At 70.9% G+C, this 55,938-nt stretch carries 52 protein-coding genes (1 of these 52 only partly in view); 32 read left to right on the top strand and 20 right to left on the bottom strand.

Features of this window, described 5'->3' with window-relative positions; translation table 11 throughout:
• The 4 genes in view from mrcB to tsaB are tightly spaced (at most 17 nt apart) and all read left to right on the top strand, a layout consistent with a single transcriptional unit that may run on beyond the window.
• Positions 1-1,399: the 3' portion of a penicillin-binding protein 1B gene (mrcB, locus tag E4F61_RS01265; protein WP_133477531.1), read on the top strand. 1,058 nt of this gene lie to the left of the window's left edge; 1,399 of the gene's 2,457 nt are visible here — the last part of the coding sequence; its start codon lies beyond the left edge, outside the window; it ends in the stop codon at positions 1,397-1,399.
• On the top strand, positions 1,396-1,923 hold the full coding sequence (locus E4F61_RS01260) for a hypothetical protein (protein ID WP_133477530.1): 528 nt from the start codon (positions 1,396-1,398) through the stop codon (positions 1,921-1,923). The genes mrcB and E4F61_RS01260 overlap by 4 nt, the downstream gene beginning before the upstream one ends.
• Position 1,924: 1 nt before the next feature.
• Positions 1,925-3,973: a DNA repair helicase YoaA gene (gene yoaA / locus E4F61_RS01255; protein ID WP_133477529.1), complete on the top strand. Its 2,049-nt coding sequence runs from the start codon at positions 1,925-1,927 to the stop codon at positions 3,971-3,973.
• Positions 3,974-3,990: 17 nt separating this feature from the next.
• The gene (gene tsaB, locus E4F61_RS01250; RefSeq protein WP_133477528.1) at positions 3,991-4,686 is read left to right on the top strand and encodes a tRNA (adenosine(37)-N6)-threonylcarbamoyltransferase complex dimerization subunit type 1 TsaB; all 696 of its coding nucleotides are present in this window, start codon (positions 3,991-3,993) and stop codon (positions 4,684-4,686) included.
• A gap of 31 nt (positions 4,687-4,717) precedes the next feature.
• On the opposite strand, the gene E4F61_RS01245 is transcribed toward tsaB, so the two are convergent.
• Entirely contained in the window at positions 4,718-5,596 is an 879-nt protein-coding gene (locus tag E4F61_RS01245; RefSeq protein ID WP_133477527.1) for an energy transducer TonB, read from the bottom strand.
• Positions 5,597-5,600: 4 nt separating this feature from the next.
• Complete coding sequence (gene gshB, locus E4F61_RS01240; protein WP_133477526.1) at positions 5,601-6,548, bottom strand: glutathione synthase; 948 nt, start codon at positions 6,546-6,548, stop codon at positions 5,601-5,603.
• A gap of 173 nt (positions 6,549-6,721) precedes the next feature.
• Between gshB and pilG the strand changes: the two genes are divergently transcribed.
• From pilG to E4F61_RS01205, 7 genes are all read left to right on the top strand, one after another.
• The gene (pilG, locus tag E4F61_RS01235; RefSeq protein WP_133477525.1) at positions 6,722-7,120 is read left to right on the top strand and encodes a twitching motility response regulator PilG; all 399 of its coding nucleotides are present in this window, start codon (positions 6,722-6,724) and stop codon (positions 7,118-7,120) included.
• Positions 7,121-7,138: 18 nt separating this feature from the next.
• Positions 7,139-7,504 (top strand): response regulator, encoded by a 366-nt coding sequence (locus tag E4F61_RS01230; RefSeq protein ID WP_133477524.1) that lies wholly within the window; start codon positions 7,139-7,141, stop codon positions 7,502-7,504.
• A gap of 14 nt (positions 7,505-7,518) precedes the next feature.
• Entirely contained in the window at positions 7,519-8,055 is a 537-nt protein-coding gene (locus E4F61_RS01225) for a chemotaxis protein CheW (protein ID WP_133477523.1), read from the top strand.
• Positions 8,056-8,085: 30 nt separating this feature from the next.
• A complete protein-coding gene (locus E4F61_RS01220; RefSeq protein ID WP_133477522.1) occupies positions 8,086-10,107 on the top strand; it encodes a methyl-accepting chemotaxis protein in 2,022 nt (673 codons plus the stop codon).
• A 116-nt stretch (positions 10,108-10,223) separates the two neighbouring features.
• Positions 10,224-16,631 (top strand): hybrid sensor histidine kinase/response regulator, encoded by a 6,408-nt coding sequence (locus tag E4F61_RS01215; protein WP_133477521.1) that lies wholly within the window; start codon positions 10,224-10,226, stop codon positions 16,629-16,631.
• Positions 16,624-18,057 carry a chemotaxis protein CheB gene (locus E4F61_RS01210; RefSeq protein WP_133477520.1) on the top strand — a complete coding sequence of 478 codons (1,434 nt, stop codon included), beginning with the start codon at positions 16,624-16,626 and terminating at the stop codon, positions 18,055-18,057. The genes E4F61_RS01215 and E4F61_RS01210 overlap by 8 nt, the downstream gene beginning before the upstream one ends.
• Before the next feature lie 10 nt (positions 18,058-18,067).
• Positions 18,068-18,760, top strand: coding sequence for a chemotaxis protein CheW (locus E4F61_RS01205; RefSeq protein ID WP_238382751.1), 693 nt, complete (start codon positions 18,068-18,070; stop codon positions 18,758-18,760).
• A 58-nt stretch (positions 18,761-18,818) separates the two neighbouring features.
• On the opposite strand, the gene E4F61_RS01200 is transcribed toward E4F61_RS01205, so the two are convergent.
• Both E4F61_RS01200 and bioA read right to left on the bottom strand, forming a co-directional pair.
• Positions 18,819-19,556 (bottom strand): 16S rRNA (uracil(1498)-N(3))-methyltransferase, encoded by a 738-nt coding sequence (locus E4F61_RS01200; RefSeq protein ID WP_133477519.1) that lies wholly within the window; start codon positions 19,554-19,556, stop codon positions 18,819-18,821.
• On the bottom strand, positions 19,547-20,980 hold the full coding sequence (bioA, locus tag E4F61_RS01195) for an adenosylmethionine--8-amino-7-oxononanoate transaminase (protein ID WP_133477518.1): 1,434 nt from the start codon (positions 20,978-20,980) through the stop codon (positions 19,547-19,549). The genes E4F61_RS01200 and bioA overlap by 10 nt, the downstream gene beginning before the upstream one ends.
• Positions 20,981-21,024: 44 nt before the next feature.
• On the opposite strand from bioA, the gene nudE reads away from it, so the two are divergent.
• The 3 genes from nudE to mazG are packed head-to-tail and all read left to right on the top strand — an operon-like array spanning position 21,025 to position 23,221.
• Positions 21,025-21,567, top strand: coding sequence for an ADP compounds hydrolase NudE (gene nudE, locus E4F61_RS01190; RefSeq protein WP_133477517.1), 543 nt, complete (start codon positions 21,025-21,027; stop codon positions 21,565-21,567).
• A complete protein-coding gene (gene cysQ, locus E4F61_RS01185; protein WP_133477516.1) occupies positions 21,564-22,397 on the top strand; it encodes a 3'(2'),5'-bisphosphate nucleotidase CysQ in 834 nt (277 codons plus the stop codon). Before nudE ends, cysQ begins: the two co-directional genes overlap by 4 nt.
• Positions 22,394-23,221, top strand: a complete 828-nt coding sequence (gene mazG, locus E4F61_RS01180; protein WP_133477515.1) for a nucleoside triphosphate pyrophosphohydrolase — start codon at positions 22,394-22,396, stop codon at positions 23,219-23,221. The genes cysQ and mazG overlap by 4 nt, the downstream gene beginning before the upstream one ends.
• A gap of 15 nt (positions 23,222-23,236) precedes the next feature.
• Here the strand turns inward: mazG and E4F61_RS01175 are convergent, their stop codons facing one another.
• Positions 23,237-23,545 (bottom strand): Mpo1-like protein, encoded by a 309-nt coding sequence (locus E4F61_RS01175; protein ID WP_133477514.1) that lies wholly within the window; start codon positions 23,543-23,545, stop codon positions 23,237-23,239.
• A gap of 23 nt (positions 23,546-23,568) precedes the next feature.
• Positions 23,569-23,907, bottom strand: a complete 339-nt coding sequence (locus E4F61_RS01170) for a DMT family protein (RefSeq protein ID WP_133477587.1) — start codon at positions 23,905-23,907, stop codon at positions 23,569-23,571.
• A gap of 94 nt (positions 23,908-24,001) precedes the next feature.
• Between E4F61_RS01170 and E4F61_RS01165 the strand changes: the two genes are divergently transcribed.
• The 5 genes from E4F61_RS01165 to E4F61_RS01145 all read left to right on the top strand — a co-directional run bounded on the left by E4F61_RS01165 (position 24,002) and on the right by E4F61_RS01145 (position 29,592).
• Complete coding sequence (locus tag E4F61_RS01165) at positions 24,002-24,712, top strand: response regulator transcription factor (protein WP_027081995.1); 711 nt, start codon at positions 24,002-24,004, stop codon at positions 24,710-24,712.
• A gap of 81 nt (positions 24,713-24,793) precedes the next feature.
• Complete coding sequence (locus tag E4F61_RS01160; RefSeq protein ID WP_162301355.1) at positions 24,794-26,002, top strand: sensor histidine kinase; 1,209 nt, start codon at positions 24,794-24,796, stop codon at positions 26,000-26,002.
• A gap of 76 nt (positions 26,003-26,078) precedes the next feature.
• Positions 26,079-27,620, top strand: a complete 1,542-nt coding sequence (locus E4F61_RS01155; protein WP_133477512.1) for an efflux RND transporter periplasmic adaptor subunit — start codon at positions 26,079-26,081, stop codon at positions 27,618-27,620.
• Positions 27,617-28,363, top strand: coding sequence for an ABC transporter ATP-binding protein (locus E4F61_RS01150; RefSeq protein ID WP_133477511.1), 747 nt, complete (start codon positions 27,617-27,619; stop codon positions 28,361-28,363). Before E4F61_RS01155 ends, E4F61_RS01150 begins: the two co-directional genes overlap by 4 nt.
• Entirely contained in the window at positions 28,360-29,592 is a 1,233-nt protein-coding gene (locus E4F61_RS01145) for an ABC transporter permease (RefSeq protein WP_133477510.1), read from the top strand. Before E4F61_RS01150 ends, E4F61_RS01145 begins: the two co-directional genes overlap by 4 nt.
• Before the next feature lie 42 nt (positions 29,593-29,634).
• Here E4F61_RS01145 and E4F61_RS01140 read toward each other — a convergent pair whose 3' ends face one another.
• Positions 29,635-30,822, bottom strand: a complete 1,188-nt coding sequence (locus E4F61_RS01140; protein ID WP_202908920.1) for a S8 family peptidase — start codon at positions 30,820-30,822, stop codon at positions 29,635-29,637.
• A gap of 397 nt (positions 30,823-31,219) precedes the next feature.
• On the opposite strand from E4F61_RS01140, the gene E4F61_RS01135 reads away from it, so the two are divergent.
• From E4F61_RS01135 to E4F61_RS01095, 9 genes are all read left to right on the top strand, one after another.
• The gene (locus E4F61_RS01135; RefSeq protein ID WP_133477583.1) at positions 31,220-32,206 is read left to right on the top strand and encodes an isoaspartyl peptidase/L-asparaginase family protein; all 987 of its coding nucleotides are present in this window, start codon (positions 31,220-31,222) and stop codon (positions 32,204-32,206) included.
• A gap of 154 nt (positions 32,207-32,360) precedes the next feature.
• Complete coding sequence (locus tag E4F61_RS01130; RefSeq protein WP_133477509.1) at positions 32,361-32,753, top strand: diacylglycerol kinase; 393 nt, start codon at positions 32,361-32,363, stop codon at positions 32,751-32,753.
• Between the two features lie 33 nt (positions 32,754-32,786).
• Positions 32,787-33,518, top strand: coding sequence for a TerC family protein (locus E4F61_RS01125; protein WP_133477508.1), 732 nt, complete (start codon positions 32,787-32,789; stop codon positions 33,516-33,518).
• A gap of 86 nt (positions 33,519-33,604) precedes the next feature.
• Positions 33,605-34,321 (top strand): LemA family protein, encoded by a 717-nt coding sequence (locus E4F61_RS01120; protein ID WP_133477507.1) that lies wholly within the window; start codon positions 33,605-33,607, stop codon positions 34,319-34,321.
• Positions 34,322-34,331: 10 nt separating this feature from the next.
• On the top strand, positions 34,332-35,246 hold the full coding sequence (locus E4F61_RS01115) for a TPM domain-containing protein (protein WP_133477506.1): 915 nt from the start codon (positions 34,332-34,334) through the stop codon (positions 35,244-35,246).
• Positions 35,246-35,734 carry a TPM domain-containing protein gene (locus E4F61_RS01110; RefSeq protein ID WP_133477505.1) on the top strand — a complete coding sequence of 163 codons (489 nt, stop codon included), beginning with the start codon at positions 35,246-35,248 and terminating at the stop codon, positions 35,732-35,734. Before E4F61_RS01115 ends, E4F61_RS01110 begins: the two co-directional genes overlap by 1 nt.
• A 93-nt stretch (positions 35,735-35,827) precedes the next feature.
• The gene (lgt, locus tag E4F61_RS01105) at positions 35,828-36,709 is read left to right on the top strand and encodes a prolipoprotein diacylglyceryl transferase (RefSeq protein ID WP_133477504.1); all 882 of its coding nucleotides are present in this window, start codon (positions 35,828-35,830) and stop codon (positions 36,707-36,709) included.
• Between the two features lie 5 nt (positions 36,710-36,714).
• A complete protein-coding gene (locus E4F61_RS01100; protein ID WP_133477503.1) occupies positions 36,715-37,509 on the top strand; it encodes a thymidylate synthase in 795 nt (264 codons plus the stop codon).
• Positions 37,509-38,018: a dihydrofolate reductase gene (locus E4F61_RS01095; RefSeq protein WP_133477502.1), complete on the top strand. Its 510-nt coding sequence runs from the start codon at positions 37,509-37,511 to the stop codon at positions 38,016-38,018. The genes E4F61_RS01100 and E4F61_RS01095 overlap by 1 nt, the downstream gene beginning before the upstream one ends.
• 48 nt (positions 38,019-38,066) lie before the next feature.
• Here the strand turns inward: E4F61_RS01095 and E4F61_RS01090 are convergent, their stop codons facing one another.
• From E4F61_RS01090 to lptD, 6 genes are all read right to left on the bottom strand, one after another.
• Entirely contained in the window at positions 38,067-38,984 is a 918-nt protein-coding gene (locus tag E4F61_RS01090) for a symmetrical bis(5'-nucleosyl)-tetraphosphatase (RefSeq protein WP_133477501.1), read from the bottom strand.
• Positions 38,985-39,004: 20 nt separating this feature from the next.
• Positions 39,005-39,388, bottom strand: coding sequence for a Co2+/Mg2+ efflux protein ApaG (gene apaG, locus E4F61_RS01085; RefSeq protein WP_133477500.1), 384 nt, complete (start codon positions 39,386-39,388; stop codon positions 39,005-39,007).
• A 43-nt stretch (positions 39,389-39,431) separates the two neighbouring features.
• Complete coding sequence (gene rsmA, locus E4F61_RS01080) at positions 39,432-40,226, bottom strand: 16S rRNA (adenine(1518)-N(6)/adenine(1519)-N(6))-dimethyltransferase RsmA (RefSeq protein ID WP_133477499.1); 795 nt, start codon at positions 40,224-40,226, stop codon at positions 39,432-39,434.
• A 118-nt stretch (positions 40,227-40,344) separates the two neighbouring features.
• On the bottom strand, positions 40,345-41,337 hold the full coding sequence (gene pdxA, locus E4F61_RS01075; protein WP_133477498.1) for a 4-hydroxythreonine-4-phosphate dehydrogenase PdxA: 993 nt from the start codon (positions 41,335-41,337) through the stop codon (positions 40,345-40,347).
• Between the two features lies 1 nt (position 41,338).
• The gene (locus E4F61_RS01070) at positions 41,339-42,697 is read right to left on the bottom strand and encodes a peptidylprolyl isomerase (RefSeq protein WP_133477497.1); all 1,359 of its coding nucleotides are present in this window, start codon (positions 42,695-42,697) and stop codon (positions 41,339-41,341) included.
• Positions 42,694-45,141 carry an LPS assembly protein LptD gene (gene lptD, locus E4F61_RS01065; protein WP_238382749.1) on the bottom strand — a complete coding sequence of 816 codons (2,448 nt, stop codon included), beginning with the start codon at positions 45,139-45,141 and terminating at the stop codon, positions 42,694-42,696. Before lptD ends, E4F61_RS01070 begins: the two co-directional genes overlap by 4 nt.
• Positions 45,142-45,241: 100 nt before the next feature.
• Between lptD and msrB the strand changes: the two genes are divergently transcribed.
• The gene (gene msrB / locus E4F61_RS01060) at positions 45,242-45,664 is read left to right on the top strand and encodes a peptide-methionine (R)-S-oxide reductase MsrB (protein ID WP_133477495.1); all 423 of its coding nucleotides are present in this window, start codon (positions 45,242-45,244) and stop codon (positions 45,662-45,664) included.
• Complete coding sequence (gene crcB / locus E4F61_RS01055) at positions 45,664-46,044, top strand: fluoride efflux transporter CrcB (RefSeq protein ID WP_133477494.1); 381 nt, start codon at positions 45,664-45,666, stop codon at positions 46,042-46,044. Before msrB ends, crcB begins: the two co-directional genes overlap by 1 nt.
• On the opposite strand, the gene pepQ is transcribed toward crcB, so the two are convergent.
• On the bottom strand, positions 46,045-47,367 hold the full coding sequence (gene pepQ / locus E4F61_RS01050; protein ID WP_133477493.1) for a Xaa-Pro dipeptidase: 1,323 nt from the start codon (positions 47,365-47,367) through the stop codon (positions 46,045-46,047).
• A gap of 25 nt (positions 47,368-47,392) precedes the next feature.
• Between pepQ and E4F61_RS01045 the strand changes: the two genes are divergently transcribed.
• Positions 47,393-50,050, top strand: a complete 2,658-nt coding sequence (locus E4F61_RS01045; protein ID WP_238382748.1) for a bifunctional diguanylate cyclase/phosphodiesterase — start codon at positions 47,393-47,395, stop codon at positions 50,048-50,050.
• Here E4F61_RS01045 and E4F61_RS01040 read toward each other — a convergent pair.
• Genes E4F61_RS01040 through rph form a run of 6 tightly spaced genes read right to left on the bottom strand, consistent with a single transcriptional unit; the run spans position 50,041 to position 55,779 of the window.
• Positions 50,041-50,391 carry a PilZ domain-containing protein gene (locus E4F61_RS01040; protein WP_133477579.1) on the bottom strand — a complete coding sequence of 117 codons (351 nt, stop codon included), beginning with the start codon at positions 50,389-50,391 and terminating at the stop codon, positions 50,041-50,043. The genes E4F61_RS01045 and E4F61_RS01040 overlap by 10 nt on opposite strands.
• Positions 50,392-50,396: 5 nt before the next feature.
• On the bottom strand, positions 50,397-52,679 hold the full coding sequence (locus E4F61_RS01035) for a DUF1631 family protein (protein ID WP_133477492.1): 2,283 nt from the start codon (positions 52,677-52,679) through the stop codon (positions 50,397-50,399).
• Between the two features lie 38 nt (positions 52,680-52,717).
• Entirely contained in the window at positions 52,718-53,899 is a 1,182-nt protein-coding gene (gene hemW, locus E4F61_RS01030; protein ID WP_133477491.1) for a radical SAM family heme chaperone HemW, read from the bottom strand.
• A complete protein-coding gene (locus E4F61_RS01025) occupies positions 53,896-54,399 on the bottom strand; it encodes a hypothetical protein (RefSeq protein ID WP_133477490.1) in 504 nt (167 codons plus the stop codon). The genes hemW and E4F61_RS01025 overlap by 4 nt, the downstream gene beginning before the upstream one ends.
• Complete coding sequence (gene rdgB / locus E4F61_RS01020) at positions 54,396-54,995, bottom strand: RdgB/HAM1 family non-canonical purine NTP pyrophosphatase (protein ID WP_133477489.1); 600 nt, start codon at positions 54,993-54,995, stop codon at positions 54,396-54,398. The genes E4F61_RS01025 and rdgB overlap by 4 nt, the downstream gene beginning before the upstream one ends.
• 40 nt (positions 54,996-55,035) lie before the next feature.
• Positions 55,036-55,779 (bottom strand): ribonuclease PH, encoded by a 744-nt coding sequence (rph, locus tag E4F61_RS01015; protein WP_133477488.1) that lies wholly within the window; start codon positions 55,777-55,779, stop codon positions 55,036-55,038.
• 66 nt (positions 55,780-55,845) lie between these two features.
• Between rph and E4F61_RS15025 the strand changes: the two genes are divergently transcribed.
• Positions 55,846-55,938 (top strand): YicC/YloC family endoribonuclease (locus tag E4F61_RS15025; protein WP_425480089.1); only part of this gene is annotated, 93 nt, incomplete at its 3' end.

Below are 55,938 nucleotides of genomic sequence, written 5' to 3'. Positions count from 1 at the left end.
TCGCGCCTCGAAGGCGCCGCTGGGCGTCACGCCGAACCCCACCACGCTCGCGCCGAACCGCTTCCCGGCCTACGTGGACCTGGTGCGGCGCCAGCTCTCGCGCGACTACCCGTCCGAGGGTCTTGTCGGCGCGGGTCTCAGCGTGATGACGGGCATGTCGCCGTCGGCCCAGGCCTATGCCGAAGGCGCGGTGACCAAGACGCTGCGTCAGCTGGCCTCGAAGAACCGCCCGACGCTGGAGGCCGGCGTCGTGGTCACCGACGTGCACCGGGGCGAGGTCGTCGCCGCGGTGGGCGCGCGCGAGTTCACCGAGCACGGCTTCAATCGTGCGGTCGAGGCACAGCGCCCGGTGGGCTCGCTGCTCAAGCCCTTCGTCTACCTGCTGGCGCTGGCCGAACCGTCGAAGTGGTCGCTCGCGAGCTACGTCGAGGACGCACCGATCACGGTGCGGATCCCGGGCAGCAAGCCGTGGTCGCCGGGCAATTCGGACGGTCGCAGCCACGGCACCGTACGCCTCGTCGACGCGCTCGCGCAGTCGATGAACCAGGCGACGGTGCGGGTTGGCATGCAGGTGACGCCGCAGCGGCTCGCCGACCTCATCCGCACGCTCGCCGGCATCGAGGTCGAGGGCAACGTCAATCCGTCGCTGATCCTGGGCGCGATCGACCAGAGCCCGTACGCGATGGCGCAGCTGTACCAGTTCCTCGCGTCCGGCGGCCAGATCCAGCCGCTGCGCGCCGTGCGCGGCGTGCTGGACGCGAACGGCCGCGCGCTCAACCGTTACGACAAGCCGTCCGCGCCGGCGCAGCCGGGCGACGCGGTCGCGGCGCGCCTGGTGACCTACGGCATGCAGCAGGTGGTCAATCGCGGCACCGCCCACCAGCTCATCGCGGACGGACGCGGCGGCCTGTCGCCCGCCGGCAAGACCGGTACCTCGAACGACGGCCGCGACAGCTGGTTCGCGGGCTTCACCGGCGACCACCTCGCTGTCATCTGGGTCGGCAACGACCAGAACAAGATGACCGGGCTCTACGGCGCGACCGGCGCGATGCGCGTCTGGTCGTCGCTGTTCGCGCGCCTGCCGTCGGCGCCGCTGGTGATTCCGGAAGACGGCATCGACTGGGAATGGGTCGCCGGCAGCCACACCACCGACCCGGGCTGCCCGGGCTCGGCGCGCTTTCCGTTCGTGCCGGGGTACGCGCCGGATCGCGTCGCCTGCCCGTACGGCTCGCCGGCCGCGCCGGCCGAAGGCGGCGACGCCGCGCCCGAGCAGGACCAGGGCGGCGGGTTCTGGGATTCGCTGTTCGGCGGCGGTCGACCGGCCGACCCCGACCCGGCCAAGCGCGTACCGCCGCCGGCGCCCGCCGCGCCCGCGCCGCCGGTGGACGACGGCCGATGAAGCGGGTCGCCGCCGTTGCGCTGCTCGCTCTGGCCGGCTGCGCGACGACCGCGCCGTCTCCGCCGCCGTCGGCGGTACCGACATTCGATGCGGCCGCGCGGGTCGCCGCCGTGCGCGCCGCGGGCGCGAGCGTCGCCTCCGAGGTCGACGTGCAGCCGCTGCAGGATCCGCAGGTGGCCGACCTGCGCGAGCAGGCGCGGCGCGACGAGCAGGCGGGGCGCCTGCCGGAGGCGGCCGCGGCGCTCGATCGCGCACTGGCCGAGCGGCCCGCCGACCCCGTGCTGCTGCAGGAGCTCGCGGAACTGGCGCTGCTGCAGCACCGCCCCGACGCCGCCTTCGATTTCGCGCGGCGGTCGCATGCGGTCGGCCCTGCGGTCGGCCCCCTGTGCCGTCGCCCGCTGGAAATGCTGGTCCAGGTCGAGCGCCTGCGCGCCGCGTCGGGCGACGTCGCCGCCGCCGCGCGGGCCGACGCGTTCGGACGCGAACGCGACGCCTGCACGCTGAAGCCGCCGCCGCGCTACTGACATGACGACGTCCCGCCTGGCCGACGCGAGCCGTGCCGTGCTCGCCGACGGCGGGTCGCTGTCGCGCGAGATCGACGGCTTCCGCCCGCGTCCCGCGCAGCAGGATCTTTCCGCCGCGATCGCCGACGCGTTCGATGCGCGCGGCGTGCTGCTGGCTGAGGCCGGCACCGGCACCGGCAAGACGTTCGCCTACCTCGTGCCCGCGCTGCTGTCGGGCAAGAAGACGATCATCTCGACCGGCACCCGCGCGCTGCAGGACCAGCTCTACCACCGCGACCTGCCGCGCGTGCGCAACGCGCTGGGCGTCGGCCACAAGAGCGCGCTGCTGAAGGGGCGCGCCAACTACCTCTGCCACTACCGCATGCGCCAGGCGCAGGGCGAGCCGCGTTTCGCGACACGCGAGCAGGCCGCGCAGTTCCAGCGCATCGTCGCGTGGTCGGGCCGCACCCGCATGGGAGACCTCGCCGAGCTCGAGGAGCTGGCCGAGGACTCGCCGCTGCACGCGCTGGTGACCAGCACGGCGGAGAACTGCCTCGGCACCGAATGCCCGTTCTTCCAGGAGTGCTTCGTGGTCGCGGCCCGCCAGCGCGCGCAGGCCGCCGACGTCGTGGTCGTCAACCACCACCTGCTGCTCGCCGACCTCGCGCTCAAGCAGGAGGGCTTCGGCGAGATCCTGCCGGGCGCGGAAGCGTTCGTGATCGACGAGGCCCACCAGCTGCCGGAACTCGCCGCGCAGTTCTTCGGCGAATCGCTGAGCGCCCGGCCGCTCGTCGAACTTTCGCGCGATGCGCTGCTCGAGTGCCGCCAGGTGGCCTCGGCGCTCGCCACGGTGCAGGAGCCAGCGCGTGATCTGGAGCACCGCGTGCGCCTGCTGCGAAACGCGATGGATGAGCTGCCGGTGCGCGGCACGCGCCGGCGCGCGCAGGAGGTGCCGGCCGTCGAGGACGCCTTCGACGCGCTCGACGATTCGCTCGCTGCGCTGCAGGACGCGCTGCGTCCGCTCGCGTCGACGTCGCCGGGCTTCGACAGCTGCCTCGCGCGCGCCAACGAGTTCCGTGAGCGGCTCTCGCGCTGGCGCAACGAGGTCGACCACGATGCGGCCGTCGAGGTCGACGACGCCGACGAGGGCGATTCCGATGCTGCCGACGCGCCCGGGAAGAAGAAGCGCAGCGATGGCAGCGTGCTCTGGTACGAACTGACGGCGCGCGGCTTCCGTCTCTCGCGCACGCCGCTCGACGTCGCCGGCCCGCTCGCGCAGCACCGCGCGCGTTCGCAGGCAGCGTGGGTGTTCACCTCCGCGACGCTCGCGGTCGGCGGCCGCTTCGAGCACTTCTCCATCAAGCTCGGCCTATGGCAGCCGCAGACGATGCTCGCGCCCAGCCCGTTCGACTGGGGCTCGCAGGCGCTGTGCTACGTGCCGAAGAACCTGCCCGAACCGTCGGCGCGCGATTACACCGCGGCCGTGATCGATGCCGTGCGTCCAGTGCTCGAAGCCTCGGGCGGCCGCGCCTTCCTGCTGTTCGCCTCGCACCGCGCGCTGCGCGAGTCCGCAGAATTGCTGAAGGACGGCCCGTGGCCGCTGTTCGTGCAGGGCGAGGCGCCGCGCTCGGTACTGCTCGATCGTTTCCGCGCCTCGGGCAACGGCGTGCTGCTGGGCGCCGCAAGCTTCCGGGAAGGAGTCGACGTGGCCGGCGATGCGCTGAGCGTGGTCGTCATCGACAAGCTGCCGTTCGCCGCGCCGGACGATCCGGTGTTCGAGGCGCGCCTCGACGCGATCCGCCGCAACGGCGGCGTGCCGTTCCGCGACGAACAGTTGCCGCAGGCGGTGATCGCGCTGAAGCAGGGCGTCGGCCGTCTGATCCGCACCGAGCGCGACCGCGGCGTGCTCGTGCTCTGCGACCCGCGCCTGGTGAACCGCCAGTACGGCAGCGTGTTCTTCAATTCGCTGCCGCCGTTCCCGAAGACGCGCAGCGTGCGCCACGTGCGCGAGTTCTTCGGCGTGACCGAATCCGCGCACGACCCGCAACAGCAGCTGCTCGGCGCGGGCTGACCTGCGAAGATCGCCCGATGAAACTGCTCGCCTTCGAAACCGCCACCGAAGCCTGCTCCGTCGCGCTCGCCGTCGATGGCGAGATCGTCGAACGCTTCGAGGTCGCCCCGCGCCGGCATGCGGAGCTTTCCCTGCCGTGGGCGGACGCCTTGCTCGCCGACGCCGGCATCGCGCGCGGCCAGCTCGACGCGATCGCGGTCGGTCGCGGTCCCGGCGCGTTCACCGGTGTTCGCCTCGCGATCGCGATCGCGCAGGGCGTGGCGCTCGGCCTCGATCGGCCGATCATCCCGGTGTCCACGCTCGCCGCGCTGGCGCTTCCCGCCGCGCTGGCGCACCCCAGCTCGCCGGTGCTGGCGGCGATCGATGCGCGCATGGGCGAGCTGTACGCCGCGTCCTATCGCTGGCGCGACGATGCGCTCGTCGCGATCGGGCCGGAAGCGCTGACGACCGGCGATCGCGTGCTGCTCGACGGCACGGGCTGGCGCGGCGTCGGCACCGGCTTCGCCGCGCAGGAGGGCGCGCTGGCGGGGCGCCTCGCGACGTCGCTCGCGGGCGTCGACGCGACGGCATTGCCGCACGCGGCGGACGTTGCGCGCCTGGCGTTGCGCAGCGGCGGTGGCGTCGCGGCCGAGCTCGTCGAGCCGGCCTACCTGCGCGACAACGTCGCGCTGACGCTGGTCGAACAGCAGGCCCTGCGGGATTCCAGAAAGTAGACGGCCGCGCGGGGCCGGGCCGACGCCGAACTCAGTCGTCGACCATCGCGCCTTCGGGCCGGAACCACCACGTGCGCGTGACGTGCAGGATGTCCGGATCCTCCTGCGTCTTCGGCAGCGGGGCGTACGGCTCGGCCATCCGTGCGATGCGCAGCGCGGCGGCATCGAGCGCCGGCACGCCGCTGGACTGCACGATGTCCGCGCGCTCCACGCTGCCGTTGCGGCGGATCGCGATGGTGATCACCACCATGCCCGACAGGTGGCGTCGGCGCGCCTCGTCGGGATAGTTGAGGTTGCCGACGCGCTCGACGCGGTCGACCCAGCTCCGCAGGTAGGTCGCCCAGACGTATTCCTGCGTGCTCGCGGAGACGAACTTGCGCTTCGGGCGCTTGGCGTAGCGCTGCGAGCGCAGGTGGATCTCGGCGGCCAGGCGCGCCATGCGTTCGTCGCGCTCGATCTTTTCCTCGCCCACGGGCGCGGGCGCCTCGGTGGGCGTCGGCGTGGCGCGCGACGGTGGCTGCGCCGCGACGCCGCGCGTGCTGCCGACGATGCGCGCCTGCGGCGGCGGGGCCGGTGCGGGCGACTGCGCGCGCAGCTCGCGCGGGGCGACGCCCGGATCCGCCTGCGGCGCCACGCCGCTCTGCGGCTCGCGCGGGCGCGTCGTCTTCTCGTGCTCGCCGCCGCCCTGGTTGCTGGCCTGCGCGAGGAAGTCGGCCTGCTTCGGCGTGAGAGCGCTCTGCGTCTCGGTGAAGATGACATCGAGCGTCGGGACCACCGGCGCCGCCTTCTCCGGCGCGAAGCCGACCGCCAGCAGCACGAACACGTGCAGGGCCAGCGACAGCGCGAGCGTGACGCCGAGCCGGCGCGATTCGATCGCCGACGGATCCTGCGCGGGCACCGCGACGCTCATGCGGTCAGCGCACCCGCGCCTCGATCGCGTCGAACAGCTGGCCGGCGATGTTCAGCCCGAACTGCTTGTCGAGCTCGCGGATGCAGGTCGGGCTGGTGACGTTGACCTCGGTCAGGTAGCCGCCGATCACGTCGAGCCCGACGAAGATCATGCCGCGTGCCTTCATGTCCGGGCCGACCTGGGCGGCGATCCAGCGGTCGCGGTCGCTGAGCGGGCGGCCCTCGCCGCGGCCGCCGGCGGCGAGGTTGCCGCGGAACTCGTCGCCCTGCGGGATGCGCGCCAGGCAGTAGTCCACCGGCACGCCGTCGACGAGCAGGATGCGCTTGTCGCCGTCGACGATCTCGGGGATGTAGCGCTGCGCCATGGCGAGATGGCTGCCGCCCTGCGTCAGCGTCTCGAGGATGACGGTGAGGTTGGGGTCGCCGGCGCGGGCGCGGAAGATCGACCGGCCGCCCATGCCGTCGAGCGTCTTGAGCACGGCGTCGCCGTGGTCGGCGACGAAGGCCTTCACCGCCGCGGCGTCGCGGGTGACCAGCGTGGGCGGGCAGCACTCGGGGAATTCGAGCGCGGTCAGCTTCTCGTTCATGTCGCGCAGGCCCTGCGGGTCGTTGACCACCAGGGCGCCGCAGCGCTGCGCAAGTCCGAGGATCTGCGTGTCGTGGACGTACTGTTCGTCGACCGGCGGGTCCTTGCGCATCAGCACGATGTGACCCGCGCCCAGTTCCACCTGTGACGGCTCTCCCAGATCGAACCATCGGGCCTCGTCATCGGCCACCCGCAGCGGCGCGATGCCGGCCACGGCGCGACCATCGCGCACCGACAGCCCGCCCGGCAGCACGTACAGCAGCCGGTGGCCGCGGCGCTGGGCTTCCAGCAGCATCGCGAAGGTGGAGTCCTTGGCGATCCTGATGGAGCCGATGGGGTCCATCACGACGACGATGTCGAGGGGCATGGCGCAAGCCGCGGTCGGGGTGGTCGATGGTAGCAGCGGGGCCGGCACGAACCTGACGCAAAGTGCCAGTTCTTCAGTTTTGTCGTGACCAAAATTGCCTGCTTGACAGCCCCCGCAGGGCTTGAAATAAAGGCTTTACGCGCCCGCCTCATGCGGCGCCGGGGGATTTACGAATGCAGGACGACGCCCGCAACGGCAGCTTGGGCGGCCTCAAGGTCATGGTCATCGACGACTCGAAGACCATTCGCCGCACGGCCGAGACGCTGCTCAAGCGAGAGGGCTGCGACGTGGTGACGGCCTCGGACGGCTTCGAGGCGCTGGCGAAGATCGCCGACCAGCAGCCCCAGATCATCTTCGTCGACGTGATGATGCCGCGGCTGGACGGTTACCAGACCTGCGCGCTCATCAAGAACAACCAGAACTTCCGCTCCACGCCCGTGATCATGCTGTCGTCCAAGGACGGCCTGTTCGACAAGGCGCGCGGTCGCATCGTCGGCTCGGAGCAGTACCTCACCAAGCCGTTCACCCGCGAAGAACTGCTCGACGCGATCCGCAAGCACGTCAACGCCTGACCGGGGGGTAGGGCACCAATGGCACGCATTCTCCTGATCGAGGACTCGCCGACCGAATCGGCGGTCATGGCGCAACTGCTCGAACGCAATGGCCACCAGGTCATGACGTCCGGCAGCGCCGAGGACGGCATCGAGACCTGCCGACGCGAACGTCCGGACCTCGTCCTCATGGACGTCGTCCTGCCGGGCATGAACGGCTTCCAGGCCACCCGCGCGCGGTCGCGCGACGCCGAGACGAAGACGATCCCGGTGCTGATCGTGAGCACCAAGGGCATGGACACCGACAAGGCGTGGGGCCTTCGCCAGGGCGCGAAGGACTACATCGTCAAGCCGCCGCGCGAGGACGAGCTGATCTCGCGCATCAACGAACTGCTGGGCGCCTGACGATGGACACCACGATGAGCCCGTTCGACGTGCTCGTCGACTACGAGCGCCGCTCGCTCGCGCACGTCGCGGGCCTGCCGGAGCAGCTCGACGCGCCCGGCCTGTGGCGCGGCGTCGGCTACCGGGTCGGCACGCGCCGGCTCGCGTCCGAGTTCGGCGAAGTCCGCGAAATCCTGACCGTCCCGCAGATCACGCCGGTGCCCGGCACGCAGCCGTGGATGCTGGGTGTCGCCAACGTGCGCGGCCAGCTGCTGCCGATCGTCGACATGAAGCAGTTCCTGGAAGGCGAGCGCACGGTGCTGCACGAATCGCTGCGCGTGCTGCTGGTGCGCCAGACCGGCGGCGACGTCGCCGTGCTCGTGGACGAACTGTTCGGCCAGCGTTCGTTCGTCGACGAGCAGATGCTCTCCGACGAGGACCTCGCGCCGCTCGCGCAGGGCCGCTACACGCACTTCCTCGATCGCGCCTACCGACTGGGCGAGCACGTCTGGGGCGTTTTCAGCCTCGACCGCCTCGCCCGCACTCCCGAATTCCGACACGCCGCCACCTGACGGCCAGCACGAAGACCTGAGGTTCAAAGCATGAGCACCATGATGGACAACGTCGCCGGCAAGGGCCGCGACATCAAGATCAACACCTGGGTGGCGTTGCTGGTCGGTTCGCTGGTCGTGCTCGGCGCGAACGTCGGCTACGCCTCGTACAAGGCCGGTCGGCTGAGCGGCGCCAGCACCTCGGCCTCGGACCTGCAGGTGCTCTCGCAGCAGCTCGCGGTGCGCGGCACCGAGGCGGTCGGCGGCAACGCCGAGGCGTTCAAGAGCTTCCGCTCCACCAAGGACACCATCGAGGCGGACGTCGCGCGCCTGCAGTCGGGCTACGGCGACGACAGCCGCGCCGGCTCGGCGGTGCGACAGGTCGCGGATACCTGGTCGAAGATCAAGCCGTCCGCCGACCAGGTGGTCGGGTCGGAGCAGGCGATCGTCGAGCTCGCCGGCCACGCCGACAAGTTCAACCAGAACCTGCCGAACTTCCAAGCCACGCTCGACGAACTTGTCCGCGCGATGTCGGCGTCGGGCTCGCCGTCCTCGCAGGTCTACATCGCGCTGCGCCAGGTCGTCGTCTCCGGGACCATGGCGCGCCGCATCGCGGAAATCCGCAGCGGCGGCTCGAACGCGCAGGTCGCCGGTGACGCGCTCGGCCGCGACGCCAACCTGTTCTCCACCGTGCTCAACGGCCTGCGCAAGGGCGACGACGCCAACAAGATCCTGCCGCTGACGGCCGGCCCGGCCGTGGCACAGCTCGCGCAGGTCGAGCAGCAGTGGGCGGGCATGAAGAAGGATCTCGACGCGATCACCGCGAGCTCGCGCAACCTCATCGGCGCGCAGCGCGCGGCGAACGAGATCACCAAGAACTCGGGCCAGATGCTCGACGACTCGCAGAAGCTGTTCGGCGCGTTCACCTCGATCGGTTCGGTCAAGGACACCAGCCTGCTCGGCAACATCTGGATTTCGATCGGCGCCGGTATCCTCACGCTGCTCTCGATCGCCGGCCTGCTCCTCGCCCTGAACAAGCAGCAGCAGCGTCGTTACGAAAGCACGAAGGAACTCAACGACCGTAACCAGGAGGCCATCATGCGCCTGCTGGACGAAATGGGTTCGCTCGCAGAAGGCGACCTCACGGTGAAGGCGACGGTCACGGAAGACATGACCGGCGCGATCGCGGACTCGATCAACTTCGCCGTCGAACAGCTTCGCAGCCTCGTGCAGACGATCACCGACACGTCGGTGCAGGTCGCGGCCCGCGCGCAGGAAACGCAGGCCACCGCCACGCAGCTCGCGGAAGCCGCGGAGCACCAGGCGCAGGAGATCGGCACGGCATCGGAAGCGATCAACGAAATCGCGCGATCGATCGACCAGGTCTCGAAGAACTCCGCGGAGTCCGCGGAGGTGGCGCAGCGCTCGGTGCAGATCGCGACCAAGGGCGCTGGCGTCGTGCGCCAGACGATCCAGGGCATGGACTCGATCCGCGACCAGATCCAGGAAACCTCGAAGCGAATCAAGCGCCTCGGCGAGTCGTCGCAGGAAATCGGCTCCATCGTCGAACTGATCAACGACATCTCGGAACAGACGAACATCCTCGCGCTGAACGCGGCAATTCAGGCGGCCTCGGCCGGTGAGGCGGGTCGCGGCTTCGCGGTCGTCGCCGACGAAGTGCAGCGACTCGCAGAGCGCGCGTCCAACGCGACGAAGCGAATCGAGACGCTGGTCCAGACGATTCAGAGCGATACCAACGAAGCGGTGTCGTCGATGGAACAGACGACCTCGGAAGTGGTCGCGGGTGCGCGCCTCGCCGAGGACGCGGGTACCGCGCTGGGCGAGATCGAAAAGGTCTCGACCGACCTGTCGAACCTCATTCAGGGCATCTCGCAGGCCGCCCAGCAGCAGTCGTTCGCAGCAACGAACATCACGCAGACGATGACCACGATTCAGTCGATCACCGCGCAGACCTCGCAGGGTGCGAGCCAGACGGCGGCCTCGATTGGAAATCTCGCGCAGCTGGCCGCGGACCTCCGCCGTTCGGTCGCCGACTTCAAGCTGCCGGCCTGATCGCGAACCGAACGAACCGACGAAATGAACCTGCACGCACCTGACCGCCGCTGCGGCGCGACCGCGCTCCCGAACGGGAGCGCTTCGCGCACCGATGCCCAGGCGCGAGGTGCACGATGATCGCGATGCGCGAAGTGATCGATACGACCACGCTCGGCTGGATCAAGCCGGAACTCGACGAGACCCTGCGCCAGGCGCGGCAGGAGATCGAGGCGTTCCTGGAGGATTCCGGCGATACCGCGCGCATGCGCGCCTGCGCCACGCTCCTGCACCAGGTGCGCGGCACGCTCCAGATGATCGAGCTCGACGCCCCGTCGATGGTCGCGTCGGAGATGGAGACGCTCGCGATCGCCGTGCAGAACGGCGAGGTCGCCGACCGTGACGAGGCCTGCGCGGCGCTGCTGCGAGGCGTCGTGCAGTTGCCCGACTACCTCGAGCGCCTGCAGGGCGGTCATCGGGACATCCCGATCGTCCTGCTGCCGCTGCTCAACGAGCTGCGCGCCGCGCGCGGCGCGGCGGGGCTGAGCGAAAGCATGCTGTTCGCGCCGGATCTCGAGCGCGCGGTGCCGGGTGCCGGCGGCGAAGGCGCGGGTGTCGACGCGCAGGTCGCGGCGCGCCTCTCGGCGGCGCTGGAAGCATGGCCTGAAAGCGGCGACCCGGCCGATGCCGGCGCGCTCGTCGATGCGATCGGTGCGCTCATGCGCGCCGCCGGTGGCGATGCGCTGCAGCGCCTGCTGTGGGTCGCCGAGGGCGTCGCCGCGGCGATCGCCGATGGCGCCATGCCGACCAGCCGTGGCCTGCGCCAGGCGTTCGCGGCCGTGGACCAGGCCGTGCGCGACGCATCCGCCGACGGCATGTCGATGTCGCCGGAGGCAGCGGCCGACGCAACGCGCCAGCTGCTCTATCACGTGGCGCACAGCGGCGCCTCCCATCCGCGCCTCGACGACATCCGCGAAACCTTCGAGCTGGACGCCCAGCGTCCCAGCGAGAGCGAACTCGCGCATGCGCGCGGTTCGCTCAGCGGCCGCAACCGCGCGCTGCTCGACACCGTGTCGGCCGCGATCAAGGAAGACCTGATGCGCGTCAAGGACGCGCTCGACATCCATCTGCGCACCGGCCGCATCGACGTGGCCGAACTGAAGCCGCAGGTCGAGGCGCTGACCCAGGTCGGCGACACGCTCGGCATGATGGGGCTGGGAACGGCGCGCGGCGTCGTGCTGCAGCAGCGCGACGCGATGGCGGACGTCGTCGAAGGCCGGCGCCCGGCCGACGAGCACGCGCTTCTCGACATCGCCGGCGCGCTGCTCTACGTCGACGCGTCGCTCGACGACCAGGTCGCACGCCTCGGCCTCGAGGATGCGGAGGAGGACGGCGGCGCGCTCGCGCGCGAGTCCCGCAAGGTCCTCGACATCGTCGTACGCGAAGCCATCGCCAACTTCGGCGATGCGCGCCAGTCGTTCGTTGCGTTCGTCGAGACCGCGTGGGACCACGCCGAGCTCGCCGAAGTGCCGCGCCTGCTCGACGAAGTCGCCGGTGCGATGCGCATGGTGCAGATGCAGGCCCCGGCCGGCTATCTGGACGCCATCGCGCGCTACGCCCAGCAGGAACTGATCGACCGTCGCCACGTGCCGACGGGTGCCGAGCTCGACGCGCTTGCCGACGCGCTCGCCAGCCTCGAGTACTTCCTCGAAGCGCTGCGCGACCAGCGACCGAACCGCGACGGCATGCTCGACATCGCGAAGGCCAGCCTCGCGTCGCTGCACTACTGGCCGGTGCCTGCGCCAGCGTCCATCGACGCCGCGCCCGCGATCGCCGCCGAACCCGCGGTCGACGCCGCCATCGCCGAGGTACTGCACCCTGAGGCGCTGGACGCGTCGGCGGAGCCGCTCGCGACCGACGCGCACGATGAGCAAGTGCTCGCGCACATCGCCGAGTCGCTCGCGGTCGTCGACCTGCAGGCGCGCGAGGAGGACACCCCGGTCGTGCACGAGCCCGTGGCGATCGACGCCGCCGCCGTGGATGCGATCGAGCCCGTGCGCATGGACGCCGTCCCGTCGACGGGCGGCACCGTGTTCGGCGGCTTCGAGGCCAATGCCGACATCGACGACGACATTCGCGAGGTCTTCCTCGAGGAACTGTCGGAGGAGATGGACAACCTGGCGTCGATGCTGCCGGCCTGGAAGGCGATGCCGACCGATCTCGACCGCCTGCGCCCGGTCCGCCGCGTCTTCCACACGCTGAAGGGCAGCGGCCGACTCGTCGGCGCGCGCGTGCTCGGCGAGTTCAGCTGGAAGATCGAGAACATGCTCAACCGCGTGCTCGACGGCACGCGGCCGCCCACGCCGGCCGTGGCGGCGATCATCGACCACGCGGTCGCAACGCTGCCCCAGTTCCACGCCGCGCTTGCGGGGCAGGCGTCGGTCACCGCCGACCTCGCTGGTTACGAAGCGATCGCCGATCGGTTGGAGAAGGGCGAGGAAGCCTTCTACACCGGCGAAGGATTCGTGGCCGCCGCCGAGGTGCCGGTCGTTGCCGCGCCGGCGCCCGCGCCGGTCCCAATGGAAGAGCTCGGCGAGCCCGCCTACGTCGACCCGGTCCTGCTCGAGATCCTCGCGACCGAAGTCGATGGCCACCTGGCCACGATCGACGAATGGCTGGAACTCGCGCGCCGCCAGCCCCAGCCGGCGGAAGATCGCCTGCAGCGGTCGATCCACACGCTCAACGGTGCGTTCGCGATGACCGAGGTGCCGGTGATCCCGGGCATCACCGGTCCGACCGAGGCCTACATCAAGCGCCTGCTCGCCGCCGGCACCGCCGCCACGCCTGAAGGCATCGAGGCGATCGCCGACGTCGCTGCCGCGATCCGTGGCACGCTCGCGCGCCTACAGGCCGACCGGCCGCACGTGCCGCGTTTCGAGGGACTTGCCGAGCGCGTCGCAGCGCTGCGCGACAGCCTGCCGGATACGCGCGCCGCGACAGCGATGGACCCGGTGGACGCATCGGCCGAAACCGACTTCGCGGAACTGGAGGAAGCGCAGCTCGAGGCCGAGCGTCTGGAAGCGGCACGCATCGAAGCGGAGCGCCTCGCGACCGAGCAAGCGGAGATCGAGCGACTCGCCGCCGAAGAGGCCGCGCGCGCCGAAGCCGAGCGTATCGCCGCAGAAGAGACCGAACGCGCTGCGGCCGAAGAAGCCGCGCGGATGGAAGCGGAGCGCCTCGCCGCGGAGCAGGCCGAGGCCGAACGCATCGCCGCCGAGGACGCCGCGCGCGCCGAAGCGGAGCGTCTCGCTGCGGAGGAAGCCGAACGCGCTGCCGCCGAGGACGCGGCGCGGATCGAGGCGGAGCGCCTGGACGCCGAGCGGCTCGCCGCGGAGCAGGCCGAAGCGGAGCGACTCGCCGCCGAAGACGCCGCACGCGCCGAAGCGGAGCGTCTGGCCGCCGAGGAAGCCCACGCGATCGAACAGGCCCGTCTGGCGGAACTGGACGAGGCCCAGCGTCACGAAGAAGAGCGTCTGGCCGCGGAACGCGCCGAAGCCGAGCGCGTGGCCGCCGAGCAGGCCGTCCGCGAAGAGGCCGAGCGCCTCGAAGCCGAACGCATCGCCGCGGAACGCGCCGAAGCCGAGCGACTCGAAGCCGAACGCATCGCCGCCGAGGAAGCGGAGGCCCAGCGTCTGGAGGCCGAGCGCCTCGAGGCCGAGCGTGTCGAGCAGGAGCGCTTGACGGCCGAACAGGCTGAAGCCGAACGCCTGGAAGCCGAACGGGTCGAAGCAGAACGCCTCGAACAGGAGCGGTTGGAAGCCGAGCGGCTCGAACAGGAGCGCCTCGCCGCCGAACAGGCCGAGGCCGAGCGGATCGCCGCCGAGGCCGCCGAAGCCCGCCGGATCGAGGAGGAGCGCCTGGCCGCGGAACGCGCCGAGCGCGAACGCATCGAAGCCGAGCGTGCCGAGGCCGAGCGCGTCGAGCGCGAGCGTGAGGAATCCGCGCGTCGCGAGCAGGCGCGCATCGAAGCGCAGCGCGCCGAGGCCGAGCGTCTCGAACGCATCGCCGCCGAGCAACGCATGGCCGAGCAGGTCCGCGCGGCGATCGCCGCCGCTGCCGCGGCCGTCGACTCCGGCGAGGCGATGCCGTCGCACGTGGTCGACGAAGCCGACCCCGAGACGGCGCTCGACCTGACCGGCCTGGACCCGGAACTCGTCGACATCTTCGTCGAGGAAGGCGGCGACCTGCTCGACCATTCCGACGGCCTGCTCGCGCAACTGCGCCAGCAGCCGGAGGACCGCGAGACGCTGGCGGGCCTGCAGCGCGACCTGCATACGCTCAAGGGCGGCGCGCGCATGGCCGGCATCATGGCCGTGGGCGAACTCGGCCACGTCATGGAGTCGCTGCTCGAAGCGGTGGTCGACCATCGCAGCGAGCTCGGCCGCGACGGCGTGCCGCTGCTGGAGCGCGGTTTCGACCGGCTCCACGCGATGATCACCCGCGTCGGCCAGCGCCAGGCGATCGGCATGCCGCTGGCGTTGATCGCGCACTTCGAAGCGCGTGCACGCGGCGAGCGCCTGCCGTTGCCTGCCGACATCGCTGCCGCGCCCGAGGCCGTGCAGATGCCGGCGCCGGTCGCCGAGCTCACCCCGCTGTCCGCGCCGATCGGCGAGCAGCCGCACCTGCTCGCGGACGACGAGGACATCGCGGTGCGCGCGCCGCAGGAACAGGTGCGCATCCGCGCCGACCTGCTCGACCGGCTCGTCAACTACGCGGGCGAGGTCGCGATTTACCGCGCCCGCCTCGAGCAGCAGCTCGGCGCGTTCCGTTCCGCGATCGCGGAAATGGAAGCGACGAACACGCGTATGCGCGACCAGCTGCGCCGCCTCGAGATCGAGACCGAAGCGCAGATCGTCGCGCGCTACCAGCGCGAGGACGCCGCCGAGGCGTCGTTCGACCCGCTGGAGCTCGATCGCTTCTCGACCCTGCAGCAGCTGACCCGCGCGCTCTCGGAGTCCGCGGCCGACCAGACCTCGCTGCAGACCACGTTCGACGACCTGACGCGCCAGTACGAAACCCTGCTGCTGCAGCAGTCGCGCGTGTCGTCCGAGCTGCAGGAAGGCCTCATGCGCACCCGCATGGTGCCGTTCGACGGCCTGCTGCCGCGCCTGCGCCGCGTCGTGCGCCAGGCGTCCGGCGAACTCGGCAAGCAGGTCGTGCTGCGCCTGGAAGGCACGCAGGGCGAGCTGGACCGCAACGTGCTGGAGCGCATGACCGCGCCGCTGGAGCACATGCTCCGCAACGCGGTCGCGCACGGCCTGGAGTCCACCGACAAGCGCGTCGCGGCCGGCAAGCCCGAGGAAGGCACCATCCGCATCGCGGTGCGCCGCGAGGGTTCGGAAGTCGTGCTGGAAGTCGGCGACGACGGCCGCGGCCTGGATCGCGACGCGATCCGCCGGCGCGGCATCGAGCGCGGGCTGATCCACAGCGACGCCGCACTCGCCGATTCCGACCTCGACATGCTGATCTTCGAGCCGGGCTTCTCGACGGCGGACGAAGTCAGCCGCCTCGCCGGTCGCGGCGTCGGCATGGACGTGGTCGCCTCGGAAGTGCGCCAGCTCGGCGGCACGATCGACATCCACACCACCACCGGCCGTGGCACGACGTTCGTCCTGCGCCTGCCGCAGACGCTCGCCGTCACGCAGGCGGTGTTCGTGCGCATCGGCGAGACCACGTTCGCGGTGCCGATCGCCTCGGTCCGCGGCGTCGGCCGCATCTCGCGCGACGACCTCGCGACGGCGATCGACAACGAGGACGGCGGCAACTTCCGCTACGGCGGCGAGGACTACGCGGTCCACGACCTCGGTCGCCTGCTGGGCGGTACGCCGGCGAAGGCCGAAGGCCTGCTGCAGGTACCGCTGCTGCTGATCCGCGCGGGCGACCTGCGCGCCGCGGTCACGGTCGACCAGGTCATCGGCAACCGCGAAATCGTGGTCAAGCCGGTCGGCCCGCAGGTCGCCTCGGTTCCGGGCATCTTCGGCGCGACGATCATGGGCGACGGCCGCGTGGTCGTGATCCTCGACGTCGCCCCGCTGGTGCGCCGCCAGGCCGCGCTGCCGCGCGGTTTCGTCGAGCCGCCGATGCCGGTGGTCGAGAAGCGCGCCGTGCCGCTGGTGATGGTGGTCGACGACTCGGTGACGATGCGCAAGGTCACCGGCCGCGTGCTCGAACGCCACGGCTACGAAGTCGCCACGGCGAAGGACGGCATCGACGCGCTGGAACGCATGGCCGAGCGCGTGCCCGACCTGATGCTCCTGGACATCGAAATGCCGCGCATGGACGGCTACGAGCTCGCCGCGGCGATGCGCAGCGACTCGAGGCTGCGCGACGTGCCGATCATCATGATCACGTCGCGTACCGGCGAGAAGCACCGCCAGCGCGCGTTCGAGCTCGGCGTGCAGCGCTACCTCGGCAAGCCGTACCAGGAGCCGGAACTGATGCGCAACGTCAACGAGCTGCTGGACCGGGTGCATGCGCATGAGTGAGACGGGCCGTCGCGTCGCCCTGCTGGCCCGACCGGGCACCGCGCGTGACTGCGTGCGCAACGCGTTGCTCGAGGTCGGCGCCGACATCGTGGCCGAAGAGGATCCGGGCTCCGCATCGGCCGAGGCCATCCGCGGCACGGCGCCCGAGGTGCTGATGATCGTGCTCGACGCGGTGAGCGAGAACGCGCTCGACCGTTTCGACAGCATGCTCGGCGACCCGGCGATCGAAGTGATGTTCGAGGAGGCCGACGTCGCCGCCTCGCGCGACGGCTGGGAAGCGGCGCGCTGGCGCCGGCACCTCGCCGCCAAGCTGCACCATCGCGACGACGTGCTGCCGCCGGTCGCGGGCGCCGACCTGGTGCCTGCCACCGACGCCCTGTCGATGCAGCTCGAAGAGCTGATCGCGGTCGACGAGGACGGCGACGTCATCCCGGCCGCCGTGCCCGAGTCCGCGACGGCTGGGCAGGATTTCGCCATCTTCGACCCGGTCGCGGCCGAGGGCGACGGCGGCGGCAGCGACTACAGCCTGACGCTGCACGGGCTTGAACTCGAGACCGATCCGGCCGGCGATCTGCCGCCGGTGACGGGCCCGGATTTCACCGCGACGGATTTCGATCCGTTGCTGGCCGAGCTCGATGCCGAGCTTCCCGACGTGCCGCTGCCCGATGTCTCGCCTCTCCCCGAGGTCGAGTGGCAGGGCGGCCTCGTGGAGGACTTCATCGCCGTCGACGCGGTGTCGCAGGAGGACGTGGCGCCGGCGCCGGCCGCCGTCGCCGAGCCGAGGATCAGCTTCGGCGAGCTCAGCCTCGCGGACGACGCGGCGCCACCCGCCGTGGCGCACACGGCCGGGCCGCGACATGATCTGGGCGATCTCGAGCGGCGCATCGCCTCGCTCGAACTCGTGGACGACACGCGCGAAGGCGTCGTGCTGGTGCTTGCGGGCATCGGCGGCCCGGATGCCGTGCGCCAGTTGCTCGGCGGGATTCCCGCCCGGTTCGAGCGCGCGATCCTGATCCGCCAGCGCCTGGACGGCGCGCGCTACGACAAGCTTGTCGCGCAGCTGCAGCGGGCATCGGCATTGCCGGTGTCGCTGGCGGAAGCGGGCACGGTTCCGCAGCGCGGCCACATCTACATCCTGGGCGATGACGTCGGGCTCGACGCCAAGGGCGCCTTCGCCACGGCATCGGGCGACACGCTGTTGCGTCAGTTGCCGGCCGTGGGCAGCGCCGTGATCGTCCTGAGCGGCGCCGACCCGTCCCTGACCGACGCCGTCGCGGCACTCGCCGGCCAGGGCACCTTCGTCGGCGCGCAGGCGCCCGACGGCTGCTACGACGCCGCGGCCGCCGATGCGGTCGCCGCACGCGGCGGCACCCGTGCGCCGCCGTCCGAACTCGCTGCAATGCTCGCCGGCCGCTGGGGCCGCTGAGGGGGAAACCGTGTCGAAGAAGAAGCGCAATCGCCGTCCCGCCGTCGCCATGCCCGCCTCCGGGGCGCGCATCGCCGAGGCCGCGATCGAAACCCCCGAAGCCGACGTCGAGGCGGACGCCGCCTCGCCGGTCGTGGACGTCGCGCTGGCGCAGGCCGTCGCCATGACGCAGGTCGGGACGGACGCCTCGCCCGCGCTCCAGCCGGCGCCCGCGATCGGCGTGCAGGCCGCATGGACCGCGCAGGAATCCGGCGATATCCGCGGCGTGCTCATCCAGGTCGGCGGCGGGCGACTGCTGCTGCCCAATGCCACCATCGCCGAGGTGCTGTCCTACGCCGAGCCGGAGCGCGAGGCGAGCGGTGCCGACTGGCTGCTGGGCCGCATGCGCTGGCGCGGCTGGCAGTTGCCGCTGGTCGCGTTCTCCCGCCTGGCCGGCATCGGCGAGGACACGCCGGGCCTGGGCAGCAAGGTCATCGTGCTGAAGGCGCTCGGCGGTGATCGCCGCCTGCCGTTCTTCGCGGTGGTGACGCAGGGCTTCCCGCGCCTGGTCACGGTTTCGAAGGCGGCGCTCAGCATCGAGTCCCAGGACGCGCCGCTGCCGCGGGGCGTGCAGGCCCTCGTCCGTCTCAACGACGAGCCCGCGCTGCTGCCGGATCTCCTGCAGATCGAACAGCAACTGCACGAGCTTCGCGACGCCGCCTGATCGACGCTCGCCGCGCATGCGAAAGGGCCGCCCCGTGCGGCCCTTTCTAATTGGGGCGTCAGATCAGGTCGCCGAAGCGCGCCTGCAGCGCGGCGATCGCCGCCAGGCCCGCGGTCTCGGTACGCAGGATGCGCGGGCCGAGTCGGAGTCCGCCGAAGGCCGCGGCCTGCAACTGCTCGCGGTCCAGCGGTGACCAGCCGCCTTCCGGCCCGACCGCGACGCACAACGCCGCGTCGGCGCCGAGATCGAGCGTGCGCAGCGAGTGCGCGCCCACCGGGTCCAGCAGCAGCCGCGTGTCGTGCGGCGGCAATGCGCCCAGCGCGGCCTGCAGCGAGGCCGGCGGCACAACCGCTGGCACGACCGCGCGCCCGCACTGTTCGCACGCGGATGCGACGACGTTGCGCCAGTGCTCGAGGCGTTTGGCGGCGCGGTCGCCGTCGAGCTTGACGTCGCTGCGTTGCGACCACACCGGAACGATCGCCTGCACGCCCAGCTCGGTCGCCTTCTGCAGGATCAGGTCCATCTTCTCGCCCTTGGCCACGCCCTGCAGCAGCGTGATGCCCAGCGCCGATTCACGGTCCACGCGCGTCGCCTGGCCGATTACCAGCCGTGCCTCACGCTTGCCCACCGACGCCAGCGTCGCGGCGTAGTCGCAACCGTCGCCGTTGAAGGCGATGCACGCATCACCCACGCCCAGGCGGAGCACGCGGGTGAGGTGCGCGGCGGCGCTCTCGGGCAGCGTCACCTCGGCGCCCGGCGACAGCGGCTGCGGGATGTACACGCGGGTCAGGCGCATGTCGGGCCTCCGAAGGCGGCGTCGATCGCGTGGCGCGTCGTGGCGGCCAGCAGGTCGAGCGCGTCGTCACCGATGCAGTAGGGCGGGAACCAGTAGAGGACGTCGCCGAGCGGACGCAGCAGCACGCCGCGCGCGACGGCCTCGCGGTACGCGCGCAGGCCGCGGCCGCCGGCGATCTCGACCGCCGTGCCGTCGACCCCCGCGTCGGCGCCCGGCGCCATTTCGATCGCGACGATCATGCCGGTCTGCCGCACGTCCACGACGTTGGGATGCGTGCGGAACGACGCCGCGCGCTCGCTCATCTTCGCGGCCGTCGTGCGGTTGCGCGCCAGCACGTCATCGCTCTCGAAGATGCCCAGCGACGCGAGCGCCGCCGCGCAGCCGAGCGGATTGCCGGTGTAGCTGTGCGAATGCAGGAAGGCGCGCTCGCGCGAGTCGTCGAGGAAGCCGTCGTAGATGCGTTGCGTGGCGAGTACGGCGGCCAGCGGCAGCGAGCCGCCGGTCAGGCCCTTCGACAGGCACATGAGGTCGGGCGCGATGCCCGCCTGCTCGCAGGCGAACATCGTGCCGGTGCGGCCGAAGCCCACCGCGATCTCGTCGGCGATGAGGAAGATGCGGTGCGCGTCGCAGAGCTCGCGTACGCGGCGCAGGTAGGCCGGATGATGCATGCGCATCCCGCCGGCGCACTGCACGAGCGGCTCGAGGATCAGCGCGCAGACGGTGTCGCCCTGCGCCGCGAGCAGCGCGGCGAGCGCGTCGGCCGCGCGATGCGCCCGTTGCTCGGCGCTCTCACCGGGCGGAGCGAGGACCGCATCCGGCGACGGCGCGAACAGCGCCTCCGCCAGCAGCGGCGCGTACACGCGGCGGTAGAGCGGGATGTCGCCGACCGCGAGCGCGCCCAGCGTCTCGCCGTGGTAGCTGTTCTCCAGCGCGACGAACTTCGTCCGCTGCGGCTGGCCCCCGTTGCGGAACCAGTGGAAGGCCATCTTCAGCGCCACTTCCACGCCGGCCGAGCCGTTGTCGGCGAAGAACACCTTGGACAACGGCGCACGCCCCGGCGGGCGCGGCGCGATCGCGAGCAGGCGCTCGGCCAGCATCACCGCCGGCTCGTGCGTGCAGCCGGCGAGGATCACGTGCTCCAGCGTGCGTGCCTGCGTGGCGATCGCCTCGGCGATGCGCGGCTCGGCGTGGCCGTGGGTGCAGGTCCACCAGCTCGACACCGCGTCGAGATAGCGGCGACCGTCCATGCCGACCAGCCATTCGCGCTCGCCGCGCGCGATCGGGAGGAGGGGCAGCGCGTGCGGGTGCTCGCGCATCTGCGTGCACGGGTGCCAGACCACGTCGAGGTCGCGTCGGCGCCATGCGTCAGCCGGGCTTTCGCCTGCCCCTGCTAGGATGGCCGCATCGTGATCGTGCCTGTTCATCCCGCCATTATCCCGCGTCCGGCCGGCCTTCCGGCGAGGGTCGCATGAAGACGCTGCCGACCATCCACGGCGTCACCGAGCACGATGCCGGGCCGTACCGGATGGAGCGGCTCGACCTCGAATTCAGCAACGGCGAGCGGCGCCAGTTCGAGCGCCTGCACGGGCGCGGGCACGGCGCCGTCGTCGTGCCCATGCTCGACGACGAGACCGTGCTGCTGGTGCGCGAGTACGCCGCCGGCTTCCATCGCTACGAGCTCGGCCTCGTGAAGGGCCGCATCGACCGCGGCGAAACGCCCGAGCAGGCCGCCGATCGCGAGCTCAAGGAGGAGGCCGGCTACGGCGCCCGCTCGCTGCTGCGCCTGCGCGAACTCTCGCTCGCGCCGACGTACATGAGCCATGCGACGCAGCTCGTGCTCGCGCGCGACCTGTATCCCGAGCGGCTGCCCGGCGACGAGCCCGAGCCGCTCGACGTCGTGCCGTGGAAGCTCGACGCGCTCGACGCGCTGATCCTGCGCGACGATTTTTCCGAAGGCCGCTCCATCGCGGCGTTGTTCATCACCCGCGAATGGCTGAGGTCGAACCGATGATCGATGCATCCCTGCGCGAATCCGTCATCGCGCTGGCCTGCGATGCGGCGTCCGCGATCCTCGAGGTCTACGGCGCCGACTTCGACGTCGAACGCAAGACCGACGCGTCGCCGTTGACGGAGGCCGACCTCGCCTCGCACCGCTGCATCGCCGCGGGGCTCGGGCGACTGACGCCCGACATCCCGGTGCTGTCGGAAGAAGCCGAGCACAAGGTCGCGCACGAGGTCCGCCGCGAATGGCGACGGCTCTGGATCGTCGATCCGCTCGACGGGACGCGCGAGTTCGTGAAGCGCAATGGCGAGTTCAGCGTGAACATCGCGCTGGTCGAGGACGGCGTCGCCACGTGGGGCGTCATCCAGGCGCCCGTAACGGGCATCGTCTGGCACGGTGGTGCCTCGCACGGCGCCTTCCGTCGCGACGGTGCGGGCGCGGACGACCGCGCCGTGCGCGTGCGCGCGCCGGCCTCGCAGCCGATGCAGGTCGCCGCCAGTCGTTCGCACAAGGACGGCCGCAGCGAGGCCTTCATCGATGCCATGCGGGCGCACGGCGATGTCGAGCAGTTGAATCTCGGTTCCTCGCTCAAGTTCTGCCGCATCGCCGAGGGCGGGCTCGACCTCTACCCGCGTTTCGGGCCGACCTGCGAATGGGACACCGCCGCCGGGCAGGCCATCCTCGAAGGCGCGGGCGGGCAGGTCGTCGACCCGCGCGGCCGCCCGCTTCGCTACAACGTGCGCGAAACGCTGCTCAACGGCGACTTCATCGCGATCGGCGATCCGGAGCTGCGCTGGCAGGAATGGACATCGGCGGCGCAGGCGGCACTCTCGAAATGAGCCTGGCGGGCGATCCGCGCGACGTGCGCACGCTGCTCGCGATCATGGCGCGCCTGCGCGACCCGAACGGGGGCTGCCCGTGGGACCTGCAGCAGACGTTCGCGACGATCGCGCCGTACACCATCGAAGAAGCGTACGAGGTCGCCGACGCGATCGAACGCGGTGATACCGCCGACCTGTGCGGCGAGCTCGGCGACCTGTTGCTGCAGGTGGTCTTCCACGCGCGGATGGCCGAAGAACAGGGCGCGTTCGCGTTCGCCGACGTCGTCGAGTCGATCAACGACAAGATGGTGCGTCGCCATCCGCACGTCTTCGGGGACGCGAGCTTCGAGGATGCCGAGGCGCAGACCGCGAGCTGGGAGGCGATCAAGCGCGCGGAGCGCGAGTCGAGCGGCGACGTCGATACCAGCGTGCTAGCGGGCATCGCGCGCGGCCTGCCGGAATGGCAGCGCGCCGTGAAGCTGCAAAAGCGCGCGGCGACGGTGGGCTTCGACTGGCCCGGCCCCGCGCCGGTGATCGACAAGCTGCACGAGGAGATCGAGGACGTGCGCGTGGAGTTCGCCGCGCTCGCGCAAGGCGACGACGGCGCGCGCGACCGGCTCGAGGACGAGATCGGCGACCTGCTGTTCGTCGCCGCGAACCTCGCGCGGCATGCGAAGGTCGACCCGGGCGCAGCGATACGCCGTGCGAACGCGAAATTCGAACGCCGTTTCCGCGCGATGGAGCGTTTCGCCGCCGGCGATGGCGTCGATCTCGCGGCGCTGGACCTCAAAGCACAGGATGCGTACTGGGATCGCGCGAAGGCGGAGGAGCGCGGCCGCTGACGGCAGCGCGGCGTACTAGAGCCGGACGCGACCGGTCAGGATGTCCTTGAACATCACCCAGTCGCCCATCAGCGAGTAGAGCGGGTGCCGGAACGTGGCGGGCCGGTTCTTCTCGAAGACGAAGTGACCGGCCCAGGCGAAGCCGTAGCCGCACAGGGGCGCTCCGATCAGCCAGCGCGCATCGCGCGTGGCGATGCTCGCGGCGATGAAGCCGAGCACGCCCAGCGTCCCGACGAAATGCAGCCGTCGGCTCACCGGATGCGAGTGCTCCTCGAGATAGAACGGATAGAACTCGCGAAAGCTGGCGAAGCGTCGCGTCGTCATGGGCGGATCATGCGCCGCGCCTGTCACTCGAGGAAGATCAGCCAGCCGGCCACGACGATGAGCGCGAAGCCGGCCCAGTGGTTCCACTTGAGCGGCTGGCCGAGGAACCAGATCGAGAACACCGCGAACACCAGCAGCGTGAGGATCTCCTGCATGCCCTTGAGCTGCGGCGCGCTGTACACGTTGCTGCCGAGGCGGTTGGCGGGCACCTGGAGGCAGTATTCGAACAGCGCGATGCCCCAGCTGGCGAGGATCACCCACCGGAGCGGGACGTTCTTGAACTTCAGGTGGCCATACCACGCGAAGGTCATGAACACGTTGGAGCCGAGCAGCAGTAGGGGAGCGAGGATGCGGTCGTTCATCGAGGTCTGCAGGAGTTGAGAAAAACGTTCGGTCTTCACAGCGTCTAGACTTGGCGGCGGGCACCTTTCACAAAACTGAAGGAGGGCTCCTCACATGCAGACCAACCGAGACGGCGGCCTCGTCCTCATCATCGAGGACAACCGCAACATTTCCGAGATGATGGGCGAATACCTCGAGAGCCGCGGCTTCGAGGTGGACTATGCGGCCGACGGCCTCGACGGCTACCGGCTGGCCGCCGAGAACAGCTACGACGTGCTGGTGCTCGACCTGATGCTGCCGCGCCTGGACGGCGTGGAAGTATGCAAGCGGCTCCGTGAGGAAGCGCGCAAGTCGACCCCGGTGCTGATGCTGACCTCGCGCGACACGCTCGACGAGAAGCTCACCGGCCTGTCCGCCGGCGCCGACGACTACCTGACCAAGCCCTTCGCGATCCAGGAGCTCGAGGCCCGCCTGCGCGCCCTGATCCGCCGCGAGCGGCGCCAGGTCGGCGGCGAGGTGCTGAAGGTGGCCGACCTCGTGCTCGACCCGGCCAGCCTGCGCGTGACCCGCGGTGGCGTCGAGCTGCAGCTCTCGCCGATCGGCCTGCGCCTGCTGACGATCCTGATGCGCGAGTCGCCCCGCGTGGTGAGCCGGCAGGAGATCGAGCGTGAGATCTGGGGCAACGGCCTGCCGGATTCCGACACCCTTCGCAGCCACCTGTACAACCTGCGCAAGACGATCGACAAGCCCTTCGACAAGCAGCTGCTGCACACCGTGCAGTCGGCCGGTTACCGTATCGCGGATATCAGCCAGCCGCCGGAGTGATCCGGCGACCGCATGCCGCACGGGCTACCCCGTAAGATCAAAATCGCTTTCGTCGTCCAGGCTCTCGCCGCGAGCCTGGTGATGGCGTTCGGCATCGCGTGCGCCGAGTTCGGCGTACGCCACGTCCTGCTGCGGGACCGCCTGGCCGACGAAGCCGCCAGCGCCTGGACGCAGGTGAATGCCTCGCGCGGCGCGTCGCTGCCGCACAACTCGCGGATGGCGACGTATTTCGTACCGGCGGGCGCGTCCGCCGCCAGCGTCCCGGACGACCTGCGGAACCTTCCGCCGGGCGTCCGGGTGCCGTTCTGGGGCGCACGTGCGACGGTCGTCGACCGACGGCCGCAAGGCACGATCTACCTCAGCTTCGACCCGTCCTTCAGTGATGCCGCCGTCTTCTGGACCGGCGGCCTCAGCCTGTTGCTCGCGCTGCTGGTGACCTACGTCTCCGCGTGGCTGACCTACCGCACCTCCAAGCGGATGGTGGCCCCGGTGACGTGGCTGGCCGGGGTCGTCGCCCGCTGGGATCCGTTGTCGCCGAACACGGGACCGCTCTCGCCGCACAACCTGCCGGTGGACGCCGGGCTGGAAGTGCGTCGCCTCGCGCACGCGCTGCGGGGCATGGCCGCGCGCGTATCGGACTTCATCGACCGCGAGCGCCGGTTCACCCGCGATGCGAGCCACGAGCTGCGCACGCCGCTCACGGTGATCCGCGTGGCCTCGGACCTCATGGCCGCGGACAGCGCGCTTCCCGAGCGCTCGCAGCGCGCCGTCGCGCGCATCCAGCGCGCGGGCCACGACATGCAGTCGGTGATCGACGCGTTCTTCATCCTCGCGCGCGACACCGAGGTGGAGGCCGAGCGCGAGCGCTTCGACGTCCACGAGGTCGTCGACGACGAGGTCGAGCTGGCGCGCCGGCAGGTCGGCGACAAGCCGGTCGAACTGCGCGTGATCGACGAAGGCGGTGGCGCGGTGGACGCCCCGCGCCGCGTGCTGTCGCTGATGGTGGGCAACCTGCTGAGCAACGCGGTGCGCTTCACCGAGGCGGGCCGGGTCGACGTGGTGCTGCGCCCCGACCGCATCGAAGTGCGCGATACCGGCATCGGGATGTCGGAGGACACGCTCGCCAAGGCGTTCGATCCGTTCTTCCGCCACGATCGCGACGGCGGCGGCGAAGGCATGGGCATCGGCCTTTCGATCGTGCGCCGGCTGGGCGAACGCTTCCGCTGGCCGGTCGAGCTCGAGAGCACGCCCGGGCGCGGCACCGTCGCCACCATCCATTTCCAGCGCTGATGCCTGTCAACCGCGCGCGACCTCGTGCGTTGACGGGCGTTGACGCCTTTCTGCAGCCTTCCATCCCCGGATCCGAATGAGCCGACCTGCCGCCCCCGTCCGTCCCGCCCGCCGCCGCGGCCTCGTCGCGCTAGCCCTTGTCGCCGTCGTCGCGATCGCCGCCGGTTGGGCGTGGAAACACCAACGTGGCGCGACCGCCGCGGGCGGTGGCTACCGCACGGCGAAGATCGACCGCGGCGACATCCGCGTCGTCATCTCGTCGACCGGCCAGTTGAGCGCGATCTCCACGGTCGTGGTCGGCAGCGAGGTGTCCGGCAAGGTCACCGACGTCTACGTCGACTTCAACGACCATGTGGGCAAGGGCCAGGTGCTTGCGCGCATCGATCCCAGCACCTACGAGGCGCAGATCGCGCAGGGCAGCGCGGCCATCAACGCGGCGCAGGCCAATTCGGCCGAAGCCGCGGCGACGCTGCGCAATGCCGAGGCGGACTACCGCCGCAAGGCCGAGCTCGGCCGGCAGAAGCTCGTCGCACAGGCCGATGTGGACCTTGCACGCGCCACGCTCGAGCGTGCACGCGCCACGCTGACCGCGAGCCGCGCGCAGATCGCGCAGCAGCAGGCGGGCACGCGCACCTCGCGCGTGAACCTCGCGCGGACCGAGATCCGCTCCCCGGTGGACGGCGTCGTACTCACGCGCAGCATCGAGCCGGGCCAGACCGTCGCCGCGAGCTTCCAGGCGCCGGAGCTGTTCAAGCTGGCCGAGGACCTGTCGCAGATGAAGATCGAGCTCGCGGTCGACGAGGCCGACATCGGGCAGGTCAAGGTCGGGCAGCGCGCGTCGTTCACGGTCGATGCGTTCCCCGATCGCCGCTTCCGCGGCGAAGTCGCGCAGGTACGGCTGTCGGCGACGACGACGAACAACGTGGTGACGTATCCGGTGGTGATCCGGGTCGACAACCGCGACGGCACGCTGCTGCCGGGCATGACCGCGAACGCCGAGATCGAGGTGTCGCGCCGCGACGACGTGCTGCGCGTGCCGAATGCCGCGTTGCGCTACAAGCCCAGCGACGAGGAGCAGGCGGCGATGCAGGCGTCCGCGGGCGAAGCCGCCGCGGGCGGTGGCGGCCAGGGCGTGACCGAGGAGATCGACCGGCTCGTCGCGTCGCTGTCGCCGACGCCGGTGCAGCGCGCCGCGTACGACGAGGCGGCGACCGAGATGCGCGAACGCCAGAAGGCGCGTCGCGCGGCGATGGCGCAGCAGGGCGGCGGCAGCCGGTTGTTCGGCGGCGGCCCGGGCGGCGGTCGCGGCGCCACGGGCGGTGGCACCGGCGGTGGCGGGCCCGATGCGGGCGCGATGCGCCAACGCATGGCGCAGCGCATGACGCAGCAGTTCGCGGGGTTCCGCGCGCTGCTCACGCCGGATCAGCAGCAGCGCTGGGACAGCGGGCTCGACGCGCTGCTCAGCGCGCGCCGCGCGCCGCTGTACCTGCTGGTGGCCGGCAAGCCCAAGATGGTGATGGCGCGACTGGGTGCGAGCGACGGCAGCTTCACCGAAGTGTCGGGCGCGCCGAAGCAGGGCGACACCGTGATCACCGGTGCGGAGCGCAAGGCGCCGTGACCGAGGCGGTCATCGAGACGCGCGGCCTCGGCAAGGTCTACTCGGCCGGCACCGAGGCCGAGGTGGTGGCGCTGCGCGACGTGCACATGTCGATCGGCCGCGGCGAGTTCGTCGCGATCATGGGGCCGTCGGGTTCCGGCAAGTCGACGCTGATGAACCTGCTCGGCTGCCTCGACACGCCCAGCGAGGGCGTCTACCTCTGCGACGGTGTGGACATCGCGACGCTCGACGCGGAGCAGCGCGCGCAGCTGCGCCTGCGCACGATCGGATTCGTGTTCCAGGGCTTCAACCTGCTCACGCGGATGGATGCGCTCGAGAACGTGGCGATGCCCCTGTCCTACTCCGAAGTGCCGCGCGCCGAGCGCCTGCGGCGCGCGCAGGCCGCGCTGGAGGCCGTGGGCCTCGGCACGCGCGTGCACCACCGGCCGAGCGAGCTTTCGGGCGGCCAGCAGCAGCGCGTCGCGATCGCGCGCGCGCTGATCAATTCGCCGCCGGTCCTGCTGGCGGACGAGCCGACCGGCGCGCTCGACACCAAGACGGGCGAGGAAATCCTCGCGCTCTTCAAGCGCCTGCGCGACGACGGCCACACCGTCGTGCTGATCACGCACGATCCCGAAGTCGCCGTGCACGCCGACCGCGTCTTCGTGATGCGCGACGGCGAACTGCACGAGCAGAACGAGAGCAACCGCGTGCCGGACATCGCGCCGCCCGATGCCGGGCCGTGGACGGAGGGCGCGACATGAAGTTCACCGAAACGCTTCGCACCGCGACGTTCTCGCTGCGCGGCAACTGGTTGCGCAGCGCGCTGACGTCGCTGGGCGTGATCATCGGCATCGCCGCGGTGATCGTGATGGTCTCGGTCGGGCAGGGCACGCAGGCGGAAATCGACAAGCTCGTGTCGGGCCTGGGCTCGAACCGGCTGGACATCAGCCCGGGCGCGGGACGCGGCTTCGGCGGCGTGCGCATGTCGTCGAGCTCGTTCTTCACCCTGAGCGAGGACGACGCCGACGCGATCCGGCAGGAAATCCCCGAGATCGACCGCGTCACCGGCACGCTGCGCGGCAATTCGCAGGTGGTGTTCGCCGAGAACAACACGCAGTCGCAATGGCAGGGCGTGCAGGCCGACTGGTTCGAGATCAACGGCTGGGAGCTGGCGAGCGGCGAGGGTTTCTCCACCTCGGACTACGCCGGCGCCAAGTCCGTGATCCTCGGCGAGACAGTGCGCCGCGAACTGTTCGGCGACGAGGAGGCGGTCGGCCAGACCGTCCGGATGGGCCGCGTGCCGTTCACCGTGGTGGGCGTGCTGAAGTCCAAGGGGCAGGGCGGCTTCGGCCAGGACCAGGATGACCTCGTCGTGGTGCCGCTGGAGACCGCGCGTCGCCGGCTCATGGGCGCGATGGGCCTGCCGGCGGGCGCCGTCATGCAGATCGCGGTCGGCGTGGCCGACGCGAAGGACCTCGACTACGCGCAGGGCGAGATCGAGGCGCTGCTGCGCCAGCGGCACAAGATCCAGCCCGGCGACGAGGACGACTTCAACGTGCGCAACATCGCGCAGGTGGTCGCCACCCGCACGCAGACGACCAAGCTCATGTCGCTGCTGCTCGGCGCGGTGGCGGGCATCTCGCTCATCGTAGGCGGCATCGGGATCATGAACATCATGCTGGTGTCGGTGACCGAGCGCATCCGCGAGATCGGCCTGCGCATGGCGGTCGGCGCCGGGCCGGGCGACATCCAGCGGCAGTTCCTGGCCGAGGCGATGCTGATCTCGCTCATCGGCGGCGCACTCGGCATCCTGATCGGCATGGGCGGCGCGCTGGCGGTCGGCAAGTTCGGCTCGCTGCCGGTGAAACTCGACGCCACGGTGATCCTGCTCGCGGCGGCATTCTCGATCGCGACCGGCCTGTTCTTCGGCTTCTATCCGGCGCGCAAGGCGTCGCGGCTCGATCCGATCGAGGCGCTGCGCTCGCAATGAGGAAGGCGGCCCGGAGGCCGCCTTCCCGTCACACCCGATCGATCAACGCGAGTACAGCAGGATGTTCGGCGAGCCGCTGCCCGCGCTGGTGACCTTGCTCGCCGTGCCGTTGGTCTTCAGCCAGTTGCGCACGGTCGACGGCGAAGCCGAGGGGCTGCGCTGCAGGTAGAGCGCCACCGCACCGGCGACGTGCGGCGATGCCATCGACGTGCCGCTGATCGTGTTGGTCGCCGTGGTGCTGGTGTACCAGGCCGAGCGGATCGAGCTGCCCGGTGCGAACAGGTCGAGGCAGGAGCCGTAGTTCGAGTACGAGGCGCGGGCATCGGACGACGTGGTCGCACCGATCGTGATCGCGCCCGCCGCGCGTGCCGGCGAGTAGTTGCAGGCGTTCGCGTTGTCGTTGCCCGCCGCCACCACCACCGTCACGCCCGAGTTCGACAGGTTGTTCACCGCGGTGTCGACCGCCGAGGACGCGCCGCCGCCGAGCGACATGTTCGCCACGGCCGGCTTCACCGCGTTGGTGCGCACCCAGTCGATGCCCGCGATGACGCCCGAGTTCGTGCCCGAACCGTCGCAGCCGAGCACGCGCACCGGCACCGGGCGCGCCGACTTGGCGACGCCGTAGGTGGCGCCGGCGATCGTGCCCGCCACGTGCGTGCCGTGGCCGTTGCAGTCCGTGGTGCCGCGGCCGTCGCTGACCGCGGTGTAGCCGGCGAGCACGCGCCCGCCGAACTCGGAATGGCTGGACAGGATGCCGGTATCGATGACGTACGCGCGCACGCCGGAGCCGGTGTAGTCGTAGGTGTAGGTGCCGCTCAGCGGCAGCGACCGCTGGTCGATGCGATCGATGCCCCAGGTCGCGCCGCTCTGCGTGGCGTCGGCATGGACCACCGCGTCTTCCTCGATGAACGCGATGCGCGGATCCTTGAGCATGCGTGCGACCACCGCCTCCGGCGCGCGAACCACCATGCCCTGCACGGCATTGCGGTAGACCATGCGCACGTCGCCACCGTGCTTGGCGGCGATGTCGACGGCGGCATTTTCCGCCGCGCGTGCCAGGCCCTGCTCGCGAGCGAGGCCGGCGGGCACCGACAGGCTCTGCGGGTTGAACACGACGATGTACTGACCTTCGATGCGCTCCTTGGCGGCGCGGACGAGGGTGCCGGCGTTGGCGGCGGTCGAGCACAGGGCCATCGAGATGGCGAACGCGAGGACGCGCTTGCTGTTCATTGCTGCTCCATCAGAAGTGGGGGAAGGCGCGGGTCCACCTGGAACCGCGTCACTCGCGCCACGGGTCGCGGCGCGGAGCCGACAATCCGAACGCTGGTTGAACGCTGTCAAGCATAGATGGCCGAACCCGTACAGCTTTCACGTTTGTCTCCGGCGGCCGCTCAACGCGATGCCGAGGTTTATCGCGGAAAAACAGCGGGTTTTTCGCGATGTGAAGGGATTTCGCGAAGGGTCCGCGACGGTCAGCAACGTGACGGCCCCGTCAAGATTCGTGTTGCACCGCACCGTCGAAAAGCAGGCATGGCGGATCGCGGACGAGGCGTCGTCGCCGCTATGCTCCGGCCCTCCAGTGGAGCCCCTCATGCGCATCCTTCCCCTTTGCCTGCTCGCCCTCGCCATGACCGCGAATGCCCAGTCCCACGACCCCGCTCCTCCCTCTGGCAGGACGGCCCTGGTGATCCACGGCGGCGCCGGCTTCGTGCCGAAGGAATCGCTGAGCGCGGCGGACCAGAAGGAAATCCGCGAGACGCTCGGCCGCGCCCTCGACGCCGGCAACAGCGTGCTGCGGTCCGGCGGCGCGGCCATCGACGCGGTGGAAGCGTCGATCCGCGTGCTGGAGGAATCGCCGCGCTTCAACGCCGGCAAGGGCGCGGTGTTCAACGCGAAAGGCGGGCACGAACTCGATGCCGCGATCATGGAAGGCCATACGCGCCGCGCGGGCGCGGTCGCCGGCGTCACCACGGTGCGCAGCCCGATCAGGCTGGCGCGCGCGGTGATGGAACATAGCCCGCACGTGATGCTCGCGGGCGCGGGTGCGGAAGCGTTCGCGGACACGCAGAAGGACATCGAGCGCGTGCCGAATTCGTGGTTCGACACGCCCATGCGCCGCCGGCAGCTGGAGGAAGCGCAGCGCAAGGAGGCCACGCAGAAGACCGCGGTGATCGCGGGCGACGACGGCAACGTTCGCCGCTACCTCGGCACCGTCGGCGCGGTCGCGCTCGATCGCGCCGGCCATATCGCCGCCGGCACCAGTACGGGTGGCATGACCAACAAGCGCTGGGGCCGCATCGGCGACTCCCCCATCATCGGCGCCGGCACCTGGGCCGACGAGCGCTGCGGCGTGTCCGGCACCGGCTGGGGCGAGTACTACATCCGCGCGAACGCCGCGCGCGACATCTGTGCGCGCGTCGAGTACCGCGGCGACAGCCTCGAGGCCGCGGCGAACGAGGTCATCAACAAGGTCATCCCGGCCATGGGCGGCGACGGCGGCGCGATCGCGCTGGACCGCGACGGCAACATCGCCATGCCGTTCAACAGCGGCAGCATGTTCCGCGCCTGGGTGCGGCCGGACGGCAGCCGCGGCGTGGCCATCCACGAGGACTGATCCGTTCGCGGCGGCGGCGCGCGCATTCAGCGCAGGCCGCGGGCCGGCGTGCCGGTCGCGTGAGAGAATCCGGAGGCCGCGGCGGGGAGCCGCGCACCGTCCCGGCCGCCTCTGCGGCCGGCGCCGCCCGCGATCCGTGATCATGAGGACTGCCATGGCCGACACCGTCGGACACCTGCCGCGCCATCCGCTGCGCATCGTGAAGGCGGCGCGCTGGTCGGTGCAGGGCCTCTGCGCCGCATGGAAGCACGAGTCCTCGTTCCGGCTCGAGGTCTGGCTGTTCGCGGTGCTCGCGCCGCTGGCCTGGTGGCTGGGCGATGGCGGCGTCGAGCGCGCGCTGCTGATCGGCTCGATGCTGGCGGTGATGGCGGTCGAGCTGCTGAATTCCGCGATCGAGGCGGTGATCGAGCGCTACGGCGCCGAATTCCACGAGCTCGCGGGCCGCGCCAAGGACATGGGCTCCGCCGCGGTCTTCGTGATGATGCTCAACGTGGTGGTCACCTGGGCCGCGATCCTGCTGCCGCGCGTCTGGCCGGCCGCCGCGTAAACTGCGCGACCCGATGCCGACGGACGCCGCGTGATGGAGATGCTGCTCGACCCCCAGACCTGGATCACGCTGCTCACGCTGAGCGCGATCGAGATCGTGCTGGGCATCGACAACCTGGTGTTCATTTCGATCGCGGTGAGCAAGCTGCCCTACGCGCAGCGCGACCGCGCCCGGCGCTTCGGCATCGCAGTCGCCTGCCTCACGCGCATCGCGCTGCTGCTCACGCTGGCCTGGCTCGCGGGCCTGACCGATCCGCTGTTCCAGCTGTTCGGCCGCGGGATCTCGGTGCGCGACCTCGTGCTGATCGTCGGCGGCCTCTTCCTGCTGGTGAAGGGCACCGGCGAGATCCGCGACCTCATCGTCGGGGAACCCGAGGAGGAGGACATCCACACCCGGCCGGCCGCGTCGTTCGGCATGGTGATCGCGCAGATCGCCGTGATCGACATCGTGTTCTCGCTCGACTCGGTCATCGCCGCGGTGGGCATGGCGAACCAGAAGGCGGTGATGGTCGGCGCGATCCTGCTGGCGGTCGCCGTGATGCTGCTGGCGTCCAAGCCGCTGGGGCGCTTCATCGACGAGAACCCGACGGTCAAGATGCTCGCGCTCGCCTTCATCGTGCTGGTCGGCGTCTACCTCGTCATCGAAGGCTTCGGGCTGCACCTGTCGAAGGGCTACATCTATGGCGCGATGGCGTTCTCGGCGATCGTCGAGGTGCTGAACCTGACCGCCCGTCGCCGCGCGGCGCGTCGGCAGCTCGAACCCTAGCCGGACCGGCCGTCACGGCGTATTTATTGCCGCTGCCGGTAGGGTATGGCCCCGCCGGCACCATCGATCACGACCGAGGCCTTCCGATGCGCAAGCTCCTCAACGCCCTGTTGCTGCTCACGCTCGCCACGCTACTGAGCGGCTGCGGCTACAACACGATCCAGCAGAAGGACGAGGCGGTGAACGCGGCCTGGTCCCAGGTGCTCAACGTCTACAAGCGTCGCGCCGACCTGGTGCCGAACCTGGTCGCCACGGTGAAGGGCTACGCCAGCCACGAGGAACGCGTGCTGACGGAAGTGACCGAAGCCCGCGCGCGCGTGGGCAGCATCAACGTCAATGCGAACGACCCGAATTCGCTCGCGCAGTTCCAGGCCGCGCAGACGCAGCTGCAGGGCGCGCTGAGCCGGCTGCTGGTGGTGAGCGAGCAGTACCCGCAGCTCAAGGCCGACCAGAACTTCCTGCAGCTGCAGGCGCAGCTTGAAGGCACCGAGAACCGGATCACGGTGGAGCGCCAGCGCTACATCACGACCGTGCAGGACTACAACACGTACATCCGCCAGTTCCCGACGAACCTCACCGCGAAGATGTTCGGTTACAAGCCGAAGCCGAACTTCACGGTCGAGAACGAGGCGCAGATCTCGAACGCGCCGACGGTCGACTTCGGCACGCCGCCGCCCGTGCAGACCGCGCCGCAGGCGATGCCGGCGCCGCAGGCGCAGCCGCAGGCCCCGCAGGGCCAGGCGCTGCCGCCGTCGAGCGCCCCCGCGCCGTCGACCGCGCCCGCCACCGTGCCGCAGGGCTGAGTCCGCGCCGATGACGCGGTCGCGCCTGCTCGCGGTCGCCGCGATCGCGCTGCTGGCGACCGCCTTCCAGGCGATCGCGCAGCAGCTCGCGCCGATCCCGCCGTTGACGTCGCCGGTGGTGGACACCACCGCGACGCTCGACGTGCAGGCGCGCCAGCAGCTCGAGCAACAGGCGCTGGCGCTGCAGCAGCGCAAGGGTGCGCAGTTGCAGATCCTCATGGTGCCGACGACCAAGCCCGAGGAGATCGAGGAGTACGCCGTCCGCGCCTTCGAGCAGTACAAGCTCGGCCGGAAGAAGGTGGACGACGGCGTGCTGGTCGTGGTCGCCAAGGACGACCATCGCGCGCGCATCGAGGTCGGTTACGGGCTCGAGGGCGCGCTGCCGGACGCCACGGCGATCCGCGTCATCAACGAATACATGGCGCCGCGTTTCAAGCAGGGCGACTACGCCGGCGGGCTTATGGACGCCACCAAGGTCATCACGCAGGTGATCGACGGCGAACCGCTGCCCGCGCCGATGGCCGCGCAGGAGGCCCCGTCGTCCGGCGGCGGCATGCGCGGCAATCCGATGCTGGCGCTGATCGCCGCGTTCTTCGTGGCGCAGATGGTGCGCGGTCTGTTCGGCCGCACGCCGGCGTTCTTCCGCGGCATCGCAGGCGGCATCGCCGCCGGCGCGATCGCCTGGCTGCTCGCGAGCGTGTTCATCGGTGCGATCGGCGGCTTCATCGGATTCGTCATGGGCCTCTCCGGCGGACGTCGCGTTCGCTACGCGCGCGACGCCGGCCTCGGCGGCTGGTGGGGCGGCGGCTTCGGCGGTGGGGGATTCGGCGGTGGCGGTTTCGGTGGCGGCGGCTTCGGCGGCGGTGGTGGCTGGGGCGGCGGTGGCGGCATGAGCGGGGGCGGCGGCGCCTCCGGGGGCTGGTGATGCGCGCGCTCAGGCACCTCTTCGCGCCGTCGTCGGCGCGCGTATTCCCGCCCGACATGCTCGAGCGCATCGCCGGCGCCATCGCGGCGAGCGAGGCGCGCCACACGGGCGAGATCTGCTTCGCGGTCGAGGCCGCACTGCCGCTGAGGCTGGCGCTGGTCGGCCACCGCCCGCGCGAGCGCGCGCTCGAGGTGTTCTCGCGCCTGCGCGCGTGGGACACGGAGGCCAACAACGGCGTGCTCGTGTACATGCTGCTGGCCGACCGCGCGATCGAGATCGTCGCCGACCGCGGCTTCAACGGCCGCGTCGACGATGCCGACTGGGCGGCCATCTGCCACGACCTGGAGTCGGCGATGCGCGCAGGCGACACGGAAGCCGGCGTGCTGCGCGCGATCGAGGCGATCTCGGCGCTGCTGGAGCGGCATTTCCCGCGACCGCACGGTTACGTGGACAGCAACGAGCTGCCCGACCGCCCGCACCTGCTCTGACGTGCGGGCCGCATCGCCGCGCGTCCCGGCCATGACGCGGGCGTCGCCAACGGTGACAATACCGGTCGACCCCGCCGCCGGCCTCCGTCCCCGATGACGTACCTGCACGACATCAATCCCATCGCGCTCCACCTGGGCCCCGTGCAGGTGCACTGGTACGGCGTGATGTACATGCTGGGCTTCATCGCGGCCTGGTTGCTCGGGCGTCGCCGCATCCGCGCGGGGCGCCTGCCCGGCGTGGACGAACAGGCCTTCGGCGATCTCCTGTTCTACGGGATGCTCGGCGTCGTGCTGGGCGGTCGCATCGGCTACATCCTGTTCTACGCCTTCGGCGATTTCGTCGAGAACCCGCTGCTGATCTTCCGCATCTGGGAAGGCGGCATGAGTTTCCACGGCGGCCTGCTCGGCGTGATGGCCGGCGTCTGGCTGTGGTGCCGGCGCCGGCGGATGCATTTCATGGATGCGATGGATTTCCTGGCGCCGCTGGTGCCGCCGGGGCTCGGCTTCGGTCGTCTCGGCAACTACATCGGCGGCGAGTTGTGGGGCAAGCCCACCGGCGGCGACTGGGGTGTGATCTTCCCGCGCGCATTGCCCGAGCCGTACGTGGGGATGCCGATGCAGCAGTTGCGGGAGCTGCACGCCAAGGGCGTGCTCGACGTCTTCGCGCGGCATCCGTCGCAGCTGTACCAGGCCGCGCTCGAGGGCATCGTCATGGCGTCGATCCTGTGGTGGTTCTCGAGCCGCCCGCGACCGCGCTACGCCGTCGGCGGCCTGTTCGCGATCCTCTACGCGACCTTCCGCTTCCTGGTCGAGTTCGTGCGCGTGCCCGACGAGCAGCTCGGGTATCTCGCGTTCGGCTGGCTGACGATGGGGCAGGTGCTGGAGCTTCCGGTGTTCGCCTTCGGCCTGTACTGCCTGTGGCGTGCGCGTACGTCGCCGACGCTGCAGCCGCAGCCGGTCGTCGCGGCGGACTGACGCGCATGCGCGCCTACCTCGACCTGCTCCGGCACGTGCTGGAGCACGGCACCGACAAGGCGGACCGCACCGGCACCGGCACGCGCAGCGTGTTCGGCTGGCAGATGCGCTTCGACCTGGGCGAAGGCTTCCCGCTGGTCACCACCAAGAAGCTCCACCTGCGCTCGATCATCCACGAGCTGCTCTGGTTCCTGCGCGGCGAGACCAACATCGCCTACCTGCGCGAGAACAAGGTCAGCATCTGGGACGAATGGGCCGATGCCGAGGGCGAGCTCGGCCCCGTCTATGGCAAGCAGTGGCGCCGCTGGACCGGCAGCGACGGCAGCGAGATCGACCAGATCAGGTGGGTCGTCGACGAGATCAGGCGCAACCCCGATTCGCGCCGCCTGATCGTCAGCGCGTGGAACGTGGCCGACCTGCCGAAGATGGCGCTGATGCCCTGCCACACGATGTTCCAGTTCTATGTGGCGGACGGAAAGCTCAGCTGCCAGCTCTACCAGCGCAGCGGCGACATCTTCCTCGGCGTGCCGTTCAACATCGCGAGCTACGCGCTGCTGACGCACATGGTGGCGCAGGTCTGCGGCCTCGGCGTCGGCGACTTCGTGCACACGCTCGGCGATGCGCACCTCTACTCCAACCACGTCGAGCAGGCGCGCGAGCAGCTCACGCGCGCGCCGCGCGCCCTGCCGACGCTGCGACTGAACCCGGCGGTCACCGACCTGTTCGCGTTCACCTACGACGACATCGCGATCGAGGGCTACGACCCGCATCCCGCCATCAAGGCACCGGTGGCCGTCTGATGCGCGTCTCGATCGTCGTCGCCTACGACCGCGAACGTGCGATCGGCGTGGACGGCGGGCTTCCCTGGCACCTGCCGGACGATCTCAAGCGCTTCAAGGCGTTGACGCTGGGCAGGCCGATGCTGATGGGACGCCGCACGGCCGAATCGCTCGGCCGCGCGCTGCCGGGCCGGCTCAACCTCGTGCTGAGTCGCAGTGGACGGGTGCCGTTCGACGGCATGGAAGCGGTGCCGAGCATCGAGGCCGCGCTCGAGCGCGTGCGCGAGGACGGCGGCGAGGAGATCGCCGTGATCGGCGGCGGTGGCGTGTTCGAAGCCACGCTGCCGATCGCGACGTGGCTGCACCTCACGCTCGTCGACACCGTCGCACCGCGCGCGGACACGTGGTTCCCGCCCTTCCCGGCGGACGAATGGTCGGAGGTCGCGCGAACGCACCATGCGGCGGACGCGAAGCATGCGCACGCGTTCGATTTCGTGGACCTCGTGCGCGCGCGGGCGGCACGCACGTAGCGCAGGGAGCCGCCGTCGCGGGTCGCGCCGGCGCGACGACCGCGTGGGTCAGCCCGCGGCGGGCTTCGGTGGCCGCGGGCCGCGGCCGCGATCGTGGTCGCGGCGCCCGTTGCGGCCCTGCGAACGCGCCTTCGGCGGCTGCGCCGGCACGTCGCGACCCGGCACCTGCGCGACCTGCAACTCGTCGGTGTCCAGCCGCAGCGCGGTGAGCTTGCCGCCCCAGACGGCACCGGTATCGATCGCGTGCACGCCCTGGCCCACGAACAGCCCGAGCGCCGACCAGTGTCCGCAGACGAGCTTGAGGTCGCGCGGCGCATGGCCCGGCACCGAGAACCACGGATAGAGGCCGGCCGGCTGCGTGCCGGGCGCGCCCTTGTCCTCGAACGCGATGCGGCCGCGCGGGCTGCAGACTCGCATGCGGGTGAAGATGTTGATGATCGCGCGCCAGCGGTCGATGCCCGCGAGCCGCGGGTTCCATGCCGGCGCATCGCCGTAGATGTGCTTGAGCAGGCGCGCGTACTGGTCGCCCTGCAGCACCTTTTCGACCTCGCGGGCGTGCCGCTCGGCCATGGCGATCGTCCACTTCGGCGCGATGCCGGCGTGCACCATCGACCAGCCCAGCTCGCGGTCGACGTGCATCAGCTTCTGCGAGCGCAACCAGCCGAGCAGCTCGTCGCGGTCGGGCGCGGTGACGATGCGCTGCAGGTCGGTGTTGACCTTGCGCTGCTCCTCTTCGCGCCGCTCGCCGATCGCGAGCAGCGACAGGTCGTGGTTGCCCAGCACGACCACGCTCTGGGCGCGCAGCGAGTGCACGAGGCGCAGCGTCTCCAGCGATTGCCCGCCGCGGTTGACGAGGTCGCCGCAGAACCAGAGGCGATCCTTCGCGGGATCGAAGGCGATGCGCTCGAGCAGGCGCTGCGTCGCGTCGTAGCAACCTTGCAGGTCGCCGATGGCCCAGATAGTCACGTCGCGCGGACCGTCATGCGTCAGTGCAGCGTGCGCGGCACGGTGAGCGTGAACGCGGGAATCGGCGCCTCGAACGGCGTGCCGTCCTCGGCGAGCATGCGGTAGCTGCCGCGCATCGTGCCGAGGTCGGTTTCCAGCACCGCGCCCGAGGTGTATTCGAACGCCTCGCCCGGCCCGAGCATCGGCTGTTCCCCCACGACGCCTTCGCCGTCGACTTCGCGCACCTGGCCGCGGGCGTCGGTGATGATCCAGTGGCGGCCGAGCAGGCGTGCGCCGACGCTGCCGCGGTTCTGCACGCGGACGGTGTAGGCGAAGACGTAGCGGTCCTGCTCGGGCGCGGACTCGCTTTCGAGATAGCGCGCCTGCACCTCGACGCCGATCGCATGGAGCTCGCGTTCGTTCATCCGCCCGAGTTTACGTGGCGATGCGGGACGGGGGAACCGCGCTTCACGCGGCGTCGCGCGCGAGCGCGTTGGCGAGCGCGACGAACGCCTCGACCGGCACCTGCTCCGCGCGCAGGGTCGGGTCGATGCCGGCGGCTGCGATCGCATCCGCGTCGCACACGTTGGACAGGGCGTTACGCAGCGTCTTGCGGCGCTGGCTGAAGGCGTCGCGCACGACGCGCGCGAACGTCGCGCGGTCGTGCACGGCGATCTCGGGCTCCGGCCGCGGCACCAGTCGGACCACCGCCGAATCGACCTTCGGCGGCGGCCGGAACGCGCCCGGCGGCACGTCGAACAGCGGGGTCACGCGGCAATAGGCCTGCAGCATCACGCCCAGCCGCCCGTAGACCTTGCTGCCGGGGCCGGCGGCCATGCGGTCCACCACTTCCTTCTGCAGCATGAAGTGCATGTCGCGCACGACGGCGGCATGGTCCAGCGCGTGGAACAGGATCGGCGAGGACAGGTTGTAGGGCAGGTTGCCAACGAGCCGGATCGTGCCGTCGCCCGCGAGCGCCGTGAAGTCCACCTGCAGCACGTCCGAATGGATGACGTGCAGCGTGCCGTGCGCCTGCGCCGCCTGCGTGAGGGGCGCGATCAGGTCGCGATCGAACTCGATGACCGTCAGCTCGTGATGGCGATCCAGCAGCGGGAACGTGATCGCGCCCTGGCCGGGGCCGATTTCGACGAGCCGGTCGCCGGGCTGCGGATCCACCGCCAGCACGATCCGGTCGATGATCCCGCGCTCGTGGAGGAAGTGCTGGCCGAGGCGTTTCTTCGGCGGTTCGGTGAAGGCGGTCATGCGGCCATTATCGGGCAGGCGGCGGACGGCGACGCGAGCGGCCGATGCGGGACGCGATGGAGATGCGTCGAGCCGTCGCGACGCGTGAACGTACGCGGTGATGCCGCAGCGCCCGACGTCAGGCCGGGTGGCGAGCCGCGCGTCGGTTCGATGCCAGGCGCAGGCACAGGTCGGCGGCCGCGAACAGGCTCGACGGATCCGCGCGCCCCGTGCCGGCGAGGTCGAGGGCCGTGCCGTGGTCGACCGCCACGCGCGGATACGGCAGGCCCAGCGTGATGTTCACCGCGCGCTCGAAGCCGCTGTACTTGAGCACCGGCAGGCCCTGGTCGTGGTACATCGCGACGACCGCATCGACGCCGGCGAGCTTGGCCGGCAGGAACGCGGTATCCGCCGGCAGCGGACCGAGCAGGTCGAGGCCTTCGGCCCGCAGGCGAACGAGCGTCGGCGTGATCACCGAAATTTCCTCGCCGCCGAGGTGGCCGTCCTCGCCCGCGTGCGGGTTCAGTCCCAGCACCGCGACGCGCGGTACGGCGATTCCGAAATCGCGACGCAGCGCGGCATCGACGATCCGCAGCGTGCGCTCGACCGCCTGCGCGGTGATCGCATCCGGCACGGCGCTCAGGGGCAGGTGCGTCGTCACCAGCGCGACGCGGAGATCGTCGTGGCCCAGCATCATCACGACGTCGCAGCCGGCCTGCGCGGCGAGCCGCTCGGTGGTGCCCGAATAGGCGATGCCGGCGTCATTGACGATCGCCTTGTGCACCGGACCGGTGACCAGCCCGTCGTAGGCACCGTCGAGGCAGCCGCGCGCGGCGGCATCGAGCGCCTGCAGCACCGAAGGCGCATTGGCGACGTCGAGCCGGCCCGGCACCGCGGGATTCACGACGGGAACGGGTACGAGACCGAGCACGCCCGGACAGGACGCGTCCGGGTCGGCGGGATCGACGAGTGCGAGAGCGACGCCCGCACGGCCCGCCGCGTCCGACAGGACGCCGGCATCGGCGTGGGCGATCAGGGCGTGCGAGCGCGGCCGCTGGGCGAGCCGCACGCAGAGCTCGGGCCCGACGCCGGCCGGTTCACCCGGGACCAGCGCGAGCCGGAGCGGTGCCACTTCAGCCGCCGGAGGTGGCCGGCGCAGGCGCGGCTGCGCCGAGGCGCACGTCGACGTAGGCCTCGCCGCGCAATTCGCGCAGGTAGCGGTTCCACTCTTCCTCGAGCTTGCGACGGCCGATCGTCTCGGCGACCTGCGCGCGGCGCGACTGGTCGGCCGCGTTGGACTGACGCGTCTCGAGGCGCTGCACCACGTGCCAGCCCGCCTGCGTGCGGAAAGGCTTGGACACTTGGCCGTCCTGCAGCACGTTCATCTGCGCGGCGAACTCCGGGCCGAATTCGTCGGCCGCGAACCAGCCGAGATCGCCGCCCTTGCCGGCGCTGTTCTGGTCCTGCGAGCTGGCCTTGGCGAGTTCGGCGAAGTCGGCGCCACCGGCGATGCGCGCGGCGATCGTCTCGGCTTCGCTGCGCGCCTGCTCGTCGGTCTTGCCTTCGCCGACGCGGATCAGGATGTGGCGGCCATGGAACTGCGTGACCATCTGCGCCGGGCCCTGCGAGGCGTCGCGGACCTCGACGAGCCGGAGCAGCTGGAAGCCGCTGGGCCCGCGGATCGGATCGGTCACCTGGCCGGGCTGCATGTTCTGCACGAGGCGCGCGAAGGCGTTCGGGATCTCGTCGCCGCCGCGCCAGCCGAGGTCGCCGCCCTCGAGCGCGTTCGGGCTGTCGGAGTAGCGGACCGCCGCGGCCGCGAAGTCCATCTCGCCCTTGTCGATCAGGGCCTTGATGCCCTCGATCTTCTTCTGGGCGGTCGCGATCTGCTCGGGCGTCGCGCCCTCCGGCAGGCCGACCTGGATGTGGGCGAGGTGGTACTGCTTGCCGGAGGTCGCCGTGGCGGCCATCGCGGCTTCGATCTCGGCTTCGCTCACGTTGATGCGGCCTTGCGCGAAACGCTGGCGCAGGCGCTGCAGGGTGAGCTCTTCGCGCACCGAGGCGCGGAATTCGTCGAACGTCGAGCCGTCCGACGTCACGCGCTGGCGCAGCTGTTCGACGCTCGCGCCGTTCTGCTGCGCGATGGCGGCGATCGCCTGGTCGACTTCCTCGTCGTTGACCGCGATACCCGTTTCCTGTGCGCGTGCCACCTGCAGCTTGGTCAGCACGAGGCGCTCGAGCACCTGGCGCTCCAGCACGTCGGCCGGCGGCAGCTGCGCTTCCTTGCCGGCGTACTGGCCGCGGATGTTGGCGATCGCGCGATCGAGCTCGCTGCGCAGGACCACGTCCTCGTTCACCACGGCGACGATGCGGTCGAGTTCCTGGGCCTGCTGCTGCGCGTACACCGGCAGCGGCATGGCGACGGGGGCGACGACCGAGGCGGCCAGCAGGCACGCGAGCAGCGTCTTCACCGGGCGGGAGGATGTCTTCATGGAGTGGGGTCGGTACTCGTCGAGGTGCCGTTGGTGACGGGCTGATTCACCGTCCGGGGCGGGACCAGATACAGGTCGTCGCGGTCGTAGCCCAAGATAGCACGGCGCAATACGCGCTCCGTCTTCTGGCCGGCCGAGCCCAGACCCTTCAGTTCAACTTCCAGTTGGATAGCGTTGTTCAGCTCGCCCGTACGGTCGCGCAGGTACCGGCGCGCCACCGCGCGCACGGCCAGGCAGCAGCTTTCCCACTGCACGCCGGCGATCTGCTCGAGCGGCTTGTGGTCGAGGAGCGAGTAGTAGTACCGGCCGACCACGCTCCAGTTGTCCGTGATCGGGTACAGGAACGAGAGGTCGGCCTGCTTCACCAGATCGCGCGCCTCGGGCGGGTCGATGCCCGGACGGAAGCTGGTGTTCCGCCGGTAGCGGTACCCGAGGTTCACGATGCCGCGGTCACCCACGAGGTAGCGCGTACGCAGGCTCGCCAGATCCTGTCCGCGGATCTTGGGATCCCACTGGTAGGCGCCGTTGATCAGCCAGCGATCCGTCGGCGCGAAGCTCGCTTCCGCCACCCAGGCCGACTTGCCCTTGGCGACCGGTGCCTCGGCGCCCGGGATGAAGACGCGGCTGTCCTCGAAGTAGCTGATCTGCCCGAGGCTCAGCGCCAGCTTCTCGCGGCCATCCGCCTCGCTGATGAAGCGGGTGGTGGCGGCGATCGTGAGCTGGTTCGCGTCGGTCTGGCGGTCGGCACCGGTGTAGCGATTGTCGCGGAACAGCTGGCCCCAGCTGAAGGTCATCGGGCCGGTATCGAAAAGCGGGATCCCCGACTGGTCGCGGTAGGGAGCGCGCAGGTAGTAGAGGCGCGGCTCCAGCGTCTGCAGATAGCCCTCGCCACGGAACTGCATCGAGCGGTCGAAGTACATGCCGGCATCGACGGACGCGATCGGCAGGCTCCGCGACGGGGACGTATCGCTGAGACCGCCGCGCGTACGCCAAGCGCTGTCGAGCTGCCAGGCGGTGTAGCGCCACGCCAGCTTGGGATGGATGAACCAGCTGGCGCCGTCGAAATTCGCTGCGACGTACGGTTTCACGTCGAAGCGCGTGCCGTCGAACTGCGTCGTCTGGTTGTCGTACGACGCGTGCCGGAAATGGACGAGCTCGGCGTCGGAGCCGATTTCGAAAATCCGCCCGTACGGCTGACCCCAGTGCGCGAACAGGCGCGGGACCCGGTCGTAGGGAAGGTTCACTTCGCTGAGGGTGTAGTCGGCGAGCTGGTAGTGGTCGGCCGAAATGCCGGCGTTCCAGTAACGACCGTTACCGACAAGACGCACGTCACTGGTGACGAAGTAGTTCGACACGCCATAGAGGCTGTTGCTGAAGTCCTCGAGGTAGTGCGTGTCGCTGACCCAGTTGAGCGCGGCGCGGGCGTACCAGGCGCCATTGAGGTTGTGGATCGCGTTCAGCCCGAACTGCCCGCGATTGCTGTCCGGCAGGTCGGCGCCGGGAATCGGCACGCCGTTGAGATCGTTGAGGTAGCGCTCCGGGCGCCGGCCCGGCAGGTCGTCCTTCGGCATCCAGGCGCCGTAGACGGTGCCGTTGCCCTGCTCGTAGAGCCAGCGGAATTCGCCGCCCATCTGGAAGCCGCGCTTGCTCATGTAGCGCGGGTAGAGCGTGGCGTCGTAGTTCGGCGCGAGGTTCAGGTAGATCGGCTGGCGCCAGTCGAAGCCGTTGCGGCTCGAGCTCGCGATCGACGGGTACAGCAGGCCGGTCTGGCGACGGTCGTCGGTCGGGAACGGGAACCACGGCACGTACAGCACCGGCACCCGGCCGATGCGCAGCGTGGCGTTGCGCGCGACGCCGCGGCCCTTGGCGAGGTCGATGTCGATTTCCCTGGCGCGCAGCTCCCAGGCGCGCTGGCCGGGGTCGCACGTGGAGTACGTCGCGCCGAACAGCGCGCCGTTGTCGTCCTTGAGCGTGATCTTGTCGGCGCCGCCGTTGCCGCGCCGGCGCATGAGCTGGTACTGGAGATCGTTGATCTGGTGGGTATCGGCGTCCTGGTTGCCTTCGGCGCTCTGCGCGACGATGCGCATGCCCGAATCCTGGTACCGCACGCTGCCGTCGGCCTTGTAGTTGCCGGTCGTCTGGTTGTAGACGAGGCGATCGGTGCCGAGGAACTGGTCGCCGCGGCTCAGGCGCACGTTGCCCTGCACCAGCGTGTCGGCGTCCTCCTGGCCCTGCAGCGCGTCACCTTCGATGTCGGTGGGCTGCTGCACGCGCGTCTTGGAATCGCCCGAAGTCGGCGTCGCCACCCCTTCGAAGGCCGGCACCGCGTCGCGCAGCGGGCAGAGGCTCCAATCCTCCTGATCCTCGGCCGCCATCGCGGGCAGGGCGATGGCGATGCACAGCGATAACGGGAGCAGGCGGAGAGTGGTTCGCACGCGGGGCATCCGTCGGAATGAATGGCGTTCCGGCCCTCGGGCGGGTAGCTTGCCGTATCCCCGACGGGGCGGCAACGCGGCAGGATCGGACCTTGGAAGTGGAGGCGACATGAGTACCGACGAGGGACGGAACGCATCCGTCGAGCGCAGCGACGAGGAATGGCGCGCGAAACTGACCCCGGAGCAGTACGCGGTGTGCCGGTGCTCGGCGACCGAGCGCGCGTTCACCGGCAAGTTCTGGGACCACACGGCCGCGGGCACGTACACCTGCGTCGCCTGCGGCGAGCCGCTCTTCCTCTCGGTCGACAAGTACGACTCGGGCAGCGGGTGGCCGAGCTTCACGCGGCCGGCGAAGCCGGAGTCGGTCACCGAGCACGAGGACACGGCCTACGGGATGCGGCGGGTGGAGGTGAAGTGCGCGCGCTGCGCGTCGCATCTCGGCCACGTGTTCCCCGACGGTCCGCCGCCGACGCACCTGCGCTATTGCATCAATTCCGCGTCGATGGACTTCGTGCCGGAGCCGACGGGCTGATGCGCGACGTGCTGCTCGTCGGCGTGGGCGGATTCGCGGGCGCCTCGGCGAGGCACCTGCTCGGGACGTGGCTGATGCTCGCATCCGGCCAGGACCGCTTCCCCGTCGGCACGCTCGCGATCAACGTGCTGGGCTGCGCGCTGATCGGCGTCTTCGCGGCGGTCGCCGAGCACCTGCCCGGGCTCAACGGCCCGGCACGCCTGCTGCTCGTGACCGGCGTCCTCGGCGGTTTCACCACGTTCTCGGCCTTCGGGCTCGAAACGATGCTGATGCTGCGCCGGGGCGACGCGGCGCTCGCGTCCGCCTACGTGGCGGCGAGCCTCCTGCTGGGGCTCGCCGCGGTCTGGCTGGGCATGAAGGCGATCGCGATCGCCCGCTGATCAGCGGACGGCGAAGGCCTCGCGCGTGAGGTTGAGCGGCTCGCCGTCGGTGCAGGCGACGTCGTCCTCGATGCGGATGCCGCCGTAGGGCCGTAACGCGTCCACGCGCGACCAGTCGACGCTCGCGGCATTCGGGCCGGCGCGCAGGTCGTCGAGCAGCATGTCGATGAAGTAGATGCCCGGCTCGATCGTGACCACCATGCCCGGCGCGAGCGTTCGCGTCAGCCGCAGGTAGGGATGGCCGTCGGGCTTGGCGAGCGTCTCGGTTCCGGCGTCGGCCGCGGCGAAGCCCGCGACGTCGTGCACCTGCAGGCCGATCCCGTGGCCGATGCCGTGCGGGAAGAACGTCGCGCTGACGCCGGTCGCCACCGCGGCTTCCGGCGATACGGTCAGAACGCCGTGCTCCCGCAGGATGCCCGCGAGCGCGAGATGCGCGTCGAGGTGGATGCGACGGTAATCGGTGCCCGAGCGCACCTGCGCGCACATGCGCTGCTGGGCGGCGTCCACCGCGTCGACCAGGGCCTGGAACTCGTCGCCGCGCGCCGAATACGTGCGCGTGATGTCGCAGGCGTAGCCGCCGTGGCTCGCGCCCGCGTCGATCAGGAAGCTGCGCGACTGCGCGGGCGCTTCACGGTCGAGCTCCGTGTAGTGCAACACCGCGCCGTGTTCGTTGAGCGCGACGATGTTGCCGTAGGGCAGTTCGTTCGCGTCCTGTCGCGCGGCGGCGCAGTAGGCGAGGTGGATGTCGAACTCCGACAGGCCCTGCCGGAACGCGGCCTCGGCGGCGCGGTGCGCGCGCACGCCGATGCGCGTGGCCTCGCGCATCATCGCGATCTCGTACGGCGTCTTGAATGCGCGGTGGTACTCGAGATACGCCACGACCGCGGGGGGATTGTTCGGGGCATACTCGCCAAGCGTGCTCTGCGGCTCGCCGAGGACCGCACTGCGGTGCGCGGGTGGCAGGTGGGGGATGGCCTCGTCCGGGGTACGGACAACCACGATGTCGAAATGCTCCACCCATGCGCCGGACGGAGCCCGGGGAACGACATGCCAGTAATCGCGCGGCTGCAGGTAGACGAGCTTGGGCCGGCGACCGGGCGTGACGACCAGCCAGCTGCCGGGATTACGCGTCAGCGGGAGCCAGGCCTTGAACTGCGGGTTCACCGCGTAGGGATAGTCTCGATCATCGAAGACCTGGTAATGCAGGTTGCCGCTCGGGACGACGAGGTGGTCGAAGCCGCCCCGTTCCAGGGCGACGGCGGCACGGGCCTGAAGGACTTCGATGTGCCGGCCGTAAAGGGAAGCGGGAGTCTGATCGGTCATGTCGACAGGGAGAGGGGGCGACCGCATGGATTCTGACCCATCGCCGCGTGAGCCGCGCATGCCGGAAGGCCGGCTGCCGCCGGGCCTGCAGGCCCCGTGGCTGCTCGGACTGCTGGCGCTGTTCGCCGGCCTGCTGATCACCGTCGCGCTGGTCGGGTGGCAGCACCAGCGCTCGCGCGCCGAGCGCGGGCGCCAGCTCGCCGCGCTGGCGGACGGCGAGTTCTCGATGCTGCAGGCGGGCCTGCAGGACTACGACATCGCCCTGCGCGCCATGCAGGCCGCTTTCCTCACGCACGGGCTGGACGCCGAGGGCTTCGATCGCACCTATCGCGTGCTTGGGCTGCGGCAGCGCCTGCCGGGCCTGCAGGCGCTGGTGTATTCGGTGCCGATGGCGACGCCGGCCGGTACGCGCTATCCGACCGTCTTCGTGGTGCCGCTCGCCGGCAATGAGCGCGTGGTCGGGCTCGACGTGCGCGCGCAGCCGGCGAACTTCGTCGCGCTCCAGGTCTCGCGCGATGCCGACCGCTCGATCCTGTCCGCGCCATTCCGCCTGATCCAGGACCCGCCGGGCCATGCGCCCGACGGCCTCCTGCTGCGCCTGCCGGCCTACACGCCGGGCGATCCGCCGCGCGATACCGCGGAACGCCGGGCGCGGTTCGCGGGCTCGCTCGCGATGTCGTTCCGGATCTCGCGGATGGCCGAGCACGCGTTCCGGCCGGAATGGCAGCGCGCGCTGCACCTGCGCATCCACGACATCGACGCGAAGCCGGAGGTGCTGGTCTACGACTCGTCGCCGGGCGACCGTCGCAAGGACGACAGCTGGCACCAGTCGCGGCTGCTGACGTTCGGCGGCCGGCGCTGGCGCTTCGAGGTGCACGACGCCGGCCACGGCATCGCGGAAGTGCGCGATGCCCTGCCATTGATGCTCGCGGGCATCATCGGCAGCGTGCTCTTCGCGCTGTGGATCGCCTCGCTGGCCGGCGCTCGACGGCGGGCGGTGGAACTCGGCGAGGCGATGAGCCTGCGCTATCGCGAGAGCGAGGAGCGCTTCCGCGCCGTCAACGAGCTGTTGCCCGCGCTGGTGCTGCTCGCGCGCGAGCAGGACGGCCGCATCATCTACGCCAACCAGGCGGCCCGCGTGCGGCTGGGCGCCACCATCGACGGCGCGCGGCTGGACGATCTGTTCGAGGATGCGCATCGCCGCGCCGAGCTGCTGGAAGTCGCGGAGGGGCGCGGCTGGGAAAACGTGGAGGCGATGCTGCGCACGATGAACGGCGACCGCTTCTGGGCGAACGTGTCGATGTCGCGCGTGCGCATCAACGATCGCTGGAAGCGGCTCGTGGTCGCCTCCGACATCTCGCAGCAGCGCCAGCTCACCGAGCTGCTGAGCTACCAGGCCTCGCACGACGCGCTGACCGAGCTGTTCAATCGTCGCGAATTCGAGCGCCACGTCGAGCGCACGCTCGCGCACATGGCCGCCGGCGGACCGCGTTGCGCGCTGCTCTACATCGACCTGGACCAGTTCAAGCTGATCAACGACACCTCCGGCCACGCGGCCGGCGACCAGCTGCTGGCGCAGCTCGCGCAGGTGATGCGCGAGCAGCTGCGCGGCGGCGACGTGCTGGCGCGCCTGGGGGGCGACGAGTTCGGCGTGCTGGCGAGCGACGTCCACGACGAGGATGGCGCGCGTCTCGTCGCCGAGCGCCTGCGCCAGCACATCGACGGCTATGCGTTCGTGTGGGAGCAGGCCAGCTACGGCATCACCGCGAGCATCGGCGGCGTGCTGCTGGATCCATCGAGCTCGTTGAAGGAACTGCTGGCGCAGGCCGACACCGCCTGCTACATGGCCAAGGAAGCCGGTCGCAACCGCGTGCACTTCTTCTCCGCGAGCGACGACGCCACCGCGCGCCGTCGTACCGAGATGGAATGGGCGCATCGCCTGCGCTGGGCACTCGAGGCCGAGCGCTTCCGCCTGTACTACCAGGAAGTGCATCCGCTGTCGGCGCTGGCCGGCGGCGCACGGATCGAGCTGCTGCTCCGCCTGGTCGACGAGGACGACCGCATCATCCCGCCCGGCGCGTTCATCCCGGCGGCGGAGCGTTACGGCCTCATGCCCGCGATCGATCGCTGGGTGGTGGAAACCGCGCTCGCCAATATCGACCGCCTGCACCCCGAGGGCCGCGGGCTGCGCATGGTCGCGATCAACCTATCGGGGGGCACGATCGAGGACGAGTCGTTCATCGAGCACATCCTGGCGCTGATCCGCACGCACGACGTCGATCCGCGCCGCCTCTGCTTCGAGATCACCGAGACGCTCGCCGTGCGCAACCTCACGCAGGTCTCGCGTTTCATGGGCCAGCTGCGCAAGGCCGGCTGCCGCATCTCGCTCGACGATTTCGGCGTCGGCATGTCCTCGTTCGGCTACCTCAAGAACCTGCCGGTAGACATGATCAAGATCGACGGCAGCTTCGTGCAGGACCTGACCAGCGATCCGATGAGCCACGCCATCGTGCGGGCGGTGACCGACATCGGGCACCAGCGCGGCATGCAGGTGGTCGCCGAGTGGGTCGACAGCGAGGCGATCATCCAGGCGCTGGCGCAACTCGGCGTGGACCATGCGCAGGGCTTCGCGCTGCACCGTCCCGAACCGGCGGTGATGTACCGCGCGGGCGGTCAGACGTAGGTCGCGCCCGGCGCGTCGATCCATTCGCGCAGGCGGTCGAGCTGGCCGTCGTCGAAGGACAGGAACCGGAAACCCATCCAGGCCTGGCCCGGCGCGGACGCGGCGTTCTGCCAGAGCAGGTGCGCGCCGATCTCGAACGCGAGGCGGTGCCCGCTGCGCTCCTGGAGCGTGAAGCGGAGCTGGTAAAGGCAGTCGTCGTGCAGGGCCGCGCTGGCGAGCAGCAGCAGGCCGCTGTCGGAAATGTTGCCGAGCTGGCCGAGCGCCTGGTCGGTCATGGCGTCGATCACGTCGACGCGCTCGTCGACCCGGCGACGGCGGCTGCGGCGCGATTCGTCGGCGATTGTGTTCATTCGGTGCGTCCCGCGTTGCTCGCCAGCGAGGCGAGGGCCGCGCGCCAGGCCCGGTCGACCAGCCGGCCTTCGCCCGCGGTCACGATGCGGGCGCGACCGGCCACGAGGTCGCGTGCAAGTGCATTCACGGTGCTCTCGCCGATGCGCTGGCCGCGCGCATTCACCAGAAGCGCGGCGCCGGTGGTCGGGCTGAGCCACGACAGGCGGCGACGCAGCGCCTCGCCCCGTTCGTCGCGCATCTCGATCCAGGTGCCCGGCGGCAGGCCGCGGACGCGATCGGCCTCGGCCTCTCCCGCGGCGTCGAGCGTCGTCGATGCCGCGCCGTCGCCCGTCGCTTCCTCGCCTAGGCGTGCCCGCGACTTCAGGCGCATCGCCAGTTCGGTGCGCGTCGCCGCATCGTCGCCCTGGTCGCCATCGGTGCCGGTAAGGATGCGCGCGATGCGCGCCGCGTCGTCCGCGTGGTAGCCGACCGTGACCAGCCACTGGTCCACGAGCAGCACCAGGTCGGGGCCGGCTTCGCCCGCGCCGGCGGCCGCGCGCACGAGTTCGCCCGTCGCGTCGACGAGCGCCGCCCATTCGGCGCTGGACTCGCCGTTGCGCAGGTGGGCGAGCGTGAGCACGTCCGCCCAGGCATGTCGCAGCATGCCGCGGTGGAAGGCCGGCACGCGCGTGGTCGTGAGCGCGTCCTCGATGACGGCGCCGGCGACGTGCCGTGCCACCGCGAGCTTGTCCTTGCCGCGCGCGGACTCGATGTTGCGTCGCTCGGCGATGTCCGCCCGGCGCGCCACGGCCTGCTGCTGCTGTTCGAGCGTCGTGGCGCCGGCGCGGAACGCGTCGCCGAGGTCGTCGCGGGCCCGCGCGATCGTGTCGACGATGCGCTCGAGCTGCAGCAGCCACTGCGGGTCCACGTCGTCCGCGGCCTGCCAGCGCGCGCCGGCCTCGGCGACGGCATTGAGGATCTCGCGGCCCGGGTGGCCGGCATTGAGGAAGAACGCGGAATCGCCGAGGGCGAGCCGCAGCAGCGGCAGCGGGAGCGCAGACAGCATCGCGACCGCCGCGCTGTCGCGGCGGACGTCGCGCTGCAGCTGTGCGTACATTAGGCCGAGCAGTTCGAAGACGTCGGCGTCGGTCTGCGAGAGCGCGACCGCCTCGCCGGTGCGATGGCGGCCCTGCAGCAGCAGCCACTGGCGGATCGCCTCTATGTCGAGGCCGCGCACGTCGTCCCCGGCATCGCGCAACAGTTCCAGCGCGACCCGTGTGGGGAGTTCCGGTCGTGCGAGCGAAAGTTGCAGGGCGGCGCCCGGCGAACCGGCTTCAGCGCCGCCGGCGCCGGTGCCGGTGCCGGTGCCCACGCCCGCGGCGCTGCCGGTGCCGCTCCCGCTTCCCGCACCGAAGCCACCGCCGCGGAAGCGATCCGCGGCGGAACGGCGCGAGGCGAGCAGGTCCTGCAGCATCTGGAACGTCGGCGTGTCGGCATCGGTCGGCGCCGTGCTCGTCCAGCCCGTGTGGGGGCGTTCGGCGTCGGGCGTCGCCGATTCGGCCGTGGCGATCCGCGCGCGCGGGCGCAGCGGCACGAACGACAGCCCGGGCATGATCCGCAGCCGTGCGAGCAGGTCGTTGAGGCTTTCCGCGATGCCCGGGTATTCGCCGAGCACCGTGCGGTCGAATTCGCGCAGGAGGGCGATGCGCAACGCCAGGCTGAACCCGTTGGCCTCCGCCGCGGCGAGCATCAGCTCGCACAGGCGCTGCGGGCCCACCGGCAGTCGGCCGGGCTCGAAGGCCGGCGCCTCGGCAAGTACCGCGAAGCGCTGGCAGAGCAGATGGATCGGCAGCGACGCGCGTGACTCGTGTCGCAGCGCAATCGCCTTCACCTCCGAGACCTCGTCGGTCTCGTCCTCGTCGACGAGGCGCAGCTCGCCGAAGCTCGGCATCGACGGTGCTTCCGGGCTGCGCTGCGGCATGCGGGCGGTCGTGCGCAGGCCGGCGAGTTCGGCGTCGATCGCCCGTGCGAACTCGATGACGAAGCCGCTCTGGCGACGCGCCAGCAGCTGCGACTGTTCGAGGTAGCTCACGCCCACCGCGTGGCGCGCGCCCTGGTCGCGCAGGTGCACAAGGCGCGCCTCGAGTTGCGGGATCACGCGGTCGAAGGGATCGACCACCACCTCGTACGCGAGCGCATGCACCGCTTCCAGCGTCTCGCGCACGCGGCGCGGCAACGCCGCGGCGGCGAGCGCCGTCGCGGGCGGGACGCGTCGATTGGGTGGAAACGGGACAGACAAGTAGGGATTCCCCGTCTAGCCGGACGATCTAAACACGCTCAGGCATGGATGTCAGCTTCGACCGGGGCGTCGAGGAACAGTTCCAGCACGTCGTTGGTGAAGCGGCGACCCAGCGCGGTGGGTCGCACGTACTCCCCGTCGGTCTCCAGCCAGCCCTCGTCGAACGCCCGCGACAGCGGTCCGGCGATGGCGGCGCGGGAAAGCCCGGTGCGCGCTTCGAACTGCGGCCAGGCGAAGCCTTCGTGCAGGCGCAGGGCATTGAGCATGAACTCGAACGGACGCCGGGACGGTTCGATCGTCTCGTCGCCGCCGAGCGAGTCCGCGGTGCCCGCGGTTTCCAGGTAGCGCGCCGGATGCTTGTGCTTCCAGCGACGCAGGATCGCCTGCGATGCGCCGAGCGTGATCTTGCCGTGCGCGCCCGCGCCGATGCCGAGGTAGTCGCCGTAGCGCCAGTAGTTGAGGTTGTGCGCGCAGCGATGGCCGGGCCGCGCGTAGGCGCTGGTTTCGTAGTGCTCGTAACCGGCGCTCGCGAGCAGGGCCTGGCAATGCTCCTGCATGTCCCAGGCGAGGTCGTCGTCGGGGATGTTCTTCGGCGGTCGCGCCGCGAACACCGTGTTGGGTTCGAGGGTGAGCTGGTAGTGCGAGATGTGCGTCGGCGCGAGCGCGATCGCGCGTTCGACGTCGCGCTCGGCCATCGCGAGGTCCTGGCCGGGCAGGGCGTACATCAGGTCGAGGTTGAGCTCATCGAACCCGGCGTCCTGCGCCTGCCGGATCGCGGTGGCGGCCTGCGCCGAATCGTGGATGCGGCCGAGGCGCTCGAGGCAGCCGTCGTCGAAGCTCTGCACGCCGAAGCTCAGCCGGTTGACGCCGGCGGCGCGGTAATCGGCGAGCTTTCCGTATTCGGACGTGCCCGGATTGGTCTCCAGCGTGATCTCGCAATCGGGCGCGAAGCGCAGGCGCGCGCTGGCCTGCTGGAGGAAGCGGTCGACCAGCTCGGCCGGGAGCAGGCTGGGGGTTCCGCCGCCGAAGAAGACGGTACGGATCGTGCGGCCCCAGACCAGCGGCAGGTCGAAGTCGAGGTCGGCGAGCAGCGCGTCGACGTACTGCGCCAGCGGCAGCTCGCCGCGCCCCGTATGCGAGTTGAAGTCGCAGTACGGGCACTTCTTCACGCACCACGGCACATGCACGTAGAGCGAGAGCGGCGGGGTGGCGAGGGTCATGCGGGGGAGGCGTCGTGCGGCTGCGGGGCGCCGCCATGCTCGGGCATCGTCGCCAGCGCGTCGAGCAGGCAGGGATCGATCCGGGCCCGGCGGCGGCCGTGGACGATCATCCACAGCACGACCGGGCGCAGCGTCGGATGCGCGGGCGTGGGCCCCGACAGCACCAGGCAGGCGCCGTTCGAATCCGGCTCGAGTGCGACCCGGCACCAGGGCGCGGCCGAGCGCCGGAACCGGACCCGTGCGATGCGACGCGCCGGCAGCGCGCGGTAGGCATAGGCGGTTCGTGCATCGCGGACCACCAACGCGTGACCGTCCAGCGCGGCCCACTGCATGCGCATCATCGCGGCCAGCGCGCTGGCGAGCACGACGACCAGCCCGGCCATCGGCCCCAGCCAGAGCGCCATCCCGACCGCCGCCGCCAGCGCGGCCGTGCAGAGCAGCACGACCGCCGGCCGGCGCGCCTGCCAGCCCACGTCCAGCGCCTGGTGCAGCTCGTTCATGGCATCGCTCCTTTGGCCAGCCGGGAGGCGAGCGCCTCCACCGCGCGACCGCGGTGGCTGATGCGCGCTTTGGTGTCGGGGTCGAGCTCCGCGGCCGACAGGCCGCGCGTCGGATCGAGGAAGACCGGGTCGTAGCCGAAGCCGGCCCGCCCGCGCGGCGCCGGCAGGATACGGCCGTGCCAGCTGCCCTCGGCGATGACCGGCCGTGGGTCGTCCGCATGCCGCAGCAGCACGACGGTGGCGTGGAAATGCGCGCTCCGTTCGGCGTCGGGGCGGTCGCGCAGGGCGTCGAGCAGCTTGGCGATGTTGGCCTCGGCGCCGGCGTCGGGGCCGGCGTACCGGGCCGAGAACAGGCCGGGCGCACCGTCCAGCGCGTCCACGCACAGGCCCGAGTCGTCCGCCAGCGCCGGCAGCCCGCTGAGGCGCGCGGCGTGGCGCGCCTTGAGCAACGCGTTCTCGACGAAGGTCGCGCCCGTCTCGTCGACGTCCGCGATGCCGAGTGCCGACTGCGGCACGCACTCGAAGCCCAGCGGCCCGAGCAGGCGATCGAACTCGGCGAGCTTTCCGCGGTTGCCGCTGGCGACGACGAGCCTCATGGGCGGCATCGTCCTGCCGGGCCGGTGCAGGCCGCGTGGATCAGCGGCCCAGGGCCTCGCGCTGGAATGCGACGAGCTGCGCGATTCCGGCTTCCGCGAGGTCGGTCAGCGCTTCCAGTTCAGCGCGGCGAAAGGCATGGCCCTCGGCGGTGCCCTGCAGCTCGATGAAGCCGCCGCCGTCGTTCATGACGACGTTCATGTCGGTGTCGCAGTCGCTGTCCTCGGCATAGTCGAGGTCCAGCACCGGGACGCCGCGGTAGACGCCGACCGAGACCGCCGCCACGCCGCCGAAGACCGGGTCGCGCTTGATCTCGCCGCGCTTGAGCAGCCACTGCACCGCGTCGACCAGCGCGACGTAGGCGCCGGTGATCGCCGCGGTGCGCGTACCGCCGTCGGCCTGCAGCACGTCGCAGTCGAGCGTGATGGTGCGCTCGCCGAGCAACCGGCGGTCGACGCAGGCGCGCAGCGAGCGGCCGATCAGCCGCTGGATCTCCAGCGTCCGCCCGCCCTGCTTGCCGCGCGCGGCCTCGCGGTCGTTGCGGGTATTGGTCGAGCGCGGAAGCATCCCGTACTCGGCGGTGACCCAGCCCTCGCCCTTGCCGCGCAGGAAGCCGGGCACGCGGGCCTCGACGCTCGCCGTGCACAGCACGCGGGTATCGCCGAACTCGATCAGCACCGAGCCTTCGGCGTGGCGGGTGAAGCCGCGCGTGATGCGCACGGGGCGCAACTCGTCGGGTGCGCGGCCCGAGGGACGGGCGAAGGAGGCGGGGGCGGTCGCGCTCATGGCGATATCCGGGCGACGGCGCGTGAGCGTACCATCCACGCCCCGCGGCCCCGGCACCGAATCGCCATGTCCATCCGCAGCATGACCGCCTTCGCCAGCGGCGAATCGACCACGCCGTGGGGCACGCTCGCCTGCGAGCTGCGCTCGGTGAACCACCGC

The organism is Cognatilysobacter segetis, from assembly GCF_004359965.1.
Taxonomy (GTDB): domain Bacteria; phylum Pseudomonadota; class Gammaproteobacteria; order Xanthomonadales; family Xanthomonadaceae; genus Cognatilysobacter; species Cognatilysobacter segetis.
Note: the sequence above shows the minus strand (reverse complement) of the source record. Positions and strands in the feature narration are given on the sequence as shown.

What these genes read in the sequence shown, in the direction of transcription:
- E4F61_RS01260 (WP_133477530.1), top strand. Translation starts at nt 1,396, where the DNA reads ATGAAGCGGGTCGCCGCCGTTGCGCTGCTCGCTCTGGCCGGCTGCGCG.
- mazG (WP_133477515.1), top strand. Translation starts at nt 22,394, where the DNA reads ATGAGCCTGGCGGGCGATCCGCGCGACGTGCGCACGCTGCTCGCGATC.
- yoaA (WP_133477529.1), top strand. Translation starts at nt 1,925, where the DNA reads ATGACGACGTCCCGCCTGGCCGACGCGAGCCGTGCCGTGCTCGCCGAC.
- apaG (WP_133477500.1), bottom strand. Translation starts at nt 39,388, where the DNA reads ATGAACGAACGCGAGCTCCATGCGATCGGCGTCGAGGTGCAGGCGCGC.
- rdgB (WP_133477489.1), bottom strand. Translation starts at nt 54,995, where the DNA reads ATGAGGCTCGTCGTCGCCAGCGGCAACCGCGGAAAGCTCGCCGAGTTC.
- E4F61_RS01095 (WP_133477502.1), top strand. Translation starts at nt 37,509, where the DNA reads ATGCGCGTCTCGATCGTCGTCGCCTACGACCGCGAACGTGCGATCGGC.
- tsaB (WP_133477528.1), top strand. Translation starts at nt 3,991, where the DNA reads ATGAAACTGCTCGCCTTCGAAACCGCCACCGAAGCCTGCTCCGTCGCG.
- hemW (WP_133477491.1), bottom strand. Translation starts at nt 53,899, where the DNA reads ATGACCCTCGCCACCCCGCCGCTCTCGCTCTACGTGCATGTGCCGTGG.
- rph (WP_133477488.1), bottom strand. Translation starts at nt 55,779, where the DNA reads ATGAGCGCGACCGCCCCCGCCTCCTTCGCCCGTCCCTCGGGCCGCGCA.
- E4F61_RS01125 (WP_133477508.1), top strand. Translation starts at nt 32,787, where the DNA reads ATGGAGATGCTGCTCGACCCCCAGACCTGGATCACGCTGCTCACGCTG.
- E4F61_RS01070 (WP_133477497.1), bottom strand. Translation starts at nt 42,697, where the DNA reads ATGAAGACATCCTCCCGCCCGGTGAAGACGCTGCTCGCGTGCCTGCTG.
- msrB (WP_133477495.1), top strand. Translation starts at nt 45,242, where the DNA reads ATGAGTACCGACGAGGGACGGAACGCATCCGTCGAGCGCAGCGACGAG.
- E4F61_RS01200 (WP_133477519.1), bottom strand. Translation starts at nt 19,556, where the DNA reads ATGCGCCTGACCCGCGTGTACATCCCGCAGCCGCTGTCGCCGGGCGCC.
- E4F61_RS01215 (WP_133477521.1), top strand. Translation starts at nt 10,224, where the DNA reads ATGATCGCGATGCGCGAAGTGATCGATACGACCACGCTCGGCTGGATC.
- E4F61_RS01160 (WP_162301355.1), top strand. Translation starts at nt 24,794, where the DNA reads ATGGCGTTCGGCATCGCGTGCGCCGAGTTCGGCGTACGCCACGTCCTG.
- gshB (WP_133477526.1), bottom strand. Translation starts at nt 6,548, where the DNA reads ATGCCCCTCGACATCGTCGTCGTGATGGACCCCATCGGCTCCATCAGG.
- E4F61_RS01230 (WP_133477524.1), top strand. Translation starts at nt 7,139, where the DNA reads ATGGCACGCATTCTCCTGATCGAGGACTCGCCGACCGAATCGGCGGTC.
- E4F61_RS01245 (WP_133477527.1), bottom strand. Translation starts at nt 5,596, where the DNA reads ATGAGCGTCGCGGTGCCCGCGCAGGATCCGTCGGCGATCGAATCGCGC.
- E4F61_RS01145 (WP_133477510.1), top strand. Translation starts at nt 28,360, where the DNA reads ATGAAGTTCACCGAAACGCTTCGCACCGCGACGTTCTCGCTGCGCGGC.
- E4F61_RS01100 (WP_133477503.1), top strand. Translation starts at nt 36,715, where the DNA reads ATGCGCGCCTACCTCGACCTGCTCCGGCACGTGCTGGAGCACGGCACC.
- E4F61_RS01140 (WP_202908920.1), bottom strand. Translation starts at nt 30,822, where the DNA reads ATGAACAGCAAGCGCGTCCTCGCGTTCGCCATCTCGATGGCCCTGTGC.
- lptD (WP_238382749.1), bottom strand. Translation starts at nt 45,141, where the DNA reads ATGCCCCGCGTGCGAACCACTCTCCGCCTGCTCCCGTTATCGCTGTGC.
- lgt (WP_133477504.1), top strand. Translation starts at nt 35,828, where the DNA reads ATGACGTACCTGCACGACATCAATCCCATCGCGCTCCACCTGGGCCCC.
- E4F61_RS01135 (WP_133477583.1), top strand. Translation starts at nt 31,220, where the DNA reads ATGACCGCGAATGCCCAGTCCCACGACCCCGCTCCTCCCTCTGGCAGG.
- rsmA (WP_133477499.1), bottom strand. Translation starts at nt 40,226, where the DNA reads ATGACCGCCTTCACCGAACCGCCGAAGAAACGCCTCGGCCAGCACTTC.
- E4F61_RS01175 (WP_133477514.1), bottom strand. Translation starts at nt 23,545, where the DNA reads ATGACGACGCGACGCTTCGCCAGCTTTCGCGAGTTCTATCCGTTCTAT.
- E4F61_RS01025 (WP_133477490.1), bottom strand. Translation starts at nt 54,399, where the DNA reads ATGAACGAGCTGCACCAGGCGCTGGACGTGGGCTGGCAGGCGCGCCGG.
- E4F61_RS01165 (WP_027081995.1), top strand. Translation starts at nt 24,002, where the DNA reads ATGCAGACCAACCGAGACGGCGGCCTCGTCCTCATCATCGAGGACAAC.
- E4F61_RS01210 (WP_133477520.1), top strand. Translation starts at nt 16,624, where the DNA reads ATGAGTGAGACGGGCCGTCGCGTCGCCCTGCTGGCCCGACCGGGCACC.
- E4F61_RS01225 (WP_133477523.1), top strand. Translation starts at nt 7,519, where the DNA reads ATGAGCCCGTTCGACGTGCTCGTCGACTACGAGCGCCGCTCGCTCGCG.
- E4F61_RS01220 (WP_133477522.1), top strand. Translation starts at nt 8,086, where the DNA reads ATGAGCACCATGATGGACAACGTCGCCGGCAAGGGCCGCGACATCAAG.
- pilG (WP_133477525.1), top strand. Translation starts at nt 6,722, where the DNA reads ATGCAGGACGACGCCCGCAACGGCAGCTTGGGCGGCCTCAAGGTCATG.
- bioA (WP_133477518.1), bottom strand. Translation starts at nt 20,980, where the DNA reads ATGAACAGGCACGATCACGATGCGGCCATCCTAGCAGGGGCAGGCGAA.
- cysQ (WP_133477516.1), top strand. Translation starts at nt 21,564, where the DNA reads ATGATCGATGCATCCCTGCGCGAATCCGTCATCGCGCTGGCCTGCGAT.
- E4F61_RS01130 (WP_133477509.1), top strand. Translation starts at nt 32,361, where the DNA reads ATGGCCGACACCGTCGGACACCTGCCGCGCCATCCGCTGCGCATCGTG.
- E4F61_RS01110 (WP_133477505.1), top strand. Translation starts at nt 35,246, where the DNA reads ATGCGCGCGCTCAGGCACCTCTTCGCGCCGTCGTCGGCGCGCGTATTC.
- E4F61_RS01115 (WP_133477506.1), top strand. Translation starts at nt 34,332, where the DNA reads ATGACGCGGTCGCGCCTGCTCGCGGTCGCCGCGATCGCGCTGCTGGCG.
- pepQ (WP_133477493.1), bottom strand. Translation starts at nt 47,367, where the DNA reads ATGACCGATCAGACTCCCGCTTCCCTTTACGGCCGGCACATCGAAGTC.
- E4F61_RS01120 (WP_133477507.1), top strand. Translation starts at nt 33,605, where the DNA reads ATGCGCAAGCTCCTCAACGCCCTGTTGCTGCTCACGCTCGCCACGCTA.
- crcB (WP_133477494.1), top strand. Translation starts at nt 45,664, where the DNA reads ATGCGCGACGTGCTGCTCGTCGGCGTGGGCGGATTCGCGGGCGCCTCG.
- E4F61_RS01045 (WP_238382748.1), top strand. Translation starts at nt 47,393, where the DNA reads ATGGATTCTGACCCATCGCCGCGTGAGCCGCGCATGCCGGAAGGCCGG.
- nudE (WP_133477517.1), top strand. Translation starts at nt 21,025, where the DNA reads ATGAAGACGCTGCCGACCATCCACGGCGTCACCGAGCACGATGCCGGG.
- E4F61_RS01170 (WP_133477587.1), bottom strand. Translation starts at nt 23,907, where the DNA reads ATGAACGACCGCATCCTCGCTCCCCTACTGCTGCTCGGCTCCAACGTG.
- E4F61_RS01155 (WP_133477512.1), top strand. Translation starts at nt 26,079, where the DNA reads ATGAGCCGACCTGCCGCCCCCGTCCGTCCCGCCCGCCGCCGCGGCCTC.